Below are 57,671 nucleotides of genomic sequence, written 5' to 3' on the forward strand. Positions count from 1 at the left end.
CCTTTCCCTGATTAACACGCCATCCCGACGGACCCGCCATGAAAACCTGGGGCTAACGGGGGAAAGGCCGACACCTCTACTGCTGTCGCACCTTCCGCGGACGCTTCGAGCGCAGCCCCCGGAGCCCCTGCAGCAGCCGCTCCGGCTCCTGCAGCAGAGGCGGCCTTCCCGGGCGCCAAGAAGGATGATGTCGTAGGACAAGCGGGCGCACCCCTTAAGGTCGGCGACGCCATTGTTACGTCTGCCCCGATCGCGAACGGTGACGCAACATTTGGCCAGACCATTTGCACCGCAACCACCCTAAGTAACGGCTCGAAGGAAACGATTTCCTTCAATGCATTCGACTGGAAGCTCCAGACTCCTTCTGGCACTATCCTGAAACCTGGCTTCACGGGCAGCAAGAACACGCTCAACTCCGGTGAGATCGCTCCGGGTGGTAAGGCCAGCGGTGACGTGTGCTTTGACAACAAGAACGCCGAAGCAGGCCAGTTCGTCGTCCTCTACGAGCCGGTCTTTTCATTCTTCTCTGATCGGGCCGCTTGGATTAATTCCCTCTAAGCATCATGAAGGAAGGGCCCCCGAGTTGCTCGGGGGCCCTTATTCAAGAAGACAAAATTCTCAAGAGAAAATTGCAGAAACTACTGCCCTCGGAACGATGCTGTACTAGTGCTGACAGCTGGGAGTACAGTTTCTAGGCCGGCCCCGGGCTCGTCGTCGAAGCCAATCACGGCCAGGCTTGCGAAGGCGGGGGTGGCAGACTTGTAGTAAGCCCGGTCCCACGTTCGGCCACTGCGCCTGGGACCCAATCGTCGTGGCACAGGTCCAATAGCCTACGTCACTCCGGCACGTCCACCTGCGCTGCCGAATCATGTGCGTACCAGTCGTCAATGCGGCCACTATGGTTAGAAAATTCGCCAGCCGCCTCCGTTCAGACCACCATCACCGCACCAGAAAAATCGAAATTGGGGAAAATGAAACGCTACGTCACTGCCGTCGTGGCAGCCACGCTCATGGTCGGAATCACGGCCTGCGGGGGAGGGGCGTCATCGACCCCTTTGTCGACGGAGTCAGCATCGTCGCCGGCGCCGGCGCCGTCGCCGATCAGGACGGCTCGCGCCATCCCGGATGTTAACGGGAAGCTGTTCTTGGAAGCCCGCGCAGCCCTCGCAAACCAGGGGTTCAGTTCCGTCATCGTCGGTAAGGACGGGTCCAAGTGGACCACCATTGTCCCGAACGAGACCGTTACCGTGGTGTCCACAAACCCGGCCGCCGGAACGTCTTCAAACGCCAAGGACGTTCTAGTGACTGTCAACGTCACGGAAGCCGAATTCGCTGCCGCCGCGACGGCAGCGGCCGATGCCGCAAAAATCGCCACAAGGTACAAATTCTCTTGCGGCTCCAGCCAGAGCAGCACGACCGCGCAGGATACTGCTACTTACCGATCGTTCAAGGAAGTCTGGCCGACCCCGAATTACACCGGCTCCGACACCTGCCTGATCAAGATTGACGGCTACTCCAAATCAGAGAAGCCCCGGCTAAACCCAGCTGAGCAGGCTGTCGTTGATACCGTGGCCGCCAACGGTGGCGATGTGACCGTGCCATCCGCGGCGTATTTCACCGTGTTGGAGCTGTGCACGAAGCTCCCAGATGGCTATGTCGAGACGTTCGAGCAGAAGGCTGACTTGAAGAAGTCAACCGCCAAGGCAGCCTTGGCCATGTGCCCGGACGCGCCCCACGCAGCAGGGCTCCAGGAAGTCATCACGGCAGTGAAAATCAGTGACGGCACGTACGTAGTCGGCGAGACCATGCAACCCGGAACCTACAAAACGAAACCGGGCGTGAAGGACTGCTACTGGACCCGGAATGCAGGCGGCGGCGACATTATCGACAACGACTTCGTCAGCTTCGCGCCCAAAGGCGTCACAGTCGCCGTCCGTTCCGGCGAAGGTTTCATCTCCGAACGCTGCGGCATCTGGACCAAAATTGGCTAAGCCGCAAACGGTCGGGAGATGTGATCCCTCTCCGACATCAGTTCGTGTTCGGGACCGGAAGATCTCCGACGACGGAACCGCCAGCCGTCCGCGGATTCCCGTCTCTGGCCGACTCGATCTTTGACTGCCACTGCGCTCCGCATAGGACGGGTGCTCCGCGGCACTACTGCCGAAGGCCGAGGTCTGCGGTCTGCAAGAGTCCTAAACAGGTCCGATGAATAGCTATCGCTTTGCAAGCTTGATCTGTGATGTCGGCCCCACCAACCAGCACGCCATGCAGCATCTACGATAGGGATTTACGTGAAAACTAGAGACATTGCCAAGAAATACCAACTTGACCCCGCCGCTTTCGATCAGTGGTTAAAGCAATCAGACTTCCAGTGCAAGTCCGGGATGACTGGTCTGAGCGTCGACGACGGCGTCAACACGGACGAGATGGTCGGCCATTACAACCAGTATCTTACCCAGGAGAAGGCACGGACAGTTCAGGAGCAGGAACGTCTCGCGCTGGAGCAGGCCAACGCGGAACAAGCTGAGCTAGCGAAGCAGCATGCCGTGGCGAGCATGCTCATTAGCTCCGGCTTCAACTTTGAGGGCTATACCATCACAAAGTACTCAGGCTATATTTCTGGCGACGATGCGGTATCGATGGACCGCCCAACCCGCGGATGGCTCGGCGGCGTGAACAAGGATGTCGGCGCAGACCTTCTGGCAGGACTGTCGCAAATCAGACAAAACGCCTTGGCGGAGTTGAAAGAAGCAGCCTATGCACTCGGATGCAACGCTGTGATCGGGGTGGACTTCGACTACCTGACTATGGACCCCGAGACTGCGACCAGTTCAGGCGGAACCCTGTATCTGCCGTTCTTGTTTGCAGTGACCGCGAATGGCAACGCTGTCGTCATCGAGAAGAGCGAGCACGCTGGTTTGGCGTAGGGCTACCCCGCACCCCTTCTTCGAGGGCTTCCTGTCCTTGCGCGTAGGAGGCCCCGAAGGACGTGTCCTTCGGGGCCATGGCGCTGGCCTGATAGAGCAGGTGGCGGACGGCTATGGCTGACGGGCGGCTGTCGCCAGCGGGAACCAGTGCAAGTAAGTCTGCACGGTCTCATCCAGCCACAGCCGGCCAGCCTCAACCTGCTGCATCACGGCGATGGCGGTGAGGGTCTTGCTGGTGGAGGCCAGCAGTACCGGCGTCTGCGCGGTCATCGGCCGTCCGGAGTCATCGGCGCGGCCAAAGGCGGCGGCTTGCCCGCGGACCCCGTCTCGGACGACGGCGACAGCGGCGCCCGGGATTCCTAAGGCATCGATTTGCTCCTGAAGGAAGGAGTCCAACTCCGCGTAGGCCTGCTCCGGCTTCACGGGTTCGGGGGCCGGCGCAGCGGAAGGGGCAGGTGCCGGCGGTATGGCGCCGCCGAGGATGCCCGCGGCCAAGAAAGCACAACAGGAGACATTGTGCCGCCGGGCGTACCCGGCGCGGCGTCGTGGCAATTGTCCTCCTGGATGGAGTCGTCCTGTCACACGATGACCTTGCCGTCAGAAGTCAGGTGCGTGTCCAGCTCCAGCGTGATCACATCGAGCTTCAGCGATTTGGCGAACGCGGCCCCGGACAGAACTACTGCGCTGGCGAGCATCTACTTCCGACCGATCGTCTGGAAGACCTGGAGCAGCACGAAAATAGGGTCAGAGCGGCCAGCGATCATGTCGCCTCATTGACAGAGAAGCAGGCGACGACATTGTTCCGGCGAATGAGCGGAACGGACGTCGGCTCGATCACCGACGTTGCTTACTAAGGTGTAGGTCCGGCACTCGATGCTTCCGCCATCCGCGGCCTCTTCCTGATATCTGGCAAGGCGGTGTGATCTTTGGCCGGGCAGCATCGGTCCTGGGACTCGGCCATGGGGGCCAGCAGCCGCTTGTGCTGGGCTCGTGGTGCTGGTGCTGCTCACTCGCGGGTAGGGCCGCGCTGAGGACCTCGTTGCTTTTGACCGGTTCGCCGACGCTGCAGCGCTCAGCAGCCCCAGCCTGGCCGTCTTCCCGGAATACGCCAAGCGCAGAAAGATCATCGACGCATCGCTACCGTCGTCCGCGAAACCTATGCGGAGGGGCTGCCCACGAGGCGCTTGGCCGGAAGGCCGACGGGACGTCCGAGACAGTTAAATTGGATGCCTCGTTCAACATCGTGGGCACCGAAGCAGGCAAGCAACGCCAAGGGCAGCGTGACCGCCCCGCTGGCCCCTTGAAGGCAGGGTTGATAGCCCTGCTGGGAGACTTGGCCTCATAGTGAGGATGGGCACCGGCGGTGCCATGCCGGTTCCCTTCTGCGGCGGGTGCGTGCGCGGTGCCGGCGAATAGCCAGCGCAGATGCAAAAGGGCCGTCCACGTTCCGCGAAAGAGTGTGAACGGCCCCGAACGGACCAATCCTCAGCCCCGCAGCACCCATGCGGCGTTGTTCGGCTGCAGCCAGCCGTGCTCTTCCAGCGGCACGGCACTGAGCAGCACAGTTCCGAACGGAAGCTTCACTGGCTCGGTGCCCATCGCGACGGTGACCAGGAACTCCGCGTTGCGCTCACACACCAGGAGGTTCCTGGCTTCCACGCGCCAGGTCCCGCCGTCGTCCGGGCCGAAGACCTCGTTCTTCCAGAGCAGCCGGCGCATTTCCAGCGCCCTGGTCACCAGCGCCAGTGAGGACTCAGGGTCCTGCTGCTGGAGTTCGATCGCGTGCGTGCCCCAGTCCGCGGGCTGCGGGAGCCAGGGTTCCGCGGCCGGGTCAGCCAGCGAGAAGCCGTGGTTGAACGCCGGGTCCCCGGTCCAGGGCAGCGGAACGCGGGCGCCGTCGCGGCAGACGCCGCCACGTGCCCACATCGGATCCACCCGGGCCTCGAGCGGGATGTCGACCTCGGGCAGCCCCAGCTCCTGGCCCTGGTACAGGTACGCCGGACCGGGCAAACCCAGCAACGCCACCAGCGATGCGCGGGCGCGGGCGTTGCCCAGATCCCCGCCGCCAAAACGCGTGACTGAGCGGACGATGTCGTGGTTCTCCAGCGCCCAGGTAGGGGTGGCGCCGTGGAGTTGGCGTGCGGCTTCGAGCTCGTTGCCGGCGGCGGCCCAGGCGGCCGGATCCCAGCCGAGTTTCACGAACGCGAACGCGAAGGCCTGCTGCATCTCGTCCGCGCGGGTGTAGCGGGCCGCGCGGGCCGGTTCCAGGTTGACCTCGCCGACTAGCAACCGGTGCGGCTGGTACTTCTCGGCCAGGGTGCGCCAGCGGCGGTACACCTCGTGGACTTCCTCCTGGTCCGAGACCTGCGGATTGGACCGCAGCCCGTCCACCACTCCGCCCGTGGAGGGCGAGTCCGGCAGGCCCTCGGCCTTGAAGAGCGCATGTGCGACGTCGATCCGGAGGCCGTCCACGCCCTTGTCGAACCAGAACCGAAGCACGCCGTCGAAGTAGTCGCCGACGGCGGGGTTGCGCCAGTTCCAGTCCGGCTGCCCGGCCGAGAACAGATGCAGGTACCAGTCCGTGTCCGTCGCCGATCCGGTGGCGCGGCTCCAGGCGCGGCCGCCAAAGACGCTCTGCCAGTTGTTCGGCGGCGTGTTGGCATCAACGCCTTCGACAAAGTGGAACATGTCCCGTTCACGCGAGCCCGGGCCGGCCGCGAGGGCCTGCTGGAACAGCGGGTGCTCCGAGGAGCAGTGGTTGGGGACGACGTCGAGCAGGACGCGCAGGCCGAGTGAGTGCGCCAGCTCCAGCAGCGCATCGAACTGCTCCATGGTGCCGAACAGCGGGTCCACGCCGCAGTAGTCGGACACGTCGTAGCCCTGGTCCAGCTGCGGGGAGGGCTGGAACGGGGTCATCCAGATCCCGTCGACGCCGAGCGAGGCGATGTACGGCAGCCGGGCGGTCAGCCCGGCGAGGTCGCCCACGCCGTCGCCGTCGCCGTCGGCGAACGAGCGCGGATAGACCTGGTAGATCACCGCGGACTGCCACCACTGCACGTCGGGCGTGAAGGTGGTTTCCTCGACCGTGCCGGATTGGGCCGGGCTCATTTGCTGGCGCCGGCGGTGAGGCCCTCGACGATCCGGCGCTGGAAGATCAGCACCATGATCACCAGCGGTACGGTGACGATCACGCCGGCGGCCATCTGCTCGCCGAAGGGCGCCTGGAATTCGGTGGCTCCGGTGAATTTGGAGATCGCGACCGTGGCGGTCTGGATCTTCGGGTCGTTGATCATCGACAGGGCGATGATGAACTCGTTCCAGCTGTGGATGAACGTCAGGATCGCGGTGGTGAAGACGCCCGGCGCGGCGAGCGGCAGCAGCACCCGGCGGAACGCCTGCCATTTGGTGCAGCCGTCGATCATGGCCGCTTCCTCGAGGTCGAACGGCAGGGCCTTCATGAAGGTGGTGAGGTTCCAGACCGCCAGCGGGATCGCGAAGGACAGGTTCGGGACAATCATCGCCTGGTACGTGTTGATCCAGCCGATGTCGGTGAAGAGCCGCAGCAGCGGCACCACGACGGAGATGCCGGGGAACATCGAGGTCGCGATGATGACGCCCAGGATCACCGACTTGAAGCGGAAGTTCAGCCGGGAGATGGCGTAAGCGGCGAACACGCCCAGGACCAGAGCGAACGTGGTGGTGGTGCCGGCGACGATCAGGGAGTTCAGCAGGGCCTGGCCGAACATCGTGGAGCCGTCGAAGACCTTGGCGTAGTTCTCCAGCGAGAACGGGGCCGGCAGCAGGGTGTTGTCGAAGATGTCCGCGGTGCGGCGGAGGCTGGAGACCAGCATCCAGTAGAACGGTGCCAGGCAGTAGGCGAAGATCAGGGCCAGGCCGGCGTAGACGCTGTAGGAGCGCCAGGTGCGCTTGGCTTTGGGCCGGGTCGACGGCGGGGCTGTGCCGTTGGAGGAGCCGGCGACGGCGCCGGAGTCCGCCGCGGCGTTGCGGAGGTCGGAGATGGTCATCGGGTGGCCTCGGTCTTCGTCTGGTCGGAGTTCGACAGGTCAGCGGTCGCCTCGTCGGCGGTGGCCGTCGCTTGGTTTGCCGCGATGCGGTTCTTCCGGGCGGTCTTCTTCGACAGCAGCTTCAGTTCCTTGGCGCCGGTGACGTCGGCGCCGAGCACCTTCACGAACACGATCGCGACGACGGCGACGTACAGGAAGAGCATGACGGCGAACGCGGAGGCGGAGCCGTAGCGCAGCTGGTTGGATTCGTCCCAGGCCAGCATGGAGAGGGTTTCCACGGATTCCTTGCCGGAGCCGATCAGCACGAAGGGCAGGTCGAACATGCGCAGCGCGTCGAGCATGCGGAACAGCACGGCGACCAGCAGGGTGGGCTTGACCAGCGGGAGGGTGATGGAGCCGAGCTGGCGCCACCAGCCGGCGCCGTCGATCCGGGCGGCTTCGTAGACTTCGCCGGGGATGACCTGCATGCCGGCGAGGACCAGCAGACCGATGAACGGGGCGGTCTTCCAGACTTCGGCGATGATGACGGCGAGTTTGGAGGCGTTGCCTTCGGCGGTCCAGAGGATCTCGCTGCCGAGGATGTTGTTGGCGATGCCGTCGGACTGGAAGATCCAGCGCCACAGCAGGCCGGAGACGGCGGTGGGGACGGCCCAGGGGACCAGGATGCTGGCGCGCAGGAAGGACCGGCCGCGGAAGGCGCGGTTCATGGCGAGGGCCAGGCAGAGGCCCAGGACGGTCTCGAGGAACACCGTGGTGACGGTGAAGAAGGTGGTGTTGGCGAAGGCGTTCAGGAAGCGCCGGCCGGATTCGCCGACGAAGAGGTCGGCGTAGTTGGCCAGGCCCACGAAGGACTCCACGTCGGAGACGAAGCCGTCCGCGTCCAGGCCGGATTCCGCGCGGAACAGGGACTGGTGCACCGCGGAGAGCAGCGGGTACACAATCACCAGGGCCAGCACCAGGAGGGTGGGGGAGAGCAGCATCGCGGCCATACGGCCTTCACCGGGGGAGCGGTGGCCGCGTTTGCGGGGCCTGCCTGGTTGGGGCGTGCCGGTCTGCGCGCCGGCGGGCGGGGCGGTCGTCGTCGTCATGCTTCGGTACCTAACTGGAGTTGCAGCGTGCCTGGCCGGCCGGGGTGGACCGGCCGGCCAGGCGTGTGGTCTGGACTGCAGGGGCTACGGCTGGATTACTTGGTCAGCTCGGTGAGCTTGGCCTGCATGTCCTTCAGCGCCGTGTCCGTGTCCTTGGCTCCGGTGATGGCCGCGTAGGCCTCCTCCTGGATCGCCTTGGTGGTGGCGCCGTACTGGACCACCTTGGGGCGCGGCTGGGCATTGTTCAGCGAGGTGAGCAGGGTGGGGAAGAACGGGCGTTTGGCGACGACGGCGGGATCCTCGAACAGCGAGGCATAGACCGGGGCGCGGGAGGACAGCGCGAGGCGCTTCTGAGCCTGCTCCTCGCTGGTGAAGAACTTCACGAACTCCAGGGCGGTGGCCTTGTTCGGGGTGAACGGGGAGATGGCGAGGCTGCGGCCGCCCAGGGTGGAGACGCCGGGGCCGTCGGTGCCGGGGATCGAGGTGATGTCGAACTTGCCGGCGACCTGGCTGGAGCCGTCGGTGGCGCTCAGGGAGGCGTGCAGGAAGGGCCAGTTGCGCATGAAGACGAGCTTGCCCTCCTGGAACGCGTGGCGGCCCTGCTCCTCGAGGTAGGTGATGGCGTCGGAGGGGAACATTCCGTCCTTGAAGCCGTTCACCAGCAGGTTCAGGCCCTCCTTGGCCTCGGGGGTGTTGACGGTGGGCTTGCCGTCGGCGTCGACGATCGAGCCGCCGGCGGAGGCCACGGCCTCGGAGAAGTTGACCGTCAGGGCCTCGTTCTTGTCGAACTGGCCGGTGTAGCAGGACATGCCGGCCGCTTCCGGGAGGGCCAGGATCGCCTTGCAGGCGGTCTTCATCTCATCCCAGGTCTTCGGCGGGGCGGCGATGCCGGCGGCCTTGAGCAGGTCCGAGCGGAAGTAGAACAGCGCGCCGTCGGTGTAGTACGGGGCGCCGACCAGGGAGTCCCGGTAGGTCGCGGCGTTGACCGTGGCGGGGATCATCTTGTCCGTGGGGACGGCGTCGGCCGGCAGCGGCAGGATCCACTTGTTGGCGGCGAACTCGGAGGTCCAGACGACGTCCAGGTTCAGCACGCTGAAGGTGTCCGACTTGATCTGCGCGTTCTGGATGAGCTGCTGGCGCTGCTGGTCCGCGGAGTCCGGCAGTTCGATGAACGTGACCTTCTCCTCCGGGTGGGCGGCGTTCCACTCCTCGATGCTCTTGTTCGCGGCCCCGGAGGCGTCGCGGTTGGAGACGTAGTTGATGGGGCCCTTGCCCTCGAAGGACGCGGCGGCGGCCTTCGGGGTGCTCTTCGCTTCCGGGGCAGTCCCGCCGCAGCCCGTGAGGGCGACGGCGGCGACGGTCAGGGTGGCGGTGGTGGCGAGAAGAGTCTGCCAGGTGCGGCGGCGCTGCCTCATGTGTTGCTCCTTGTTATCTGATTTGTGCGAGTGATTTGGTGCATGCGGAACTGCGGCGGCTGCTGCGTGGCACGGGGGAGCGCCGGCGGCCGCCGGTGGTAGGTGGTCTGTTGGGGATTAGCTGGCTGGTTCCAGCTGCCCGGGCGGGGCGGTGCTGGACGACGTCGATGAGGGCGGGGCGGTGGAGCCGCGCTCGATCAGCCGGTGCGGCATGATCTTCGGCCCCAGGTCGCGGGAGCGGAGCAGCTTTTTCACGGCCATCCGCCCCATTTCCTCGAGCGGCTGGGCCATGGTGCTCAGCGGCGGATTCACGTGCAGAGAGGTGGAGGTGCCGTCGAAGCCCAGGACGGAGACGTCCTCCGGCACGCGCAGGCCGCGTCGCTGCAGTTCATTGACGACGGCGGCGCCCATCTCGTCGCTCATCGCGAAGATCGCGGTGAGGCCGGGCTCCTGCTGCAGCACCTCGTCGACGCCGGGGGCGCCGCTTTCGTAGAAGAAGCTGCCGGTGGCGGTGACAGGCGTGCAGTTCGCCTCTGTCATGGCGCGGAGGTAGCCGCGTTTCCGGGGCTGGGCGACGTGGATCGACGCCGGATCCCCGGTCAGGAGTCCGATGCGGCGGTGGCCGAGGCGCAGCAGGTGACGGGTCGCGTCGTAGGCCGCCTGCTCGTCGTCGATCGCCACGCTGGGGGAGCCCGACTTGTCACTGATGGCGACGGAGATGATCGGGACGTTGGGCCCCAGCAGCTGCCTGGTCTCCGGCGTGATCACCGCGGAGATAATCATGACGCCGGCGGCCCGGTAGGTGCGCAGCGTCCGGAGGTATCCGGCGATGTAGGCGGATTTGGCGCCGGTGCGGCCCAGCATCACGGCGTAGCCGCGTTCCTGGGCTTCCTCCTCGACGCCCTGCATGACCTGGGAGGCCAGGGCGTCGGACACCATGGGAGCGAGCAGTCCGATGACGGAGGTCTGTCGGGTTTTCAGGCCCCGGGCGAGGTGGTCCGTTTCGTAGGAGAGGCTCTTGACCGCACTCTCAACACGCTCGCGGGTTTCATCGGACTAGCCGACCAGTCCGTTGACCACCCGGGAAACGGTGGCCGGAGAGACGCCGGCGTGCTTGGCGACATCGCGGATGGTGACCACTGTTCCTCCTCCCTGAGGGTGCCTTTGTTGACTGCTGGGCGCGTTACGTAATCGGTTTCGTTGGGTGCAGGTTCAACACTAAAGGGTGGGCAATGGATCGCGTTGCGTTTCGTAAACGCAGAGACGGGTGGAGGTACTGGCCCCGAAACACGGAGGCTTCCCTGCAGATCCCACAGGCTGTCGGACCGGAAATGTTTACCGATCCGCAATTTCGGAGTCGTGCGACGCGGTTCACCTTGCGGACACGGATAACTCGGTGGTCTTTCCCGGTAGGTCCCGTAAGTAAGCCAGGTAGTTGACCCAAATGTTGCTCCGCGGCGATGCGCGCAGCACAACTCATGCTCCTTGAAGCCACGGATCCGCCCCTAAACCTCCGCTAGTTGCAACTGGACCTGTCGAAGGCGCATGTCGTTGAAAAGCAGCAGAGGCGCGGATTCGACCGATGTCTCCGCTAGGCTACAGACGGCTGCCGTTGTATAGGTACAGTGCCGTCGCGGTTTGACATTTAACTCGACGCGCCTGTCCGGCCGCTTGTCGGCTAAGACGTAAAAGTTAGGTTGAAGTGTGGCAAAGTTTCTCACCAGCGCCCGAGCGGTGGACATGCTGGGACGTCAGCAGATAGCAGGAATACCGACAGCTGTATCGGAGATATTCAAGAACGCCTATGACGCCTACGCAACTACAGTGCGCGGTGACTACTTTCCCGCCACAAGGGTCCTGACTGTCCGGGATGACGGCGTCGGCATGAGCTTTGACGACTTTACGTCACGGTGGCTAACCATCGGAACAGATAGTAAGGCCCGTGATTCAACGAGACCCCTACCATCGGTGCCATCGGGTTTCAAAATTCGCAGACAGATGGGCGAAAAGGGCATAGGCAGGCTCGCCATTGCGAGCATTGGCTCACAAATGCTAATCGTAACGAGGGCGCGAGAAAAGGTCGGAACGGCCGAAGATGAAGTCGTTGTTGCTCTTTTGCAGTGGTCCATTTTCGAGGTTCCGGGGTTAACCCTTGATGATGTAGTAATACCGATCAGACGCCTGAAGGATATATCGGAACTGAATAGCTCTCTCGTAGCCGAACTCGCTGAAGAGATCTATGAATCGATCGATCAGCTAGGGACTCGCATAGGCACTGATCGGCGCTTGCAAATAATGGAAGAATTGCGTGTCTTACCTTTCGACCCAAGCCGCTTCCTGAGCCTAAACGGTCCTAGTCTAGCTAGAAATGGCGGCACAGCTTTCATCGTGGCTCCGGCGAACGATGATCTTGAATCAGTCATTACTTCCGGCCCTGACAAAGAAAATGGGGGAATCGTAAGCCCATTTCAGCGATTTTTGATGGGCTTCTCAAACACGATTACTGGAAATTCTGAAGACTCCGATCTGGTGACTGAGTTTATACTCCACGCCCAAGATGGTCCTGTTGACCTCATTGATCCCGCTTCATTCTGGCGCCCCGAAGACTTTGAGACGACGGACCATACCGTTGAAGGTCAATTCGATGAATATGGAACCTTCTCAGGAAGAGTGTCGATTTACGGATCCGAGCCTATACACTTAGTGGAGTCCTGGCCAGCAAATCGCGGTGCAAAAACTAATTGCGGACCGTTCCGAATTAAGTTCGGTTATGTGCAGGGTGAGCAATCGGGCTCCCGGTTGAATGCTGAAGACTTCGCGCTAATGACTTCAAGGCTACAGCGTCTCGGAGGCCTTTACATCTACCGAGACGGAATTCGCGTCCTTCCTTACGGAAATTCCGACACAGATTATCTTGAGATGGAGCAACGAAGAACTAAAAATGCTGGTCGCTATTACTTTTCTTACCGTCGTATTTTCGGGGCCATCGAAATCGACAGTATTAACAATCCGGGATTGCAGGAGAAGGCCGGGCGCGAGGGTTTTCGTGAAAATGCTGCATATCGTGATTTTACTGATGTGCTTAAGGGTTTCCTTGTACAATTGGCCGCAAACTTTTTTTCAGGTAAGACCCAGGACTCTGAAGAATTCAGACGGCAACGACAACGCCTGAAGGACCGATTCACGGCACGTTCTGAAGCTGAGGATGAAGAGAGAAGGGCTCGTGAGGCGTTTGCTGCTTCGCTTGAAAGTCAACTGAGTGAATTTGAATCAGGGCGATTCGCGGCGTTGGTCACTCGCGTCGTGGAAGAAGCCGTGGTTGAGAAGCAGAAGACAATCAGTCAACGCGGGGATAGCGAATCAGGCGAGCTAATTAGAACCAGAGCTGCAGGGGTGCTCAATGAACTTATGCAGTCGTTCGATCTAACGAGACCGACGGGCGTGGGACTGACTGCGGTACAAGAGCGAGAGTATGCGTCCTATATTCGCGCCCGCGCTCAGGCAGCCGAGATCATCGAGAGGGGTGCCCGGCAGCTTGATCTTCTAGCGACTTCGGAACGCTCCGTGTCGATCGACTCCCTCAGCGACCAGCGGTTACGAATCGAGAGGGCGGGGCAGGCCGGGCACCAAGACCTTCAAGAGGCATACAAGAGCGTCGATAGTGCTATTGCCCTGGCAGCACAGAACACCCTCGATGCTGCGCAGCAGGAGGTACGCGCGTTCAGTGACGCACTGGATAGAATTGCTTCGAATTTGCCGGATCGAATCAGCACCGCTAAGGAGCTCCGCACCCTCGATGAAATTCGAATTGAGGCGGCTCTTCGGCGTGGAAATCTGCAAGATTTGTTGCATCTGCTCGCCGCAGTTGAGACCGGCTCCTCTTCGCTATCCGATAAGACGTCACTTCAAGAACAGATCTTAGATCTTCAGGAACAGGTCGAGGGAAACCTGGAGTTGATGCAACTAGGGCAAGCGGTTCAAATAGTAAGTCATGAGTTTGAGGCCAGCATTCGAACCGTAAGAAGCGGACTTCAAAAGCTTTCACCCTGGGCGCGATCCACTCCGCGTCTAGAACCGATTGTTAGAGATCTGAGGGCTTCCTTTGCCCACCTTGATGGATATCTAAGGTTGTTCACCCCGCTCCAACGGCGTCTGTATCGACAAAAAGTGGTAATTACAGGAAGTCAGATATCCGAATTTGTCCGCGGGGTATTTTTTGAGCGATTTGAGCGTCATAACGTTCGTTTTGAAGTTGCCGAGTCATTTCTGAACTGGCAGTTTCGAGGGTTCCCCTCAACCTTTTATCCGGTTTTTGTAAACCTTATCGATAATGCAATAGCATGGACTTCCAATAATCATGGTCGAACCGGGGTAATATTGCTCGACGCGGACGAGGATGGCCTTCTCGTTTGTGACGATGGACCAGGGATCCGGCCGCGCGACCGTGACGCCATTTTTGAGCGTGGATTTTCCCGTCGTCGCGGAGGGCGAGGTTTGGGTCTTTCGCTTTCCCGCGAGCTGCTCGCTCGGGACGGCTGGGAAATCGAACTAGAATTTGATGAAGCAACAGTGGGCGCGAAGTTCCGGATTCGTCCGACGGCGCTGCAGAACGAAATGGGGACCGCATGACCGTCGACAAGGATAGCGTGACCGCGCGTTTCCTGCAGAGTGCCGTAATTCTAGACGACGAAGCGTACGATCCGTTCGACTTTGACGATGGAATCGTTGAGGCCGCCTCTTTGGGTGGCGAGGGCCTCGAGGAGCTGGCTGAGGCTCTTGAAGAAGAGAATACGGAATTCGCCGGCTCTGACAGCGGCGTCCCTGATGATGTCTTGGAAGTGGCGGCCCCGCCTAGAGCGCTCTTCACTGAGGCTGTTGTTGAAGGCTTCGCCGACTTTGGTATCGCATGCGCAGCCCTAAAGCCGGTGGCTCCCGGGAGCACGAAGAAAGATCATGAACGCCTCAGGGCTCTTGCCCGTCGGTCCGACATAGTGATTTTGGACTGGCAGCTGAGCGGACCCGGCGCTTTACCGATAAGCGATGGTCTCGGCGAGGCGGATCGTACGTCTCTTCCTTTCCTACGTGAACTACTGGAGGACGATAAGGATCAGGGATCGAGATTCCGCCTGGTATGTATTTACACCGGAGATCCGGGGATTCAAAGAATTCTTCACCGCGTCCGGGATTTGGTGGCAAAAAATTGGGACTACCCTCCTGCGGTTGATGAAAAAGATATGTCGCTAGTCGCAGGTCCACTTAAGATTGTCCTCGTCGCGAAGAAGCGGGTGGGAGTCGCGCATGAGCTGAAGTCAGTCATAGCTGCCGAGCTTCCAGCCCTCATGGTCGAGGAATTCGAAAGGTTCGTGTCGAAGGGCCTGTTCCCCGAGATTGCTCTTTCCGCGCTGAGTGCAGTCCGGGACGGCGCTCACCACTTGCTCCGTCGCTTCGAGTCAGATCTCGATCCCGCATTGATGTCCCACTTCTATCGAACCGGATCAGACGCGACCACTGACTTCATCCAAGGACTTCTCACAGATGAGTTTCGTTCCGTGATGTCTGCACCCAATTCCCAAGATCTGCTTAGCGCTGATGCGATGGACAAACGCGTTTCTAAGCGCCTGAACGAACTCGGACCGTCCTACCATTTGGCTACGACTAGAAATGGTGCGACGGCTGAAAAATTGGACCTTACCTTGCAACAGGTCCAACAGGTGTTGAGCGGCTCGATTGGGACCGGAAAACTCCAGATTCCCCCGACGGGCAGGAAAGTGGACCCCTTTAGCCTAACTTCCGTTCTACTTCCTTCGCGTGCTTGGGAGGAACTCAGGAAGGAATCCCTGTTGATTGACCAGCGCCTGTCCATCTTGTCCTGCATGGAGCGGACGCCGACCACTGTCGGCATAGATCTACCGCCGGTGCTTCAACTGGGTGCAGTTATAGTATCGGAGGAACTTGTAGCTGGTTCTAGTCCTGATGAATGGCGAAAGCACCAGAAGTTTTGGCTGTGTCTCCAGCCCCTATGCGATAGCGTGCGTCTGGACAGGAGTACTGCCTTTCCGCTGTTCCCACTTAATCAAAACCACTCTCAAGCGACAGACATAATCCTCGAATATGACGAGGCGATTCTGGGGCTGACGACCTTCGGTGTGAAGTTCAATCAACTGCATCTGCCCTATTTTGCTCCTCACGAGCAAGCAAAGACCGTTAATGCGAGAAAGTCCAGGGAATCCAATAAGGATCGATGGGTTTTTTTGGATGCATCAGGGATCAGGTACGAGTGGGTCGGGCAGGTGCGACAGTGGAAAGCTCAAAAACTGGCTTCAGGCGTCGCTTCAAGCGCTAGTCGGATCGGGCTCGACGAGTACGAGTTCCTCAGGAAGTTGGGGTCGACCGTCGAGTTGTGACGTGATCGTTATGCCATCATTGTCTGGCTGGGTGGGGTTAGGCGGCCCGTCGTCGCGGGATTCGCTGACTTGAATGTTAGAGGTCGGTCTGGGTTCAGTGTCGCGGTGTCTAGCATTCCTTTCTATGAACCCCGGCCAGTTGGCGGTTAGGGACCGGGCGATGCGGTTCACGTCTGCGTTCTGGCTGAGCTCCACCCGTACGGCTGCCCTGGGATCCTGGAGTTCGGGACGGCAGCCCCTGACTCCTGAAATTGAAATGCGCGTGGAAGAACTTTGCTCTACGGGGCCCAGCCAGACGAAGGGAGCTTGATATGGCGCTGGTGACATGGATCAAGCAGAAGGACAAGATCGACGGCACCATGAAGAACAAGGTGTATTCCTTCTTCGAGAAGCTTCAGAAGGACGACACCGCACCAGGGCTCCACATCGAACCCATGCACACTCCTGCGGACCCCCGCGTGCGAACCGGCCGGATCGACCTCAACTACCGGGCCGTGCTCTTTAAGGTCGCCTTCGACACCATCCCGCACTACTTCTACTACGGCGCCTGGCCGCACGACGAGGCAATCGACATCGCCCGCTCCAGCGTGCTTCAGGTGAACTCCATCAACGGCGTCCTGGAGGTCATCCGGGCATCCACGCCTGACGGTGATACGCCTCCCCTCCCGCGCATTCCACCAGTTGTTCCAGTTGTTGCTGATGCCCCGACGCTGGAGCCCGACGTCGAGTCTGAAGTTCCGGAGGAGGAGCCCGGGTCGCGTCAGGAGGAGACCCCCGGAGCTTGGATCAACCCGCTTCTGGGTTGCGGCATGGACCCAGCTGAACTGGTTTCAGAACTTGGCCTCGCCGCAGATCTAGTGGGCCGGGCATTCGCCGCGTCCTCGGACGAAGGACTCCTGGACGTTTTGGACGAGGCTCCCGAGTGGCAGGCGACTGCGCTCCTTGAGCTTGCTGCTGGGACCTCCGTCCAGGAAGTCCAGGACAAGCTCGCGCTAAGCCGCTACGTGGACGACCCGCAGGCGACAGAAGAGGAGAAGATCCGGAAGTCACTGGAGCATCCGGCCACGAAGATGCAATTCACGTTCGTGGGTAACAACTCCGACGAGCTCAAAAGGGTCATCGAGGGTGGCGACTTCGATTCCTGGCGCACGTTCCTTCATCCGGAACAGCGTGTCTATTCCGAACGCCGCTACAACGGCTCCTTCCGTCTCTCCGGTGGTGCCGGAACCGGCAAGACGGTGGTCCTACTCCACCGCGCCCGGATGTTGGCCGCGGCAGAACCGGCGTCCCGAATCGTTCTGACTACCTACACCACGACCCTTGCTGACTCGCTGGAAAGCGGGTTGTCAAAGCTGGATGCCGATCTTCCCCGGGCGGCAAAGCCGGGCGCACCCGGCATCAACATTTCCGGTGTGGATTCACTGGTCAGCAAGGTGTTTCGCGGTGCTCAGGAAATGGAGCAGCGCCGCGCCATGAAGGATCTTTTCGGACTCGAGGTCTCTGCGCCGGGGAAGATTCTGGACGCGGATAGTGCCCGCCAGCAATGGGAGTCAGCCTTGGCCGACGTCGATCATCAGCTGGAGCTAGAGCTCGCCAATCCGACATTCCTCCAGCAGGAGTACGAAACGGTGATCCTGCCCAACTTCATCAGCGGCAAGGATGAGTACCTGACGGTGCCCCGCGCTGGCCGCGGCACCGCCTTGAACCGGGCGAAGCGGCTTGCAGTCTGGAAGGTCGTGGAAGCCTACCGGTACTACAATCGGATCGAAATGCATGCCTCGTTCGTGGAGCTTGCGCACCTCGCTGCTCTGGTGCTTCGCCGGCGTGCAGAGGCCAGCGGAGCGCGTCTCGCTGATCATGTACTGATCGATGAAGCGCAGGACCTGCACGCTGGCCACTGGCTGTTTCTCCGGGAGCTGGTTCAGGCGGGACGGGACGACCTTTTCATCGCCGAGGATTCGCACCAGCGCATCTACGGCCAGAAGGTCCCGTTGTCCCGTTTCGGAATTGGCATCGTCGGCCGATCACGCCGGTTGACTCTCAATTACCGCACCACCCAGCAGAACCTTGCGTACGCCGTCGGACTTCTCAGCGGAGCTTCGGTGTCGGATATTGAAGGCGACCAGGAGTCAATCAATGGCTATACCTCTTCGCGGGTAGGGCCGCGGCCGGAAGAAATAGCTTCCGCTTCCATCGCTGACGAACTGGACAACCTTGCTGACTATCTGCGGAAGTGGAAAGACGAGGGAGTTCCACTGGAGACCGTTGGAATCCTGGTCCGCTCCAATTTTCAGGTCGGCAAAGTCATCAATGGGCTGAACGAACGGGATATCGAATCCAGGACGGCGGGTGCAGCGACGTTGCCTGGTGTGCCGTCAGTGATGACAATGCACCGGTCAAAGGGTATGGAGTTCACCCGGGTGGTTCTTTTCGGGATTTCGGACCAAACCCTGCCGGCTTCCTACCAGGTGAAGGACCTGGCACCGGCTGAGCGGGCCGATGCCATTCTTCGTGAACGCTCGCTGTTGTATGTCGCGGCAACACGCGCCCGCGACGGTTTGGTCGTGTCCTGGAGCGGAAAACCGTCAGAGCTGCTTGGTACAAAGTAGTTTCAACACTTATCAGTGTCAGTCACAGCCATTTGGGGGAGTAATGACGGTTAGTGCGGTTGGGAAAAAGGCGCGCTGGTGGGACGGCGACGCTTCGCAGCGTTACTGGATGGAACTGGTCAACGTGGACACTTGGGGGAGCGAGCTCATCGCTCCGGATACTTCCCGATATGACCTGATGCACGATGTTCGAATTGGCGATGTGGTTCTTCACTGGGTCGGGAAGAATAATCCCATGGGATTCAAATCGGGGATGTACGGCGCCTCGATTGTGGCAGGCGAGTTGCAGCCCCGGGCGGGGGACTGGTTCGGTAAGCCTGCCAATACGATTCCCCTCACGAAGTACACCGCCCTGCCTCGGCCCTACCTGCTGACGGACCTTCGGGCGGATCACCAGGAAGACATTCTGGGCGTCAAAAGTGACCTTGAACGCGACTTTTCGGACACGGTTGGCCTCACTATTTACTTTCCGTTCCAGAAGCATCCGACCAGCGGACTCAAACCGAATCAGGGCTATCTCTTCAAGCTGCCCGCGGAAGTCGTCAAGACGGTTTACGGGTTGCTGCCCGACAGTGACTGGGGCGGATTCGACATACCGCTGGTTGCGCCGCCCGTCGGCGGACAGAATGGCGTCAAGCAGCGCTACGCGGGCTTCTGTGCTGACCCGATACTGAAGAAGGCGATCGAGATGCAGGCCGTCCGCCAGGCGATTGCTCACTACGAAGCAGCCGGGTACAGCGTCGAAGACGTGGGCGCCTTCCGGTCCTACGACTTGCTGGCCAAGCGCGGAGAGGAAGAGCGTCACATCGAAGTGAAGGGTTCTCAGGGATACGTCCAGAAGGTCATACTGACGCGCAACGAGGTCACGCGCGCGAATGACTATGGCCTGACGGACCTGGTTGTGGTGGCGGATATCCAGTGGGAGCGCCACCTTGATGGTTCTATCGCCACCGACGATGGGACGATGAGCGTCTACCCCGATTGGCGGCCCTCGCCGGAAAACCTGAAGCCGCTGAGCTATGAGTACTTCCTGGACTAAGACGTGGAGCTGTGGGGGTCGGAGGTCCGACCCCCACAGGCCCTCAGTAAGCCTTCTCGGCCAGCTTGTCTGCTAGATCGCCGGGGGAGAAGTCATCGGTGTGGTAGACCGTCCAGCCTTCCTCGGCCAGCCAATCGTCCCGTTCCTCGTCTCTGTCCTCCAGGACGGCGACGCGTGCGCCAGCCCAGGAGAGATCGATCTGCCACTGGTTATCCGGGCCGATGTCAGCGCCCCAATCGCCGGGATCGACGTCGGCCTCAACAAGCTCGGAAATGAGCTCACGCAGGCCTGGGCCAGACTCAGCAAAAACAGTGAGCCACGGACTCTGGCGGACACTCTCTGGGACATCGTCGGCCACGGCGTCGGCCTTACTAGTGGCCGCATGGCCCGACGATTGAATGGGATTCAGATCAGCCCAGTCTCTGAACCCGAGACCGATCTGCCCATGTACCCCAAACAGAGTTCCGCGGTCGAGGTTCGAATTGAATAGTTCGCAACTGGTTTCCGGGACCAGCACACAACAGTGACAGGCAGCGAGGTTACGGGCGTCCGTGCCGGAACCCCGGGACTCAATGCAGACAGGATCTGCGGAGCACCATGACGTCCTGAACAGGCCTTCTTCAAGGGCAGCGCCCAGGCGGCCCGGACCTGCCTGGGCAGCGATCCCGCCCAGACTTCCGGCGGAATCTGAGGACGCCGTGTACAACAGCACGCCGACTTGATCCTGTCCTACGTAGAGGCGTTCCCGAATGGAAGATGCCGGGTATCCCGCGTCCAACGAGAGCTGGTCGATGACGATGTGGGAGAGCGTATGAATCAGGGTTTCCACGATGCTTACCAAGACAGGGTCTTGGCCACGTTGTTCGGCTGCCCGTTTCGCGTTGTACCGGAGCGTCTTCTCCCTGCCGGCGGCGAAGTCTGTTTCCGCCCAGGCCTCGACCTGTTGCCGGTCGAGTGCAATGAACAAACCCTCACCCAGGGTTTCTATTGCAGGCAGCCAGTCCTGACGGTTGTCGTCGGGAAACAGCGGAGAAGGCTTGGCCTCAGGGTTGTCTTCACTCCGGGGGTGCAACCGGCTGAAGCCATAGAGCGCCCGAACCTCCCGGAGGCGCGTGACTTTTCGAGTGGCTTTGATCCAGTGGTTATGCGATTCGGGCACAGCAACTTTTTCGGCCACGAAGTCTGTGTCCGGGCTGTCGCGGCGGCCGTTCATCAGAGCCATGAATTCTTGCTCTCGGAGCTGGTCCTCGGACAGCTCGATCTCATCGCTTCCGTGGAACTGTCGCCTTATTTCTGCGCGGAGCTCGTCGACGGAAAAACGGCCGTCAAAGCTCTCCACGATTCCATCAAGCACCCAGGTGGAGCCAGGCTCCAGTGCCTGGGGCTTGCTGAGCTGTGAAGCGTTAGCGGTGACAACCTTGGACAGAAACTCGGAATAGGGCGGAATGGAGATGGCAGAACGAACGACGGGAAACCAGACGTTGGACGCACCTCGCTGGACAGTCTTGGGCGGTTTCCCGCACTCCCGTTCCCGATAGCCCCATCCAAGCCACGGGCGGTTGCCCTGGCACTTCATTTCCTTGAGCGCGATCGAGTTGAAAGCGTCAGCCATTGTCCTTGATTTGCTGCACGAGCAGCGCACAACCATGTCAGCAAGCGAGGATGTGCGGCCCTCGGACGCGAGACTCAGCAGATGCTCGGCGTCGTCGTTCGGAGTGTAGCCGTGGACCCAGTACGCGTAAGGGAAATCATCGATGTGCCCGTCTTCGCAAGCGATGACGAAACGGGATGGCGTTAGCGGTGCCAGTGACTTGCACAGGCCGCACTTGGGATCCTCGTATGAGGCCTGCAGCTGTTTGACCGTGCCGATCCGATCGCAGTTCGGGCAGACAAGCATCTGGGGAAAGCGCACGACGGGAATTTTGCCCCGGGCGCCGGCCGGTGGCAGCAGCAACTGGGAAACATGCAGACTGCGGGCCAGACGAGGTTCGCTGACCGGCTTCAGATGCTTCTTGTCCCATTGGTCGATGCTCGTGATCATGAAGCTGTTGTTTTCCGCGGGGAAGAGGCTTCCCACTCCGAACGTGGAGATCAGCTGGCTGCGCCGGGCGGCGTATGTTTTCTTAGCCAAGGGAGGCGTCCTTCCTCAGGGGGGCGGGGCGGAGGGTTGTTTCGGCATCTACATCGCGCATGCTCCGCGGCGTAGGCCATGGGATGGTGCTCGTGCTGTAGACGAAGTCAGGATCCTCAAGGGCCTTGCTTGAATCGATAAGCAATGCTTGCGGGGATTTTTTCGTCGCCTGATACGGCAGGTCAGCGTCGGCAAGAGCAGCCTTCCGCCAGATGTTCAGGAGCCGCTCCAGCTCTTCGCGCGTTGCCTCGGCTTCCTCCGGATCGATGGCTTCCACCCTGTCCCCGATTAGGGACATGATCTGATCGACCACATGGGACTCAACACGTACCTGACCAGCCACCCCACGGAGTTCCGGGACGAGCATCCGCAGCGCCGACACCAATGTGGCGTGAAGACCGCGGTCGCGGGAACGGGCTGCGAAGGGCGTAGCGCTGGTGGCCTCCACAGCCCGGTACAGGGCCCCGTGGAAGTCGTTAAAAGACTCGTAGTGCGATCGGTCCCGGGTCCGGGCCGCATTGAATATTGTCACGACCAGACCCGGGTGCTGCCGTCCTACCCGGCTGGTTGCCTGGATATACTCGGCGCTGGATTGGGGCTGGCCCATGACAGCCATGAGGCCCAGCCGGTCCACGTCGAGGCCAACCGAGATCATGTTGGTGGCAAGCACAACGTCCTCTGGCGTGAGTCCGCTCATCAAACTCTTCTCGAGGGACTTCAGCGCTTCAGGGATCTTGTGGTTTTCGACGCGACTGGTTAATTCTGTGAGCTGGATGGTGCGGGAGGACGGGCGTTCCTCGCGCTTTGCCAGCAGGGAAAGCCGGGCGCGCACGTCGTCGTACACCTGAAGATAAGCCGAGCCCAGAACACGGAGGCTATTGAAGTAGCCCACGAGCGTCCAGTACGGGTCTCGGTCCGTCTCGTCGGCGGCATCGATGACGGCGGCCGAGTGGAGCAGCGAGGCGTACGTGCGGACCATCAGCGTCGCGTGACTGGTCCCCGAGGCCAGGACGCCGACGTACTGACGCGTTCCATACTCATCTGCTGGGGCCTTCTCCGCGAAGAAAGAGTCGTCCGGGTCGAACCCGGGCGGCGGGAAAAGACTTGAGTCTCGGTTGAAGACGGAACGGATTTGCTGCTCTGCTCTACGGATGGTCGCCGTCGAGGCAATGATTTTTGGCTTACGATGAGCCGAACCATCGGGGCGATTTATTCCACTTGCCGCCAGATCGACTGCGGTCTCGAAGAGTCCAACGGTGGAGCCCAACGGGCCGGAGATCAGGTGGAGCTCATCCTGAATGATCAGGTCGGGTCCGATATCGGATGCCGAGTTGCGTCCAAAGAGCGTGGAGACTTCACCCCGCCAGGACATGCCAGCAAACTTGTCCACAGTCCCGATCACGAGCTCGGGCCGCTCCCGGTAGACATCGGTATCGATGATGTGGACCGGCAGACCGTCCACGAACTGGCACTGTTTGTTGGCGCAGCTCACGATCATGCGTTCATAGGGGACCTTGACGATCCGGTAATCATCGACGGTGAGCCGAGTTCCGCACCAGGGGCAAGCCTCGATCTGTCGAGGATTTCCCTCAACTACGTCTTCATTTCTCCTCAGCTTGGCGAGATTCGTCTTAGCCGTACCAATGTCGTTGGGCGTCGCGCCGCCACCGACCCAAAGCCCGATGCCGAAGGGCTCATTTCCAATGCGCCCCTCGTTCTGCTGCCGAACGGATTCGAGTGAACAGATGAGCATGGCTGCGCGCTCGAACTGCTGGATGGTCAAGAGTCGCAGGGTGTAGCGCATGATCACGGCGACGCCGCGCACGGTGGTGTCCCGCAAGCGGCGTAGCAAGAGCAGGTAGGCGATCAAGCCAAGATACGCTTCGGTCTTGCCGCCACCGGTGGGGAACCACAACAAGTCAGCGACGTCGCGCTCAGGATGCTGATCATTCGTGACAGATGGCAGGTTGATGAGGATGAATGCAATCTGGAAGGGGCGCCAGGACTGTTCGCCTAGGACAAACTCGCCTTGTGCGCCCTTGCGGACCCAGTCCTGGCGTGAGCGCTGCATGTGCATCGCCTTGTTGGCCAGCTGGAATGCCTCGAAGGCATCGTTGTCGGTCGCCAGGAGGCTGATGCCGGCGGCGATTCTTTTGTGCGCTTCTGCGGCCCGATTCATGTGGTCAGTACCGATGCCCCGTAGGTGCTCAGGGACATGGGACGGCCCTTCGGCGGTCATTGAGCCGGTAGTGGCTTCGATCCAAGACGAGTAGTCCTTGGCCAGCTGGGTCAGTTGAGCAACGACCTCTTCCCGAGTGGCGGAACCCAGGAGCGAAAGTGACAGGTTGGCGTCGCTTCCTCCGGCCATGGAGCGGTGGACGTCTTGCCGGGGGACAAAGGTTGTGGCAACGCGCTGGCAGAGCCGATTTGCGACGTCGGCGTGCTTAACTTCAACAGCACAGCCGTGACCGGCGCCGAAAACCATGTGGTTTCGGTACAGCAATTCTGAGGAAGCTAGATCCGGGTCCGTGGGGAGGTCCAGGCGAAGCTTGGAACGATCAACCAACGCGGGCCGCTCGGTGCGGACGGTCAGACCGGCCTGGAACCAACAGGCAACGTCTTTGTCCTCGGAAGCGCCCGGCTTCGGCTGGGTGTTTCGGAGAACGACGGTCACCGTCACAACGTTGTCTTCCGCCGGGCGGACCAATGCATACAGTTCAAGCGCACCCCCCTCGAGCAAATGGTGCTGGGGACCTGGGGAAGCCAGCTCAACGTCGACTGGACCTAGGTCGGCTGCCTGCCGCTGCCAGTCATACACGTCACGCTTTTTGCTTCCGCTCTGGCGGTCGGTTTGCACGGGTGAATAGCGGGCCGCGGCCGGTAAAACCTGAAGTGAGGACGATAGCCGGGTGTCGACGGAGACCGTCATGCCTACGCTGCTCGGGTAGGTCAGCCGGGCGTTCGCCACCGGGCTGTCGACTGAGGCTTCGCCGGACACAGCAGACACAGATTCGGGCTCGTCTGGCGCCTCAACGTAGCTTTCGTCGGCCACGGGCCACAACACACCGGTGACGTACCGTTCGAGGGGCCGCTCAGTGATCAGCTCGTCCGGAGATACTGGGCCGTACAAATCGGTGACCAAGCGGTCCACCATTTCGCGTCGAAATGCGTATTTGGCGTTCAATACTGACAATGAATTCTCCTAGTCGCGGATCTGGCGGATAAGACCGGTGAGGCGGGGTACAAGCCACATGCCGGATGCCCCTAGGCCCGAGAGTCTTGTTTCTTCCGGGTGCCCGGTGGCACATTCAATCGAGGTCACCCGCGCGCCTGTGAAGCCCGCGGGCCATCTCCAGTTCCGGCTGTACTTGAAGCCGAAGGATCTTTTGAAGTCATAACCGAACGACTGGCTCGTTCGACCGATCACCCTTCCATCCCTGGTGGCGAGAACGTAACGCGGTACCTCGCCGGGGCCAGGTTCGTCTCCCTGGAGGGTTCCGGACACGATCTCGCCCAGAAGTTCGTCGAGGACGAGGTGTTTCTGCACCGCTTGGGCGTCTCCGGTTGAGGGGTAGTAAGGGGACACGTCGTCAATGTCCGAATTAGCGAATTCCATGCGGTCCGTGTACAGGCCGTTTTTGCCGTAAGCCTTCTCCAGCCAGCGCCCGTTTGCGGAGTCCATCCTTTTGAGTAGATTCTTTGGGAGCTTGGTGGAAATAATCTCCTCGCGAGCTCGGCTGAGAGCCACGTATTTCTGCTTTAACGTGTCCGCGTTTATTTTTGCCGCCGGCCCACCGGATGGCGGCTGCAGGTAGAGGACATTGGTGAACTCGAGCCCTTTGGCCCGATGTACTGTCGAAACAATCAGCGGAGCGACGTCGGCCACCGTGAGGGTCAAGGGAATCGATCTGCTGCGCAGCCGTTGGCTAAGCTGGGGGACATTCAGGGAGTCGTAGGCGGAGAAGTTGCCCTCGGCTGTCTTCAAGGCGAGCCAGCGGTCGGCTGCTGCCTCTCCAAAAAGGTCGTTCAGTCGGGACTTGATCTCACCGGCGTCGTACGTCCTATCTTCCAGGTCCTTGAAGACCTGATGAACCCACGGCGCCACGCTCATGTCCTGGGCCTTTCGCCGGATCAGGTGCGGATAGCCGTTTTCCCAAAGGAGCTCGCTCGCGATGAGGACCTCGTAGTTGGTCGAACAAAGCAGAGCCGTTGTGTCGCCGTCGTTCGGACTGAGCGCGCCGGACTCATTTAGTACGGAGGTGCTGGAAACTTCCCTGCGGAAATCGTCGAGCAGGCTGTGGGCGGCCTCGCACGCTGACTCGTCGAGTGCCCCCAGGTGGCGGATCTCGTCACCAACGGAGATGAGCTCCCTCGTCCGATCGGTCACCGCCCTGTAGTGCTTTGCCAGCGTCAGTTGGTCAGCGTCAAACTCCTTGACGAGCGTTTCGATGAGCTCCGCCGAGGTGAGTTTGGACTCGGATTCTTCCAGCTGGAAGTCGTAAATGCCCTGCAATGGGTCGCCGAGCACGGTGAAACCCAAGTCGTCGCCTAGAGCGGAGAATAACGCCATGACGAGCTCCGCGCGGTCGCCCACGAGGTCCTGAGCTTCATCGACCAGGATGTGCTTTAGATAAGTGACCCGATCGGGCGTTTCGTCTCCGGCGATGTATTTCGTGGCTTTTCGGATCCGGGCGTCAAAGCTATCGCCCAGAGTCTCTTCGTCCATGTCGATCAGAATCTGCGCCGCAAAGGAGTCGAACGTTCGGATTTGAAGCCCATCGAGATCATGGATGCGTGCCCGCTTCCTGACCGCCTCGACGGCGGCCCGAGAAAAGCTGAGGACGAGTATCTCATCGGCTGGGTTCAGGCCATCTTCCACCAGGGTCTTGACTCGGGCCAGCAAGACCTCGGTTTTTCCTTGGCCAGCCGCTGCCGTGACGAACATTCGAGCATCAGGCTCGGCTTCCGCGACCGCTCGCTGACTTTCGTCGAGCTTTATCTCAGCGAGCACTACGCATCGACCTTCCACAGATAGTCCAGCTGGGTGAACGCCAGCTTGTGGCCGTACTGGTCCAGATTGTCTTTGACGTTGACGATCAGAACTTCTTCGCTTCCTCCGTTGAGCGGTCCGCGGAGGCCGCGGCCGATCATCTGGATGTATTTGTTGGGGGAAAATGTTGGCCGGCAAACGTACACGGCGTCGACCTTGGGTGCGTCGAATCCCTGAGTCAGCACATCGAAGTTGGTCAGCACACGGATCTTTCCGTTGCGGAAGTCCTCGATGATGGAACGCCGGTGGCCCAGATCAGTCTTGCCGGAGATGGCGGCCGCAGGTATGCCCTCAACGGACAGGACGGCGGCGAGCGCCTCGGCATGCTCTACCGAGGCGGCGAAGACCAGAGTCGGTCCCTTCGTTTCGGATGCCTTGATGTGGTCCAGAATGGCTTCGTTTCGTTGGGTGCTGTCCGCAACCTGCTGCAGGTCGATCCGGGCCTCGAGCATGGCGCTCTGGGAATCTTCGTCCGTGGCCGAGCGCATGTCTTTCAGCGTGAGCTCGATACCTTTCAGCTCTTCGTGGTTCACCTTGGCCAAAACACCCATGCCTTGGAGGTACTCGTGGGCGTTTTCCGCGGTGAATTCATGAGGCTCGATGAGGTTGTGTCCGAACCGGGCAACCAGCCGCTCAGTCGCCTTCTCGTTCGTGCCCCGATACGGCGTTGCCGAAAGACCTAGCAGCGACCGCGATTTCTCGGTGAATGAGCGGCCAAACCAGGAAAGAACCGGGGTGTAAGAAGTTGCAGTCGCCCCGTGGGCTTCATCGATAATGACCAAGTCCGGGTTAGACATCCATTCGTACATGGGGCGACGATTCTGCTGAATGCTAGCCAGCGTCTGAATGGTTGCGACGACGAGGTGAAGTTTCGTTTCTTCTCGGATGGCGCTGTTCCCGCCCCACAACCGGCTCACCGCCATTCGCTCACCGGGAACCCCCGCCGCCTGCCAGACGTAGGTCCAAGTGTCTATGGCCTGCTCGCAGAGTTCTTCAGATTGAGCAATCCAGATGACCAGGCGGTGTTCGCCCTTCGGCGACGATTTGATATCTCTAATGACGGATTCAACGGCCACGCGTGTCTTGCCAGCACCCGTGGGCAACTGAACCAAACCGCGGCTGTGCTTGGTATCCCCGGCAAGGAGGTCGACGATCTTCTTGCTGGTCGTTTCCTGGTACGGGTGGAGGGGGTTCAAACCCACCGGTCCAACGAACTCTTCGCGTTCGGGCTTCTTCTTGATTGACTCTCCAGCCATAGCCGGGGAGAACCCGAGTTCTTTCACGAACTCTTGGGCCGTGCGCCCACCGCGGAACTGATCGGGCGTTTCAATGCCTGCCTCGGAAAGTGCTGGTTTGAGCACCTTGAGGAGACTGCTGCCGTGCAGATTGCTAACGATCTCGAACAGGCGTTCGTCGGTGAGCTCAAGTTCACGGGCGTCCAGCATCTTCATGACCGCGTCTGGAATTAGCTTTTGGAGGGTCTCCCGGCCAACAAGTTCGGCGATCTTGCCGGCATCCGTTTTTTGCTTGTTGACTCGTCCGATTCGAGCTTGGGCTTCGTCGTCCTTCTTGAGCTGCCGCATTGCCTGCATGACCTGCGCTGTCGCGCGTTTACTGCCGAAGGCACCGAGAATTGTTGTGAGCAGCGCCTGGTCGCCTTGCGGTGCCCGGTAGTAGAGGACACCATCCTGGAGGTAGGACGCTTTAGGCGTGGCTTCAGAACGCGAGTCAAAGCTGTTCGTCTGAACTTCATCAACTGAGACGCACGGAACACACAGGGTTTGAACGGAAACTTCACTGGCCGTGCGTTTGAGGAAGGGGAACCTCGACCTGATACTTTCCGGCGTTTCTCCATCTACCGGCGTGGCGCGGGCAGAAGTATGGAACTCCACAATGACCGGTTTGATTCCCCAGTTCTCAGCCAAAGCTTCGTCCAGATCCGGATGGCCCGTGTATAAGACGGGTACGTCCGCTTTTTCAACAAGGTAGTCCCGGGACTTAAGGTCGGCGGCCAGAACAACATCCGACGTCAAATAGCGTGTGTTCCGGCCCCCGCTAAGGGGCGTCAGGAGCTCCTTCGGCGGACGGACATCTAGGGCAGCCAAAGCTCCATAGAGTTCGTGCAGCTGGAGCATCGGCAGACGCTGCTCTGCCAGAACGAGGACGGAGCTCCAGTGGACTTGGCGAGGATCGCTGGGTAGGCGTACGGCTGCCGCGCTCTCATCGCCCGGGAAAGGCAAATAGTCTGCGGGTACCCCATCAATCCTTCCAACGCAGTGTTTCGTGTCTATGGTTCCGAGCGGGGTTTCAAAGGCGCCATGCTTTTTGACCCACCAAAGGTCCGGGCCGTCGATAGTCTCAGAGGCCCGGAAGCCGCTGCTGAAGTCGACTTTGGTCGGGTACTGTGGCCGGCTCAGAATAGTGCGAGTGACTTTCGCGCGGGTGGCTGCTGATGCACTGACGAGGAGGTGTAGTCCATCTGTGGTCAATGCCTGACCAAAGCGTATCCCCGCTTCGGAAAGCCGGACAGGCCCATTTTTCGACTGGTCGGATAAGCGGCCTGCTTCCCCGGTTTTCCACAGATCGTAGGAGCCGCCGGTGCGGACCATCTTTGCGTCTCCGAGCGACGTTCTTGCTCCGAGGTTTCTCAGCAGGGCGATGTCGTGGGCGTGAAACTGATCGTCCACAAGAACATGCTCGTCCCCGACGCTGGTCTGCGGGATCAGGCCACCCGACAGCCAGACGTCACCTAGTTGACGCCACTTATGATCGCGACAACGTACCAGAATCTTCGTGGGGTCTGTCCGCTCATTAACTATGGCCAGACTTTCTGGGACGGCAAGCGAGCGGGTGAGTTTCCAGAGGGATGCGGCCAGTTCCGGGTCTGCATAGCCGCCAGCGACGTCGTTGGCGACGCGGCTGACGATGCCCCGGCCGTCCTGTGCCTGGAGGTCCAGGGCCCGAAGGTACGAGTTCGCATTCCCATGATGCATTAGTTCGTAGGACACAATATTGGGTGACTCGTCGTCGGCCTTCATGGGGAGAAAAACCCTAGAAATAATCGGCGGCTGGACGCTGCCATCTGACATCAGCACGATTCGGCTTCGCCTCATCGCGGGCCGGTAATCTGTGTAAGACTTGTCGATCATCGCGGCGAGCTGCAGGGCGTTCTCGTAGTCCTGAAGCTCTCCAGCTGCGACAACTTCTTCCAGCCACTCCTCAAGGGATGCGCGCTTAAGGTTTGCCTCCTTCAAAATGCGCATGACCTGGGAGTCCCGCCGAAGGGCTGACGAGTGCAACCAATGGCGGTCCAAAGTGACCCATGAGTCCCAAAGAGCGATGAGGCGAGTTGCTTCTTCCAGCGCAGGTTGTACTTTGATTTCGCTAGGGAGCCTGAGCACGCCGGATCTGTCCGGCAGACACGGTGCGAAGGGCAGGATTTCAAAGATGGGTTTGTTGATTACAGAGTCGGCCCACGAGCTTGACTCCTTGTCACGCGACGGGAGAATGTCCAAAAACAAAGCCGGGTCTTCGGGTGTTCCGAGGTCAGGCAGTGCGCTTGCCACCATCCGAGGAAGGGTGCGGGTAAGAATTTCCCGATTGTATTGGGACTCAAGCATGCTGTGGCGGTCTTCGTTCATTTTAAAGGCCGCGTTAACGATGCCACGAAGCGAAGTCTCATGCTGAGTCGGGAAGTAGTTCCAGAATCGGCCCATCTTGCGGCGTTGGTTGCCAGTCAACGGAACGGCCCAAGTCACGTCAACATTTTGTCGTGCAGCTATGCTTCCAGCCTCAATTGCAGCTTGGGTGCTGACTTCGTGACTATTTTTGAAAATGAGCCATTCGTTGCCGTCGGTGCCGTTGGAGAGAGTTACGCGATTGACGTCCCGAGCTGCGGTCCACGTCCATGAAGAGCTCTGAACCTTGTCCTCAAATTCGAGGGAACCGATTTTGTCGGAGAAGAGGAGAAACTCCTCGGGAAACTTCTTCATCTCTTCCGAGAGCCACGTGACGCTGCCACTCAAGGGAAGCTTGACCACCGTGGTGGACCATTCAAAAAGATCAGAGAGGACCGGGTCCTTCGCGGCTTCGAGGTCGGGGTCCACCGGGGTGGCTAACCGCAGAATTGGATAGGCGTCCAGGCCCGGATAGAGGCTTTCCAGAAGCATCCGACTTTGATCCTGGCTCCATGCAACAGAGCCACTTCGGCTGAAAATTTTGGGCTCTGCCGTGACCTGAATGACCGACTTGAACCCAAGGCCAAAACGGCCGATCTCGTCGTCACGCTTCTCGGAGGAGTGAGACAGCATGAGGGTGCGGAAACCGGCTTCTGTGAAGGGCTGCCCTTCGTTTGCACAATAGAGTGCATCCGTTGTCAGAACCACACGGATGCGGCCGCCCGGTTCCTTGATTGCGTCAGCTGCATTCTGGACGAGCTCGTTGAGCTGTTTCCGACCGTAACCGCTCTGAGAGATGGCCGCCTCGATATTGCTGTGTTCGCGAACGAGATCCGGTCGGGCCCGATAAGCGTTGAGGGCGCTTTCCGTTTCCGCTGTAACAAACTTGCTGAGCGGTGAAGCCGCCCCAGCCCATGACTCCTGAACCCTCATTGGTTCCATCCCCCATTTGACAAGAGTGCCGTCGGCTTACGCCGGTGCATTGTCCATCATTCCTATCATTCAGAACCGACAGTTTTGGTCTTCGCCCGAGGATAGGTGGCGAAATGTCCCACAAACGTTGCAGTAACCGCGATGCTATGGCGCGCCCTAGTGGACTTGGAGCTCCCTTGCCGATCTGTTTTGCGATCGCAGTCTGCGAGCCGGCCCACAGCCTGTCGTCCGGAAACCCTTGCAGCCTGGCCGCCTCGAGGTGGGTTATAGCCCGGTGCTCCGGCGGGTGCAGACAGCGTCCCCTTCTCCATTGCGGTGGCGAATCGACCAGATAGTCTGCCGCTCAAAATTCCTCGACCGTCACTATGAAGCGGTGCCTCCACGGCGCTGCTTCGACATCCGGCCATCGACGGATTCGCGCTCTTGGGATCTGTGTTGGACCGGCCCGTGATATCCCTCCCCACCGGTTGCTGCCATCACTTTTCGCTCCGCCCGCCTGCTGGGCATGACCCATGCCGGGTCAGCAGCAATCATCCTCAGTCCCGGAAATCCATTATTCGCGAGGTCTGACTGCAGTCCGTCGGGGGGAGGCTCATATTGAGAGGACGCCCGAAGGTGTGGCGGAAAGAGGCTGCGGGAGATACTCGTTGCGACCGTCTTCAACTCCCCGCCCCTCCCTCGCATCAAGGCTCAGATCTGGGGCCGGAGCGAAGTCTGCTTCCTCCCCGGGCGCGGGACAGCCGTGAGCATGCTCCGTGTGGCGCGCTGCTTTTCTGGTCTCGCTGTCGATGGCACTCCATTGTGATCTTGTCATCGTGTCGAGGAAACCCGGGGGGAGTTCTCGGCCGAGGGCTGCTGCCAGGACGTGTGCGGCGAGCCGCGGTGGAATGGCGTTACCGATCTGCTGGGAGACGTCCTTGCCCGACCATGGGTAGTCAGCGGGGAACGTCTGGAGACGGCCCGCTTCTGAAACTTTGAGTCGATCGAGTTCACCCTCGTTTGAGAACAAGCGATTTCGAGAGACTTTCCCGGTAACCGTGAAAGCTGGTTCCTTCGAAGTGCGCCGACCACGGGCTTTCGGATCGCCGCCGGTTCCATAATTGGAGACCAGCTCGAAAGGCTCTCGTCGGTCAAGGGTCTTGCCGATGCTCTGGCATGGTAGCAAAGCAGGTTGCTCGGCGGACGCTTGGACTTGTCTGCTCCTGAACCGCTGGTGCGTCGGGACGGGAAGGGCAGGTGTGAGGTATCGGTTCGCGATAAGGATCGCGCGGCGGCGGGTCTGCGGGACTCCGTACTCCTCCGCGTGGAGTACCCCTGTCACAGTCTTGTAACCGAGTGTCTCCAGGACCGTCGCCATGGCCTCCCATACCGGCAGGACCGCTGGCACCTGCTCCAAGACGATCACTTTGTAGGCGTTCCCCGCCTGATGGGCCTCAAGCGCCCATCGCAGCGGCTGCAGCACCAGCCCGGTTCGTTCATCTTCTAACGCGGCTAGCTCATCGGTGATGTCGTCCCCATCGACCATGCGCGCAATGAAGGATAGGACCTGGTTCAGGGCCTTGCGGCCGGCACCTGCCCCGGCCACGGTGTACGTCTGACACGGAGGCCCCCCGGTGAGGATCGTCGCATGGGGGAACTCGGCCGGACCGTGCTCCCGAACGTCACCTTGCACGGTTTCCAGGCCGGCGGTAAGCCTGGTTGCGCAGGCATTCTCGTCCCACTCGATACCGGCCACGGACAATCCCAGCCAGTGTGCAGCGACATCCAATCCACCCGGACCGGCGAAGAGATCCACCATTCGAGCGTCAGAAGGAGTTGGGTCCGATTGCGCGATGGTCATGGGACACGATCTTATCGGTCGACAGGTCACCAACGGACCAGCATCGCCGGTTTCCAACCGATCATGAGCAGTTCTCGCCGGCCAGTGGTGCTCCTACCCGCGGTACTAGCGGTCTGGATCGCGTCAGGTAGCAGGCCCAGGGCGTTGAGTTTTTCGGATCGCGCGGACATCGCGGTAGGGCTTCAGAGCCAGCAATTCCCGAGCGGTTAGACGATGTCGCTTGTTGCATCCGTATCGTAGGTTGAAAGTGGCGAACTCCGGTGGCCGTTGTACCCGCTCCGAGCGAAGATGGTCGGAGCTTCGGAGCTTCGGAGCTTTCCGATGGAGCACTACTCTGAACTAACTTGATGGTCGGCGCACGCGCCGAAGATGGGGGAACACAAATGGGGCTTTCCAACCGCGAGTACGTCGGACGTGCACTGGAGACTTTGGCGGCGGGCCTTGGCTCCTACATTGCGTCAGTTCTGGAGGGTGTTGCGCCCGGGATTTCGTGGCCCAAGCTCCTGGAGCACAAGGACGCCAGTGCTGGAAGAACGACGCAAAGTTACTCCGCCACTGATCTGAGCGTGCAGCTCCGCGTCATGACAGAACCCTTGGGCGCCCTTGGCTACCCCTTCAACCTGGCCCATGACGCCCGCAGCCACACCTCCGAGCTCCGACAGATCCGCAACCTCTGGGCCCACAACGAGAGCTTCGATGACGCGGACACCTACCGCGCATTGGACACCGCCGGTCGGCTGGCCAAGCACCTCCAGCTAGATGGGGCATCCCAGGCACTCACTGCCCTGTTGGATGACTATAAGATCCGCGATGCAGGGGACGGCGCAAGGGAACCCGCCGACGTCGACGAGACCGGAATAGGTGACCCTGAAACTGGGGACGCGGAACAGTCCGGTGGGGCTGCTGCCGAAAATCCGGCGAAGCAACACGCGGTATCCGTCGAGATCACAGCCGCCGAAGCCCTCAGCTATCCCATGGTGCATAACGATTTCAGGTTCTTGCGCCAGGTGGTGATTACGAACCCGGGCACGGAAATCCGCGGCGCCGTGATTCGGGTTGAGGTGCTCGCCAGCGCTGGCCGGATCTCAGAAGACTTCCAGCAGTACATCGACCTGGCGGCCGGACAATCGATCGTCCTGGACGATCTGGACGTCCACGTCGCGGCGCAGACCATGTACGACTTGTCCGACAAGCAGCCGGGCCGGGTGGTGGTCACCGTCGAGTCCGGCGCGCCCGGCAGCGGAACCTCGGAAATCGGCCGGTCCGAAGCCCGGATCCAGCTCCTACCGGCTCAGCTCTGGATCGCCGGCAACGGCCTGGCGTCCTATGAGTTCCTGGCCGCCTTCGTCCAGCCCCATCACCCGGCCATCGGCAAGCTGGTCTCCGAGGCGGCGGATCTCTTGGCGGCGACGACCGGCAGCAGCAGCCTGGACGGGTACCTGGCCGACGCCGACCGCGTGGATCAGATCGTCTTCGCCGTGGCCCAGGCGGCCAGCAACCGCGACATCCGCTACAGCATGCCTCCCGCCAGTTGGGGCCTGCAGGGCCAGCAGATCCGCACCCCCGCTCAAGTGCTGGAGGACCGACTCGGGACCTGTCTGGACACGACCGTCGTTATGGCTGCGGCCCTGGAATTCTGCGGCATCCGGCCCCAGCTCTGGATCGTCGAAGGTCATGCCTTCCTCGGGTACTGGCGCGAGGAGCGAGCACTGGATACCGCGGCCTCAGACGACGTGGTGGAACTGGTCAGTCTGGTCCAGCGAGGCCTCATCGGTCTGATCGAGACCACCCTGCTCACGGGTAAACAGCCCATCACGCCGGCCCTGCTGCGTAAGGGACCGGAAGCGAACTACATCGAAGCGGGACAAGGGGACATTTATGCGGTCACAGATATCCGCCGTGCCCGCCTCGATGGTATCTACCCGTTGCCCGCCCGGACCACGTCGGCAACAGGGGACACGGTAGTCACGAACTACGTCCCAGAGGCCAAGTCAGTCCCTGTCCTCCCCGTGAAGCAGGGAAGGGCCTCGCGGACGGACGGGACCACCTCGGATGTTCCTCCACGCGTTACCCAGTGGAAGAACGCACTGCTGGACCTCAGCCTGCGGAACCGCCTCATCAACTTCACGGACACGGCACGCTTCCCCTTAGCCGTTCCCGCTTCGTGGATCGGGGCCTTCGAGGACCTCATCAACAACGACACCCCCATCAGCCTGATTCCGTCCAACCAGATCAGCGCCGTCCATCAGGAACGCGGGATCCGCTTCGGCCGCGACCTCCCGCAAGACGAACTGATTGGCATGCTCAGCTCGAAGAAGGCCGTCTTCGCCGAGGTCACCGAAGAGGCTTACAACTCCAAAATGCGCGGCCTGGCCTACAAGGCCAAGACCCAGATAGAAGAAACCGGCGCCAACAACCTGTACCTGGCCCTCGGCAGCCTGCTCTGGGAACTCGATGGCCGTACCCTGCGCTCGCCACTTGTACTGGTCCCCGTCAACCTGACGTCGGCTGGAAAGAACGGGCTGTACCGCGTCACGCTGGACGAGGCAGGCCAATCCACGCCCAACTACTGCCTGCTCGAGAAGCTCGCCCAATCCCACGGACTCAGGATACCCGGGCTGGCTGCGCCAGCCGAAGACGGTTCCGGCATTGACCTGGACGCCGCGTTCGACGCCGTCCGGGAGGCAGTATCGGCCAAGGGCCTGGCGTTCCGGGTGGAGAACACCGTGGACCTGTCCATGCTCCAGTTTGCCAAGTTCAGGCTCTGGAAGGACCTGGACGAGAACTGGGAACAGTTCGCCACGAACAAGCTCGTGGACCATCTCATCAGCACCCCGACGGAAGTGTTCCAGGACCCGGTAAGCGTGACTGCCGACGTCGACCTCGACGCTCTTGCCGCACTGTGCCCGATCCCCGCGGACTCGTCACAGCTGCAGGCTGTGGCGTCGGCCGTCGCCGGCCAGACCTTCGTGCTCGAAGGACCTCCCGGTACCGGCAAGTCCCAGACGATTACCAACCTGCTCACCCGCGCAATCGTGGATGGCAAGCGGGTGCTCTTTGTGGCAGAAAAACGCGCCGCGCTGGACGTCGTCCAGAAGCGCCTCGCCGAAGTGGGGATGGCGCCATTTTCCCTGGACCTGCATGACAAGGGGAGCAAGCCGGCCGTGGTCCGCGCCCAGATCAAGAACGCGCTCGAGCTCAGTCTGGCCGCTGACACGCAGCAGCTGGACACCGCAGCCACAGATCTGGCGGCCGCTCGCCGGACGTTGGTCCGCTACGCCGCCCGGCTGCACGAGGAAAACGGCGCGAAGCTGTCAATGTACAGCGCCCGGACCAAGGCGCTCACCTTTGAGCCTGATGATCCGGCCCTGAATCTGGGCGCGGGGTTTGCGGCGTCCGCCAATGACACTGTTCTGGAGCCACTCCGCGCCCTGTTCCGTGAGCTGCCGGAATTCACCGATCGGGCACGGCCCGCGGCGGACCACCCCTGGCGGTTTGTCGGGCGCCCGGTCACCGATGCCCAAGCCAATCAGCTGCTCACTGTCGGGCGCCGTATCGATGCAGCGCTCGACGCCGTTCGTTCCGTTGCCGGTCTTGACGCCGTCCTGCGGTCCGCCAAGCAGCCGTCCGACGTCGAGACGCTCGCTGCCCTCCTGGCAGACCGGACCGTCCCCGTAGAAACGTTGGATGTGATCCGGTCGGGCGAATGGTCCACAGGCGCCCGGAACTTGGAGCAGCTGGTGACGGCCTTCGCCGCTGTCAACCACCCCGGCCTGGACAAGGTTGCGCCGGAGGCCATGGAGCTTCCCCTGCAGGAAATCCAAGGGCGGGCGCAGCAGGCGGCCGCCAGCGGTTTCTTCGGGCGCAAGAAGCGTCTGCGCGTCGTTGCTGCAGAGCTGGACACCGTGGTTCACACTGGCGCCGAGATCCGGCCCAAGGAGCTCGTACCCCTGCTGGCGAACCTGGTCGCAGCGCAGCACCAGGTCCTTCAGCTGCGGGCCGAAACCGAGTCTGTTCCCGGCGTCGGCGTCCTGCACGCCTGGAACCCCCTCACAGCGGCTGACCAGGAGGCGTTGAACCGCCGGCTGGGGTGGCTGCGGTGGGCCGCGCAGGCCGTGCACCCCACCGTCACCGATGACGGTCCGACCTTCCAAACTGCCCTGCGCGACTTCCTTGAGCGGGGACCGGCGGTCCACGGGAACCTGATCGGCTGGCTCCGCGAACTCGCGGCGGCCTGGGACGCGTTTGCTGCGGATGCCGCCGTCGACGCTGCAGAACTCACGCGGTGGACAGGAGACCAGGGTCTTCTGGGCGTCTGGCTCCTGACCCGGACCGCTCGGGTGCTGGATGGCGCAGGGTCGCTGCCTCTCCAGCGGTGGCGTGAGCTCCTCGCCCACGTTGAGCCGCTCCGTGGCGTTGGACTCAGCGAAGTCCGCGCGGCTATTCTCGACGGTTCACTCGACGCCGATGACGCCGCGACGGCATTCGAACGCGGCCTCGCCGAAAGCTCGTTGGTGGAGCGGCAGGCAGCGACGGGTTTGCAGGACTTCGATGTCCAGGCGCACGAGCGGACCATCGAGAGGTTCACTAGCCGGGCCACTGCCGTACGGGAGCTCCTGAAGCGCAACCTGGCAGCCGGCGTCGTCGGCTCACGGAAGGTCTCGGCGTCGTCGAACTCCGGCCGGATGGGGGAGCTGCAACGCGAGTTGAACCGCCAAAGGGGAGGCCGCACGGTCCGCAAACTCATGGAGGGCTACGCCGACCTCATCACGCAGATCATGCCCTGCACCCTTGTGAGCCCAGATTCGGTGGCGCGGTTCTTCCCGGCAAAGGCGGACCTCTTCGACATCGTCGTGTTCGACGAGGCTTCCCAGATCCGCGTGGCGGACGCCGTCGGCGCCATGGGCCGCGGTGCCTCCGTGGTGGTGGTGGGGGACAGCAAGCAGATGCCCCCGACGTCGTTCGCGGAGTCATCCGGGGACTCGCTGGACGATCTGGAGACCGATGCCACTGCCGTGGAGGACATGGAATCCATCCTTTCCGAGTGTGTGGAGGCGAGGGTGCCCCGGCAATGGCTGTCCTGGCATTATCGGAGCCAGGACGAATCCCTGATCGCCTTCAGCAACCAGCAGTACTACGACAGCAAGCTCTCGTCCTTCCCCGGGCCGTCCCACGGGGCTCCCGACGCCGGGCTCCGCGGCCACGGCGTCAACTTCGTCAGGGTCGACGGGCAGTTCCACCGCTCCGGACCTTCGAAGGTATTGCGGACCAATCCCATCGAAGCGAAGGCAATCGTCGAGGAAGTGCAACGGCGATTCGGGGCCGGCGACAGCTCACCGTCCGTCGGCGTCGTGACCTTCAACCTTCAGCAGCGCGCGCTGATCGAGGGCCTGTTGCGGGACACCGACGATCCCCGGATCATCAAGGCACTCGATGAGGACCCGGAAGGGCTCTTCGTCAAGAACCTCGAAAACGTCCAGGGTGACGAGCGCGACGTCATCCTCTTCTCCACCGGCTTCAGCAAGAACGACAAGGGCTACCTGCCGCTGAACTTCGGTCCGCTGAACCGTGCCGGTGGTGAGCGGAGGCTCAACGTCGCAGTGACCCGGGCCCGGCGGCAGGTGATTGTCTTCTCCAGCTTCAGCCCGTCCGAACTTCGTGCCGAGGAGACAAGTTCTGTCGGGATCAAGCACCTTCGCACATACCTGGACCTTGCCGAGCAGGGGACCGGTGCGCTGCCCTATGACGGCCGGCGAAGCCTCGCCGTGGACCTGCACCGCGAGGAAATCGCTGACGCGCTGCGCGACCGCGGCTTTACCGTCGCTACCGACGTTGGACTGTCTGATTTCAAGGTTGACATCAGCGTCGCCTCTCCGGACGCGCCGGGACGGCCGCTGATGGCTGTCCTCCTGGACAGCCCCGTGTGGGCGGCGCGCCGTACCGCGGGCGACCGCGACGGGCTGCCGGGCGACGTTCTGACCCGCATGATGCAGTGGCCCGCCGTGCAGCGGGTCTGGCTGCCCGCCTGGCTCGGTGGCCGCGATGCCGTGCTGGACAAGCTTGAGAAGGCGTTCGCTGCCGTCGGCTCGGGATTGGCGTGTCCGGACGCAGAGCCTGCTCCGTCCGCGGGAACCGAGGTCTTGCACGACGAGTCGGCCGTTTCCCTTCCCGGAGTCGCTTTGACCAGCCCGCTGCCACCGGCATTCACGGCGGTCCCCGTTGACCCGCCGGCCCCGTTGCTTGCTCCGGCGGGCGGTGGGCCCGGATCTGCGACGGCTGTCGTCGAGCGTGATCGTCCCGGGTACGAGCCGTGGACCGTCCGTCGCCTCGGCAGCAGGGACGTCCTGGACGACCTGCCTTCCCGGCGGTCCGTGCTCGCCGTACGTGAAGCCCTCCGAACCATCGTTGACGCGGAGGGTCCGATTCATCAGGAGCGGCTGGCCAGGCTGGTCTGCCTGGCCTTCGACCTCAAGAAGATGCATCCGGACCGGGGCAACTCCGTCCTGGATGCTTTGGATTCATCCGTTCACCGTTGCGATCGGGACGGATTTATCTGGGACGCGGCGGTTGACCGCGATGCCTGGACGGAGTTTCGACCGAATGGGCCGGACACTGACCGGAAGCCGGAGCACATCAGCGTGGTTGAACTCCGGAACGCGATGGTCGAAATCGTCCGGCTATCCGGCGGAATCTCGATCAGCGAGCTGCACCGGGAAACGATCAGGCTGTTTGGCGGGAAGCGAAGGACGGCTGGCATTACCGCACGGCTGAACGCGGGCCTACAGTACGGCGTCGATACCAAGCGGCTTGAGCTGCGCGGCGATGTGGTGCACCTGGCTGGTTAGCAGCAGTATCGCCGGAATCAGCGGACGTCTACGGCCTTCGGGTCCGCAGGCTCCGCCGAAGTCGGCGCAGTCATGTCTTTTGTGGTCGACCGCTGGGCCTCGATTTGGCTCGCTGCCCGGATCACAGCGTCACCGCTAACCTTTGCGATACCAACTGGCACGGCCTTTGCAACCGACGAAACCGCCGTCGTCGTGGTTTTGGCCAAATCGGACAAGGACTTCCGCCACGTCTCTCGCTCGACCTCTCCTTGGCCCAGGCCATCCAGCCCATAAATCTCCGCAAAGGTGCCGATCAGTCTGCTGGCGCTTTCAGCGGAGTCCAGCAGCGAACGGCTCTTCTGTGGGCTTCGAAGACGATTGAAGTCGCTGACGTTGGCGGCCGATGTCAGCGCATCCACCAAGGACTGCAGCCGGTTCGCAGCGGCGTCGTTCCGCTTGGTTGCAGAGACCTGGATGGATGCGGCGTGTGCCTCGACCGCCTCGGGGTCGTGTTGGCGCAGATGAACAAGCTCAAGCGTCTCGAGACGCTGCTGATTCGCTTGGCAAGCAGCAAGAATCACGAGCCATGAACGCAGCTCGTTGTCCGCAAGGGTCTCGGCAGCGTTCACCTTATCGGCAAAGGAACGCGCCTTCAGAGATTGCGTCAGGGTCTCTATCTGGGCCAGCGCGTGTGAACTCGCCTGTGCAAGGGCCGTGGCATGACCTGCGACCTGAGACCAGGCAGTGTCAGTGATCTTGCCGGTCTCCTTATACAGCTCGAATGCACGGAGGAGCACCTGCGTGAGGCCCTGGATGTCGCCCAGTGCCTTGGCGCGGTTATCTTCAAGAAGGCGATCCAACTTGACGTCCATAGCCCGCGCCAGATCCTCGAGCTGCGCGACGGCACTTTGAAGAGCCATCGTCGCAGTGAGCGTTGCGAGGTTCGACATGACCAGCGGGTTCATGCCGCCCGTGGTGAACTGGGCGAACGAATCGATTTGCCCCTTCGCTCCCCGGAAGGCGCCGCTGAACGTGCCCCCGGGGGAAACGTTGAAGTTTGCCAGCTCTATGAGCCTCTGACGGGACTCCGGGGTGAGCTGCACCCAGCTGCCGTCCAGCGCCGAGACGACCGCCCCGATGCCCGTGGCCTGCGCTACGAGGTCGACTGTCCCTCTGCCCGCCTTCTGTACCTGCTCAGCGTCAACATCCAACCGCGAAAGGAGGGTGCTGATCAGGTCTGGGTCTCCCACGAGAACAGCGTTGTTCTCGGAGACGCGGATACCGACTTCGTTACTTGATTCGATCACAGCAGGATTCTGCCACAGGGGTAGTTGTCGACGTGGACCCCGTGCTTGGGACTTCAGGGTGTGTTCACTCTTCGGCGAGCCCGCGGCGTTGTTTGCACTCGATCCGGTCGGTCGGCAGCACCATGGCGGTTATGGCGGCCACCCTGGAGGACTTTCAGAAGCTAAACTCCATCGGCGACACCGTTGCCGGAGATTCCTACACCGTCATCTCCACGGTCTACGACGAGGTGGTCATTCCCTTCAACAGCCAGTTCCTTCACCGGCAGGATCGCGCTGGAAGACCTCGTGGAGCAGGGCTTCGACACGCTCATCAACCACAAGGACACGGCCGTGAAGGTGCTGGTGCATCCCTAGGGGGGGCCAAGAAGCTGGCGTCACCTCCCTGGGCGCACGAGCGTGACCCACGGATGCCACAGCATCGGGGTAAGGGTGATGAGGGATGCTGCGACGACCAGCCACGGCTCCGTGCGGCCAACCAGCGCCATAAGCGGCAGAGGGTCGCAGATGCCGTCCTTGACGGTCACGGCGTAGGCGCCCAGTAGCGGACGGTCAAAGCTCATCCGATCCAGGTCCGCCTCGGTCAGCGGGCCTGCGAACCTCTGGTTAACGTCGCGCAGTCGACCGGATGGTGGACCCCGTCACCTCGAACCGGCGGGCAGTTACTCCTCGGAGGCACGAGTCTTCAAGACCCCGGCGGCCTTTCCGCGGGATTTTGCGTAGCGCCAGTGCAAGTCAGGGGAGAGGCTGCCGCTCGCCGACGCTCAGGGCAGCCTCCGGTGCGCCGTAGCCCAGCCGTCGTCGTTCCAGCCTTTCCTGCTGGCGCGGCGACGGAATCCCGGCACCCTTGGCGCGGTTGCACCTGGCGCAGGCGGCAACAAAGTTTTGCAGGCTGGTGGACCCGCCCTTGGACCACGGATAGAAGTGGTCGCCTTGCTCAGCAGGCCGGGGACAACAACGGCCGAAACCTGATTCCATCTCGCACTGGCCGCCGGCACGCGCCATTCCTTCCCGGCGCTGTTGGCGGGTGAAGCGCCGCGCCGGATCCCGGCGTCGGACGTCCCGGGCGTTGATGACGCCCCCGATAATTGTGAGGACGATGGCGAACAGGCCAGGCAGCATCACCGCAGCCACGGCGCCGTCGACCATCCCGCGGAATACCTCTGACACAGTGGACGTGTTGGTGCCGGCGCTCCCTTTCGGCATGAGGCCCACAGCAAACGACACGGCCAACCACATCATCGTGGCTGCGGCTGCCAGCCGAAGGCCCACGCGGGTCCAGTAAATGCGCTTCAGGTCCATCATTGAGTTGCCCCCATCATCCTCAGCTCCGGCAAAGCTGCTGCCCTGGCAGGGCCAGGGAGATCCTATAGCCGGTTCAACGCTGAAGGCTGCCGACAGGCTCAACGGTCAGGGCATCGCCTGCCGTTCGCCGGCCTCAGCGCACCCGTATATTCGAGGGCTTCCCGGGAACGTCCTTCGGCTGCATGCCGGCGGTTTGGGCCTGCAGCACGCACCACTTGCGCAACGGCATTCCGAGAACGTTCGGAAGGGACCCATGGTGCTGCTTGACCAGCGGCGTTCCCACGCTGCCGAACAGGGACACGCTGATGCCCGTTTCTCCGTGCAGCAGGGTGTCGCCCAGCACCGACATCCACGCCTTTTCCAGTGCCCTGCTTGCGGCGGCTGCACTGCCGTTGACTCCCTGGAACCTTCGCGCCAGGTGGGTGTGCATCCGCTGGTGCTCCGTCAGGGCGGGGGCCTTTGAGGCCGCAGCCGGCGGGTTCTTCACCGCTGCCGGCTTGTCCTTCACCGCCGCCCGCGGGGCCGGGGCGGCCGGTGGCTGGGCGGGCCGGGTGTCCGCGCCGGCAGCGATGACCACGAGGTCGGCGAGTTCCGCGTGCAGCGCCGCGATCTGCCGGTGGATGGCGCTGATCCGGAGGACGACGTCGGTGTCCCCGACCTTGGGTGAAACGCGGAGCTTGGTCTCTGCCTCGGGAGGGAAGGTGGTGCGGAACAGCGCGCAAAGCGCTGTCGCCAGCGGAAGCCGGGCGCCGGCGTCGGGCAGGAGCAGCGGTGACGGGCTGGTCGAGTTCGCAGTCACCGCTGCCAGTTCCGGCAGGTCGCCGTACACCTTGCCCCAGCGGATCCGCTCAATGGTGGTGTTCTGGTCCACCTGCGGAGAGTAGACGCTCTGCATGAGCCGCAACTGCTGCGGATCGAAGGCGGGGAAGTGCTGGGGGAGGATAGCTCCCCGCAGGGCTGCGCGGACGGCGTCGAGCTGCCGCGAGACCTGCTCTATCGGATTCGGCAGGGCCAGGCCGCCGTCGAGCAGCCAGGGCGTGCCCGTGTCGGTTGCGAGCGCGACTCGTCGTGGGAAGCCCTTCCATTCGCTGACCATGATGGTGCCGTGCCGGACGTTATAGAAGAACCAGTCGAGTTCGGCGACAGGCCGGCCCGGTGCGTCCACCCGGCAGTTGGTGAACGCCCACACGTCGTCGTCCAGCAGCTCATGCAGCAGGGCAACATCGCGGGGAGACGGTCGGTGTGCAGCCGAATTGGCGGACGGAAAGTGCAGCAACGGAAGCCTTCTGGGGCGTTAGGCCAGCTGAGGGACCCCCACGCCCCGAGCCAGTCGCACGTTGTGCGCTACGCCATCATCACCGGCCAGAAGGCCTAACGGCAAGTGGAGCCCACATTTGGCTTCTGCCGACTGTTGCCACATCGCACTGAGCCGCGGTGGACCAGATGACCGTGGTGATCCCTTCGGCCTCCAGGTTGAGCCGCCCCCCGGAGCCTGCCGGCAGCCAGGTGGCCGCCGCGGGTTCGGCGGGCGGGGCGTCGATGCCGGCCGCGGCAATGTAGGCGTCGGCCATGTAGGCGTCGGCCATCCGACCCAGCCGCTGGCTGAACCCGGCCTCCACGAGGGCGAGGGGGGCGGGCAAGCCGTCACTGAAGACGAGTCCGCCGTCGTCCGCTCCCTCGGACCGGCCGTGCAGGCGGATGCCCCGGCGGCCGAGGCCCCGCAGGTGGATGCTGTGGCCGCCGCCGTTACCGGAGATCAGCGGGTTGCACATGAAGCGCGAGGCGGGGGAGGGGAACTGATCTACCTGTAGGCCGTTGACGCCATGGCCGCGGTTGCGCTGGCGCTCAGCGGAGGCGGAGCACTGACCTCGCTCGAAACGACAGTGCTTTACCTGAGCAGTTACCTGGCCCGGCCATCACCCGGTGAACATCGGAGACGGCGGGGCCGGTCACCTCTGGTGACCGGTCCCGCCGTCGTGGGAGGGAAGTGGATGCCGAAAGTCCCCGGAACCGCTACCTGTCTTCCAGGACGCCGCAGGCTGCGGGATCGGTGGCCTCGGCCGGAAGCTTCGGGTCGAGCTCGCTGGCGCCGGCCGAATCGAAGTCGTACTCGCCGTTGTTGTTGTAGTCGAGGCCGTGGATCACCAGGACGCCTTCGCCGTCGCGGATGGATTCGGCAATGTCCTTCGCCGTTCCGGTGCCGCCGTTGCCGGGATAGCCGGTGCCAGCGACGTCGGTGAATTTGATGTTCTTACGCTCGTAGTCATAGCTGCCGTCCTCGGCAACGGGGAAGCGGTCCACGGCGAGAAAGCTTGCCGGGGTGGTGTCGCCGGTGGTGTTCAGGGACACGACCACCGGGCCGTAAGCGGGGATGCCTTCCACCGTGTTCAACCGTCCGTCGCCGTTGCTGTCCAGGGCCAAGGTGGGGCATTCATTCAGGGCCTGCTGGCCGTAGTGGATGTGCTGGGCGTGGGGTGCGTCGGGGGTCAGCCCGTTGGCGTGCACTTCGATCTGCTTGATCATCTCGTTGCCGACGACGGCCTTGGCGGTGCCGGAGGCGCCGGAACCGTTGAGCTGGCTGAGGGTGGCGGTAAGCGTGACATTCTTGTCACTGCCCTTGGTGTCGTTTTTCTCGTTGTTGGCCTGGGCCGGCAGAGCCGCCAGGGTTGTGGCGGCAAGTAAGACAACAGCTGAGCCCCCAAGGGCCATGACAGAATTTCGCTTCACAATGTACTCCTCTATTGATAACCAGTGAGGAGATCCCGCTGGTCTCAAGTGATTCGGATCACATGCCGTGGGGGATGGGTGCGCGGGGCGCAGTTTCTGCTGAAGGTTTCGGCACGGGCGCAGGCGAAGGCTGGCCCGGCGGCGATCCGGGCAGCGGCAGCGCCACCCGCCGATGCCGTTTAGGCAGAGGAGCCAGATCGTGGCCCACCCCCTGGGACAGGCCTCCGGTCCCGCCGACCCGGCCTACCAGCCCCGCTGCCTTTAGCCGGCGTCCGCGCCGTCCGGAGCGCGGCCCGGTCACCGGGCTGCGATGTGCCCTGCCACGAATTCGGCGTCGTCGCCCACTACTGACAGCGTGGCGGACAGGTGTTTGGTGAGCCACGGCAGCCCAACGGCGTAGAGACCGGGGACGTCGGTGACCCCGCTGGAGTGCCGGGGGTAGTTCCACTGGTCGAGCGCCGGCACGTCGAGGAAGCTGAAGTCCAGGCCGTAGCCGGTGGACCAAATGATGGACGTGATTCCCTCGGCATCAAGGTTGAGGCGGGCTCCCGATTCGGCAGGTAGCCAGTCGTCCGCCGGTACCGGGTCGGCGGGCGGGGCGTCGATGCCTGCGGCGTGAATGTAGGCGTCGGCCATCCTTCCCAGCCTGGCGCCGAACCCGGCCTCCACCAGGGCGAGGCGTGCGGGGAGGTCCTCGCTGAAGACGAGGGCGCCGTCGTCGGTTCCCTCAAACCGGCCGTGCAGCCGGACGCCCCGGCGGCCGAGTTCCCGCAGGCGTATGCTGTGGCCGCCGCCGTTGCCCGAGATCAGCGGGTTGCACATGAAGCGCGCCGCGGGGGAGGGGAGCTGATCCACCTGGAGGCCGTTGATGCCGTACTCGGGGCCGTGGAGGTTGACCTGCAGGATCCAGTGGAAAACGTCCCGGCCGCGGTACCGCCGCGGGGCCTCGGGGCAGGCCGAGACGGAAAGGTGGACCTCCCGGCCGGCGTCGAGGAGGTCCTCGGTGATCTGCCCGCCGGACTGGCCGGACCCCACCACCAGCACAGCGCCGTCCCGGAGCTGCTGCGGGTTGCGGTAGTCGTGGCTGTGCAGCTGACGGATGTGCCGTGGCAGCGCGGCGGCGGCCGGCGGGATGCGCGGGAGCTGGAAGGCGCCGTTTGCGAGGACCACGTTCCGTGCCTGCCAGCGGCCGTGGCTGGTGGTCACGGAGAAGCCGCCGTTGGCCGGGAAGCCGCCGGTTGCCGCACTGATCCGGGTCACCTCGGTGCCGAGCAGGACCGGCGGCTTGATCCTCGCGGCGTAGTCGCGGAGAAGGTCGATCACCTCGTCCCGGGGGAGGAAGGCATCCGGCTCGGGGCCGTCGTAGGTCAGCTCCGGAAGGAGGAACGAGAAGTTCGGGGTGTTGAGGTAGAACGAGTCCCAGCGCTCCTGCCAGGCGCCGCCGAGTGCGTCCCGCCGTTCCAGGAGCTGGTGCTCCACGCCGTGCCGGCTCAGCCAGTAGCTCGTGGCCAGGCCGGCCTGGCCGGCGCCGATCACCAGGGTGTCGACTTCGTGGTCGGGGCGCTCGGCGGGGGAGGGCATAGCTATTTCTTCGCGGCCCTCGCCTTCGGAGCCTTCGGAGCCTTCGGAACCTTGGGCGGCAGCCCGGCCACATGTTCGAACGCCTTCTCCACCCAGGCCCGGGCCCGCGCTTTGTCGCCGTCGCCCTCGGCGTTCCAGATCTCCGGCAGCCCGGTGTAGCCGCCTATAGGGCGCTCGGCCGGCCCGAACGGCACGGTCTGCTCGGTGCTTTCGAGCAGCTCTTTGTCCGCGCCGCCGAGTTTCACGCCGATGGTGGGACCGAACAGGCCGGCGAACATGTTGCCGTTCACAAACGCCCCGAGGTTCCCGAACATCGGCTTGACGACCACCTCGGAGTGGTCGGGCAGCACCGAGCGGAAGTGCTCCTTGTCGGCGTCGGACGCTTTCGGCATTTCCATGACGTACCTCCGGAAACTGCTGGTCAGGGTCGGTCTTCCTGCAGGATATGCCCGCCGCCGGACAAGGTACAGGAAGTCGCGCTAAGGGGCCCCGGCCCCCGCCTGGCGATGGACGGGGGTTTGGTGGCCGGCATCTTGAACGCACCTGCCCTCGAGAGCCGGTGGTGCGCTTATTCTTGCCGTGAAAACAATCCCTGATGCTGTCCGGCCTGGAGCAGCTGGAAGCGGCTAGGCATCGATCACCAGATCGGTTCGAGCGGTGGAGCAGCAGGGCAGGAACTTGCCTGCATCGATTTCCCGGGCCCGGATCCCGCCCTGGTGGTTCATCTCGACCTCCCCGGACAGCTTGACGACCTTGCAGGAGCCGCACATGCCCTCCTTGCAGTTCGCGCCGATCCTGACGCCTGCACGCTGGGCCACCCCGAGGATGTGTTCGGCGGGGTCGATGCGCACGTTGAGGCCGGTGCGCATGAAGGACAGTGTGAGGCTTCCCGTTCCGACTGTGTCGAAGCTAGAGGCGTCGGGGGACCCGGCCTCCGGCCCCCCGTCCGGCCCCCCGTCCGGCCCCCCGTCCGGACTGCCGTCGGGGGTTTCGGGACAGGGCGCGTCCGGGTCGACGGTTTCCAGCGGCAGCCCCGTGGCCTTCAGGGTCCCCTCGGCGTCGTAGCCGGGTTCGTAGAGCCCGAACGCGGTGGGCTGGCTTTCGTAGTAGTCCTCGGCGGAATCGGCGATTTCCTCGGCGATTTCCTCCGCAATGTCCACTGCAAGCGCGAGCTCCGCCTGGTATTCAAGGATTGTCTGGCGGTCTCCCGAGAAGAATTCCATGTGGATGGAGGTGTCGTCGACGCCGAGCTTCTCGAGGAGCTCGGTGGCGGTGTTCAAGTAACCCTCGGGGCCGCAGGCATAGACCTGGCGGCCGTTGGCATCGGGGGCCACCTCGTCGAGCACGGCCGCCGTCAGCCTTCCGGTGAGCCCTTCCCATCCCTCGGGTTTGCTGCGGTCGCCCAGGGAGTAGAAGACCTTGACGCGCGAGTCCACGGAGGCGATGTAGGCCAACTCCTGGTGGAAGGCAAAGCCTCCGGCTTCCGCTCCGTGGTACAGCACCACGACATCGGCCTGTCCGGGCAGAGAGTGGATGGTCCGCAACATCGACATGATGGGGGTTATGCCTGCGCCCGCGGCCAGCAAGAGGTACCGTGCCCGCCGGTCGGCGTCGGGCAGGTGGAATGCCCCGACCGGTCCGAGCATCTCGAGGACGGTGCCGGGCTTGACGTTCTCGTGCACCCACGGTGAGACCAGTCCCGTGGGGTCGCATTTGACTGTGATGTCGAAGGTCCACGGCTTGGTGGGGGAACTGGACAGCGAGTAGCTGCGGTCCACCGCGTCCTGGTCCTCGCCGTTCACCGGAAAGGCGACGTTCACGTACTGGCCCGGACGGAACGCCAGGGGCGCACCGTCGGAGCGGCGGAACACGAAGGTCATCATGCCGCCCACCTCGGGAACGGTCTCGACACATTCGGCCATGAACTCCTGCGGATGCCAGGGACCCAGCGCGCGGGCGGCACCGGCGGGTCCCTCGGTGCTGCCCATCACCCTGTTCCACGGCATCTCAAGACCGCGAATGCGCTGTGGTTCCTGAATTGCCGTGACGGTGCGGAGTTCAATCATGCCAAGTGCTCCTGCACGCGCTGCACATACCAGTTGATGAACGCCTCGACCTGGTATTCGCTCTTCATGTACGGCCCGGGCTCGTAGGCGGGGCTGCTGGCGCCCTTCTGGCACAGCTCCACGAACGCCTTGTCCTGCAGATTGGTCTGCTTCCAAGTGTGGGTGAGTTTCCCCAGGTCGTAGTCGACGCCTTCCTCGGCGTCGTCAGCCACCAGCCAAGTGGTGCGTACCAGCGTCTGGTGCTCGTTCACGGGGAAGACGGCGAACGTGATGACATGGTCTCCGAGGAAATGGAACCAGCTGTTGGGCTGCAGGTGCATCGAGCAGCGGCCAAGGCGGAAGTCCCGCAAATCGCCGAGCAGCTTCTTGGAGAGCCTGCGCCCATCGGGCGAGAACGATTCGCCGTCACCGTCCAGCGAGTCCCGTGAGATGCGGATTCCCGCTACGCGGGTGTCGAGCTCCTCGACGACTTCATAGGGAAGGCCATAGCGGCGGCAACGGTCCTCAAGCGAGGACTGTGCCTCCTTGTTGCGGTCCCACACCTCCTCGAGATGGGGCGGGATCAGGCCCTCCGTCAGGCCCCAGGTGGGAAAGAGGGAACAGGCGAGTTCCGGGTGGCCGTCGCAGTGGTAGCACTCACGGTTGTTCTCCATGACGAGCTTCCAGTTGCCCTCCTCGATGATGTTCTGCTGGTAGGCGATTTTCGTCTTCGACAGATCGTGGGGCGCGATGTAAGGCTCGAAGATCTTTCCGGTTTCGTCGAAATCCGTCGGCGGTTCGTCCGCAATGCAGACGAAGATGAGTCCAGCGAACACGCGGCTGTGGGCGCGCTTGAGGCCGAAGCAGCCCTTGTCGAACTTCGTTTCCCCCGGTGCCGAGGCATGGATCAAATCGCCGTTGGGGGAGTAGGTCCAGGAGTGATAGCCGCATACCAGGTTTCCCGTTGTCCCCGCGGGTTCGGTCAGGACCCGGGCGCCACGGTGGCGGCACACGTTGTGGAGGACGTTCACGCCGCCGTCGTCGTTGCGCAGCACGATCAGGGAGTAGGGCCCGTAGTCGACGGTGACGTAGTCGCCCGGCTCCGGGAGCTCGGCGATGCTGGCGGCAAAGATCCAGTGCTGGCCAAAAATGGCCTGCATGTCGATGTTAAAAATCGTCGGGTCGGTGTAGAAGGGGGCATCGAGGGAATATCCCACGCGCCGGAAATCGAACAACTCGGTGATCTCCGCCAGATGCTCGGCAGGCACCGATGAAGCGAGTTTTCCGCGTGAATTGAGGGGCACGTTCACTGGAGCAGACATGTGTTTCCTCCCGGGAGGGCTGGGTAAGTGTGCGATTCGTGGGGACCACGGGCTGGTGGGCGCAACCGGCGTGGTCGAGAACCTTCTAATCATGAGATTAGGGACGATCGATCTGCAACAAAAGCGCAACATTCAGGAGATAACAGTGCACAATGGGTGCATGATTGATCCACGGCTCGTAACACTTCGGGTGTTTGCCCGGTGCGGCACCGTTGGCGCAACCGCGGAGCTCATGGGTTATTCCCCCTCCGCCGTCTCCGCGCAATTGCGGGAGCTCCAGCGCGTGCTTGGAATGCAGCTGCTGACGAAGGACGGCCGGGGTGTGCGGCTGACCGCCACGGGCCGCTTTCTCGTGGCGGGCTCGGACACCGTAATCGCGGAATGGGAGAGCCTGCGCGCCGCGGCCATGGAGGCCGGCGACCAGGTGCAGTCCCGTTTTGGCCTCGGCGGATTCTCCACGGCAGCCGCCCAGTTGCTCGCGCCGCTGGCCGCCACCCTGCGCGCAACACGCCCCCTGCTGGAGGTGCAGGTACTCGAGGCCAACCCGGCTCGCTGCTTCGATTTGTTGGTTGCCGAGCGAATCGACCTCGCGGTCATCGTCGCCATGCAGTCCGACACCTATGCCGAGGACGATCCGCGCTTCGAGCAGACCGTTCTGCTCGACGATCCCCTGGACGTGATCATTCCCTCCGGCCATCCGTTGGCATCGCGGGAAACGGTGACGCTCGAAGAGCTGGCGTCGGAACCCTGGATCACCGAGGCCGCCGGTTCCACCTACCATTCCCTATTCACCGCGGCGTTCACGGCAGTCGGGGTGACACCGCGGATTGCCCATGAGGCCGTTGAATGGGAAACCCAGATCGCCTTCGTCGGTGCGGGGCTGGGCGTGGGCCTGCTGCCGCGACTGGCGCCCCTGCGTAGTGCCGAAAACGTGGTTCGACTGCGCATTACTGGCAAGGGGAAGCCGGTGCGCCGCATTGTCGCAGCGGTGCGCAGGGGCAGTATCGCATCGCCCCTGATCCAGGAGTCGCTCGGCATCCTGCAGGCCAGCGCCAATCGGATCCTCACCGCCCGACCCGAAGACGATCTCTGACATCACATTGTTGAGCCGGACTATCATGCGATCCTGCAGTCCGGGCCCTGGGTGGATTGTTATTTGCTATGCGTGTGCCTCGGCGGCACGGGCCGGAACAAGCCGCGTGCCGCCGAGGCGGGGTTGCTACTCAAGGTGCGCAGCTATTTCCTGTCCAGATCCGGACGCTGGCGTTCGACGGCGGGGATGCTCCCCGTGGGAGTCCCTCCCAGACAATCCGCGTCGGGGCACTTTTCGGCGCAGTCGTGCTTTGTTACGAGGTCGAACTGCACGCCGCCGTGTTGTTCCACGCCAGTGCGGATGGCCCGCTCCACTACGGATGTGGCCAGGCGACGCCGTAAGGAAAGGGGATCGCGACGCAGGTCCTTGGTGAGGGCAAAGCAGAGCAACATCATGACGATGACGAACGGTAACGCCGCCACGATGGTGATCCGTTGCAGGCCAGCCAAGGCTTCCGATGGTTGATCACCGCCGGCCAGCAGCATGACCGCCGCCACGGCGCCGGTGAGGCAGCCCCAGAAGATGACCACTCCGCGGCGGGGGTGCTCGGCGCCATTGGAGCTGAGCGATCCCATCACGATTGAGGCAGCGTCGGCGCCAGTGATGAAGAAGATGGCGACCAGAACCATGGCCAGCACGATAACGGCAGTGGTAGCCCAGTCGGGCATGCTCAGGTTCTTGATCAGGTCGAAGAGTGCTCCGTCGAAGTTCACGGACGGTGTCCCGTTGACCATGGTGACCAGGCCGGGGGTGTTGGCCTTGTCGGCTTCCTGCTGCACCTGGAAGGCGGCGCCTCCGAAGATGGCAAACCAAATCACGCTGACGACGCTGGGCACCAGCAGCACACCGGTGACGAACTGGCGGATGGTGCGGCCGCGGCTGATGCGGGCGATGAAGAGGCCTACGAAGGGGGTCCATGAGATCCACCAGGCCCAGTAGAAGATAGTCCAGCTGCTCATCCAGCTACGCAGGGACTCATCGCCGACCGCTTCAGTCCGCGACGACATCTCGGCCAGATCGCGGGCATAGTCGCCGACCGCGGAGGGGATCAAGTTAAGGATGAAAAGGGTGGGGCCGGCGATGAAGACGATCAATGCAAGGGCGACGGCCAGGACCATGTTGATGTTGGAGAGCCACTGGATGCCGCGGCTGATACCAGAGACGGCCGAAGCGACGAAGCATAAGGTCAGGAAGGCAACGATCGCTACGAGCACGGGGGTGCCGATTTCGCCGAACCAACCGTTGGAGGTCATGCCGCTGCCAATCTGCAGGGCGCCCAGGCCCAAAGATGCAGCGGTACCAAACAAGGTGGCGAAAATGGCCAGGATATTGATGAACTTCCCGATTGGCCCTTCGACCGTCCTGACGCCGAAGAGCGACGTGAAGGCGACAGAGATCAGTTGCCTGCGACCCAAGCGGTAGGTCCCGTAGGCCATTGCGATGCCGACAACTGCATACATGGCCCAGGGGTGCAGAGTCCAGTGGAAGATCGAGGTGGCCATGGCCGTCTGGATGGCTTCGGGGGTCCGTCCGTTCACAGTGCCGGGCGGGGGAGAGACGTAGTGGTAGAGCGGTTCGGCCACGCCGTAGAACATCAGCCCGATGCCCATGCCGGCGGCGAACATCATCGCGACCCAGGAGACTGTACGGAATTCGGGCTTTTCGCCGTCCTTGCCCAGCGGGATGTTGCCGAACTTGCCCAGGGCCAGCCACAGGACGAAGATCACGAAGAGCGATGCCATGAGCATGAAAAGCCATCCGGTGTACTCCATGACCCAGTTGAGGGCACCCGTGGAAGTGTCGGACAGGCTGTCGCGTCCCACGAAGCCCCAGATAACAAAGGCAATGGCGATGACGCCGGTGATCCCGAACGTGATCTTGTCGAGAACGAGCTTATGGTTCCGGCGATCCGCAACTGCTTGCTCGGTCTTGGCATGACGCAGCTCTTCGAGGATTTGCTCGTGCTCGACGTCCGGCGGAGGGGGTCCGCCTCCTTCCTCCGGATCGAGGACAGCGGGGTTGCTGTCTACTTCGCCGGAGACACTGATGACTGTTTTACTCTTCCCCCCACGTCCAGGTTCTTCGTTACGCCGAGCCTCTGCCACCCCGTCGTCTGCAGGCAACTCCTCGGGCGTATGGGATTTTAGGTGACTATCAAAAGCCATGAGCGGGTCCTTTGCTCGGTGAGGCATGGGCCGGAGGTTAAACATGGCCCTCGGGAGTCAGACCGGCCGGAGGCTGGGGGCCTCGTCCGGTTTGATGATCATGATGTTGCCGTCGACGATTTGCACTTCGTGGGTGCGTACCGGCAGTTTGCCGTAGCGCCTCCCCGGAGCGAGGTACAGAGTGGGCGGACCTTGTGCATTGGAGCACCCTTTTTGTTCAGGTGAATAAGGTCGCGGCAAGGGGTAAGGACGGGATCGTTCCGCGTTACTCAGAAAATCGCAATTAGTACTGATAGGTTGATATGTTTGATTATCAGTAAAGATATATCAGTTACATCGTATGGCAGGACTGGGTGTGTGTCCAGAGATTTCTTAGCGGCCGTGTATCAGGCTGAGCGCCTCAGCCCGGGCCGCCGGCAGACGGAGCTCCCCGCGGACGGCTGAAGTGATGGTCTTGGCCCCGGGCTTGCGGACACCCCGCATCGACATGCAGAGGTGCTCGCACTCAACTACCACAATGGCCCCCAGGGGCCGCAGCGAACTCACCAGCGCATCAACGATTTGGGTTGTCAGCCGTTCCTGGACCTGGGGCCTGCGTGCAAAGACATCGACGAGCCGGGCCAGCTTGCTCAGCCCCGTAACGAGACCCTTAGCCGACGGGATGTAGCCAACGTGGGCTACGCCGTGGAACGGCACCAGGTGGTGCTCGCAGGTGGAATAGAAAGGGATGTCCTTGACGATGACCATTTCTCCGTGCCCAAGGTCAAAGGTTTTATCCAGCACGGCCAGGGGGTCCTCATGGAGCCCGCCAAATATCTCCGCAGCGGCCCGGGCCACCCGCGCGGGCGTGTCCACGAGCCCTGGCCTGTCCGGGTCCTCTCCGATCGCCAGCAGATATTCACGGACGGCCTGCTCAACCCGCGGCCCGTCCACACCCTTGGACGCTGTTGCCGTCGCCATGTCGGCGCTCACGCTTCGGCCCGTTCCAGCCGAACGATGACGGACTTGGATGTCGGTGTACCGCTGGTGTCAGCTACGGAATCGAGCGGCACGAGCACGTTGGTCTCCGGGTCGTACGCCGCCGAACAACCCTTCGGTGTCGAGTGCAACGGGGCTTTTAGAGCCATGTGATCTTCCCTTCAGATCCGGGCAGGAAACAGCGGGCCGGGATTGCTTGGTGGCTTTATGGTGGCCTCATGCAGCATCGGCAGGCTGTCCAGGAGGCCGGGCAAGCGGCCTAGGTCGTTGAAAGTGTAGACGTGGAAACCGGCAAAGAGGGGATCACCCGCCAGCTCTTGGTGAACTTGGCGAATCAGTCGGCCACTGTCATAGTTCAGCAAATCCCCTCGCTGCCAGAGGGCGCCAGCCATGCCTGAACTGCGGGCCAGCTTGAGCGAACGGCCAACACCGAGGCGTGCTCCCATGGACACCAGCTTCTTGACTGAGACCGGACCGGGCACCCCAACCCACACCGGGAGCTCGACGCCGTTCTTGCGGATCGTCCGAAGGTAGTCGCTGATCGCCTCGGCAGAAAAGCACATCTGGGTGACCAGGGATGACGCCATCGGCGCCTTGATCTCGAGGCTGCTTAGGAGCTTGTCCTGGCCCAGGTGGGGGTGGCCTTCGGGGTAGCCGGCAATCCCTACTGAAAAATCATCCGAATACGCTTTAACAGCCTCCAGGAGCTGTCCGCTCCAGCAGTAGGGACCCGCGGGGGTACGGCGGTCACCGGCCACGAGAAACAGCTCGGAGACTCCCGCCCCCTGCAACTCCAGCAGCAGGGAATGCAGTTGGGCCTCGCTGGTGATGCTGCGGGCGGCCAAGTGGGGAACCGCGTGGTACCCCAGGCGCGCCAGGCGCGTGGAAGTTGCTACGGTGCGTTCAGGACCGTGGTGCGGAAGGCACGTCACACTTACGGAGCCCGGAGGATTAAGTACCACGGGGAGCGCCGTGAGCAGATCGGCTGAAGGAACAACTTCGAGCCGCACCCTTGCAGCAGCTTCGTTGCCCATGGCTCTCCTTCGTGGCGTACGGGTTGCAAAGCCCGTGCAGTCCGGGGCTTATCAATTGGATGGCACGTAGCCCTTGACATTCTTAGGCTGACGTATTGATATATCAGTTGTTGGAATACTATGTACTGAGAGCCGGGGCGTCAAGGCTCGGATGCATCGGGAGGAGTCTTGAAAATGGCAAACGCTGGCGGATTACCGGTGAAGGCGGGGGGTTCCTCGGTGCCGCAGCGGCAAGATGACGAATCCTTTGCCGACTTCGCCTACAGGATCTTGTGCGATGAATTGATCGTTCTGGACATCAAGCCGGGGGAGCCCCTCAACGATGAAGTAATCTCCAAGCGTCTCGGTGTGGGCCGGACGCCAATCCGCGAAGCCATGAAGCGGCTTGAGAGCGACCATTTGGTGGTGGCCTATCCGCGGCGCGGAACGTTCGCCGCGGGCGTGGACATCAAGGATCTGGCTGAAATCTCCGAGATTCGCCACCTTCTGGAGCCTGCCGCAGCCGCGCGGGCTGCGCGGATGGCGTCGCCGAAGCTTCGGCAGGAGCTTAGGGACTTTGCACAGGAAGTAGAGCAGCTGCTGCCAGGGATGCAGTCGCAGCAGGACCTCATGCGCCTGGACATGCGGGTACACCGGACGATCTATCGCGCCACAGGAAGCCGACACCTACAGGATGTCCTGATTCGTTACGACAATCTGGCAACCCGAATTTGGAGCCTGGTGCTGGAAAAGCTCCCGCCGGTGTCCGAGCATATTGCCCAGCATATTGAGCTTCTCGAATGCATCGCGGCTGGGGACTCTGAAGCTGCTGCGCGGTTGACCGCCCAGCACGTCACCGATTTCGAGAAGCTCATCAGGGCTGCGCTGTAGACGGCAACCGGCCGCGGAGGCAGCGGCGCTTCAGGGGGCGAAGGGTCCAGGACTCGAGGGCGGAGACAAAGTCCCGCCCTTCAGGGGTATCCGCGCCTTCGACGGCAACGACAACGGGTTCCAGGGCTGGCAAGTGCGTCTACCGTGGATCACCCGGCAGCTTCCAGGGCTAGATCACGCGACTGCTTCCGCGCGGCCTCGGTTGTGTGCAGCAGAAGCAGTGATGTGGTGACGGAGCCCACGCCGCCGGGGACAGGGGTCAGCGCCGCGGCGACGCCGCGCACGCTGGCTGTGTCGACATCCCCCACGAGTGAACCGTCGGGAAGGACGTTGGTGCCGACATCGATCACTGTGGCCGCTGAAGAAACGTGGTCGCCGATCAGTAGGCCGGTGCGCCCGGCTGCGACGACCACGACTTCGGCGGTCTTGGTGTATTTCTCCAGCGGCCCTGACCTGGAGTGGCAGATAGTGACCGCGGCGTCGCGTTCCAGCAGCAGCAGGGACAGCGGCTTTCCCACGACGGCGGAACGGCCAATGACGACGACGTTCCGGCCAGCCAGTGGGATGTCAAAGTGGTCAAGGATCTCGATCACGGCGCGGGCAGTAGCAGGTGCGAACGCGGGCTGGCCGACAGCCAGCCGTCCCAGGCTTAACGGGTTCGCGCCATCTATGTCCTTCTCCGGGGCAATGTGCCCGACCAGCTCATCCGTCTGGACGCCGGGAGGCAGCGGCGTCTGGAGGATGATGCCGTTCACTGAAAGATCGGCGCTGAGGTCCTTCAGGACGGCGGCCAAGGCGCGTCCGCTGGCACCGTGGCCAAGGTCCACGACCCGGCAACTGATGCCGGCCTTCTCCGCGGCGCGTTCGATGGACCGGACATACCAATGCGTGGAGCCGTCGTCGGTGGCCACAACGACCGCGAGGGTGGGCCGTAGCCCGGCGGTTGCAAGGTCCTGCGCCTCATCATGGGCTTTCTGCTGGATGGTCTTTGCCAGTGTTTTGCCGGAGAGGAGTACGGTGCTCAACCGAGGATCCTTCCGCGCACGCGCCCCACGAGGGAGTCCGCTGCCAGGATGACCTTTTCCTCGATGCCGTCGGTCTGGGCAGCCAGCCGTGAACGGGCCGCGGCGTCTTTGATGGCCACCACGTTAATGTCGATGTTGACCCGGGCGGTGGTGGCGGCTGCGCGGGCTGCGTCTGCGGCAGCAGCGATGTCGCTGATCACATTGGCGTTCGCGACCTCGAAAAGTTCCGTGGCAAGATCCACGACGGCGCCGGCTAGCTT

38 protein-coding genes and 2 pseudogenes (1 of these 40 running past the window's edge) are annotated in these 57,671 nt (G+C 62.4%); 10 read left to right on the plus strand and 30 right to left on the minus strand.

The window, feature by feature from the left end:
- Positions 1-979: 979 nt before the first annotated feature.
- Entirely contained in the window at positions 980-1,120 is a 141-nt protein-coding gene (locus QK291_RS14300; protein WP_282383058.1) for a hypothetical protein, read from the minus strand.
- A gap of 181 nt (positions 1,121-1,301) precedes the next feature.
- Between QK291_RS14300 and QK291_RS14305 the strand changes: the two genes are divergently transcribed.
- Entirely contained in the window at positions 1,302-1,991 is a 690-nt protein-coding gene (locus QK291_RS14305; protein ID WP_282383061.1) for a hypothetical protein, read from the plus strand.
- A 300-nt stretch (positions 1,992-2,291) separates the two neighbouring features.
- A complete protein-coding gene (locus QK291_RS14310) occupies positions 2,292-2,927 on the plus strand; it encodes a heavy metal-binding domain-containing protein (RefSeq protein ID WP_282383063.1) in 636 nt (211 codons plus the stop codon).
- A 111-nt stretch (positions 2,928-3,038) separates the two neighbouring features.
- On the opposite strand, the gene QK291_RS14315 is transcribed toward QK291_RS14310, so the two are convergent.
- The 7 genes from QK291_RS14315 to QK291_RS14345 form a co-directional block, all read right to left on the minus strand.
- On the minus strand, positions 3,039-3,422 hold the full coding sequence (locus tag QK291_RS14315; protein ID WP_282383064.1) for a serine hydrolase domain-containing protein: 384 nt from the start codon (positions 3,420-3,422) through the stop codon (positions 3,039-3,041).
- A 990-nt stretch (positions 3,423-4,412) separates the two neighbouring features.
- A complete protein-coding gene (locus QK291_RS14320; protein WP_282383065.1) occupies positions 4,413-6,035 on the minus strand; it encodes an alpha-amylase family glycosyl hydrolase in 1,623 nt (540 codons plus the stop codon).
- Positions 6,032-6,952 (minus strand): carbohydrate ABC transporter permease, encoded by a 921-nt coding sequence (locus tag QK291_RS14325; RefSeq protein WP_282383066.1) that lies wholly within the window; start codon positions 6,950-6,952, stop codon positions 6,032-6,034. Before QK291_RS14325 ends, QK291_RS14320 begins: the two co-directional genes overlap by 4 nt.
- Positions 6,949-8,040, minus strand: coding sequence for a sugar ABC transporter permease (locus tag QK291_RS14330; protein WP_282383068.1), 1,092 nt, complete (start codon positions 8,038-8,040; stop codon positions 6,949-6,951). The genes QK291_RS14325 and QK291_RS14330 overlap by 4 nt, the downstream gene beginning before the upstream one ends.
- A gap of 95 nt (positions 8,041-8,135) precedes the next feature.
- A complete protein-coding gene (locus QK291_RS14335) occupies positions 8,136-9,455 on the minus strand; it encodes an ABC transporter substrate-binding protein (protein ID WP_282383070.1) in 1,320 nt (439 codons plus the stop codon).
- Between the two features lie 117 nt (positions 9,456-9,572).
- On the minus strand, positions 9,573-10,436 hold the full coding sequence (locus QK291_RS14340) for a substrate-binding domain-containing protein (protein WP_348994583.1): 864 nt from the start codon (positions 10,434-10,436) through the stop codon (positions 9,573-9,575).
- A gap of 75 nt (positions 10,437-10,511) precedes the next feature.
- Positions 10,512-10,595 (minus strand): LacI family DNA-binding transcriptional regulator, encoded by an 84-nt coding sequence (locus QK291_RS14345; protein ID WP_282383192.1) that lies wholly within the window; start codon positions 10,593-10,595, stop codon positions 10,512-10,514.
- Positions 10,596-11,159: 564 nt separating this feature from the next.
- On the opposite strand from QK291_RS14345, the gene QK291_RS14350 reads away from it, so the two are divergent.
- The 4 genes from QK291_RS14350 (at position 11,160) to QK291_RS14365 (ending at position 19,507) form a co-directional block, all read left to right on the plus strand.
- Positions 11,160-14,084, plus strand: a complete 2,925-nt coding sequence (locus QK291_RS14350) for an ATP-binding protein (RefSeq protein WP_282383073.1) — start codon at positions 11,160-11,162, stop codon at positions 14,082-14,084.
- Positions 14,081-15,859 (plus strand): response regulator receiver domain, encoded by a 1,779-nt coding sequence (locus QK291_RS14355; RefSeq protein ID WP_282383076.1) that lies wholly within the window; start codon positions 14,081-14,083, stop codon positions 15,857-15,859. Before QK291_RS14350 ends, QK291_RS14355 begins: the two co-directional genes overlap by 4 nt.
- A 311-nt stretch (positions 15,860-16,170) precedes the next feature.
- Positions 16,171-18,468 carry a 3'-5' exonuclease gene (locus tag QK291_RS14360; RefSeq protein ID WP_282383078.1) on the plus strand — a complete coding sequence of 766 codons (2,298 nt, stop codon included), beginning with the start codon at positions 16,171-16,173 and terminating at the stop codon, positions 18,466-18,468.
- Between the two features lie 43 nt (positions 18,469-18,511).
- Entirely contained in the window at positions 18,512-19,507 is a 996-nt protein-coding gene (locus QK291_RS14365) for a DUF3883 domain-containing protein (RefSeq protein WP_282383079.1), read from the plus strand.
- Between the two features lie 43 nt (positions 19,508-19,550).
- Here QK291_RS14365 and QK291_RS14370 read toward each other — a convergent pair whose 3' ends face one another.
- From QK291_RS14370 to QK291_RS14395, 6 genes and pseudogenes are all read right to left on the minus strand, one after another.
- Positions 19,551-21,638 carry a DUF1998 domain-containing protein gene (locus tag QK291_RS14370; protein WP_282383080.1) on the minus strand — a complete coding sequence of 696 codons (2,088 nt, stop codon included), beginning with the start codon at positions 21,636-21,638 and terminating at the stop codon, positions 19,551-19,553.
- Positions 21,631-24,831 (minus strand): helicase-related protein, encoded by a 3,201-nt coding sequence (locus QK291_RS14375; protein WP_282383082.1) that lies wholly within the window; start codon positions 24,829-24,831, stop codon positions 21,631-21,633. Before QK291_RS14375 ends, QK291_RS14370 begins: the two co-directional genes overlap by 8 nt.
- Positions 24,832-24,840: 9 nt before the next feature.
- Positions 24,841-26,649: a UvrD-helicase domain-containing protein gene (locus tag QK291_RS14380; protein ID WP_282383085.1), complete on the minus strand. Its 1,809-nt coding sequence runs from the start codon at positions 26,647-26,649 to the stop codon at positions 24,841-24,843.
- Entirely contained in the window at positions 26,649-31,298 is a 4,650-nt protein-coding gene (locus QK291_RS14385) for a DEAD/DEAH box helicase family protein (RefSeq protein ID WP_282383086.1), read from the minus strand. The genes QK291_RS14380 and QK291_RS14385 overlap by 1 nt, the downstream gene beginning before the upstream one ends.
- Positions 31,299-31,443: 145 nt before the next feature.
- Positions 31,444-31,629: pseudogene (locus QK291_RS14390) on the minus strand (DNA cytosine methyltransferase); the annotation flags it as partial.
- Positions 31,630-31,890: 261 nt separating this feature from the next.
- Positions 31,891-33,138, minus strand: a complete 1,248-nt coding sequence (locus tag QK291_RS14395; RefSeq protein ID WP_348994580.1) for a DNA cytosine methyltransferase — start codon at positions 33,136-33,138, stop codon at positions 31,891-31,893.
- Between the two features lie 383 nt (positions 33,139-33,521).
- On the opposite strand from QK291_RS14395, the gene QK291_RS14400 reads away from it, so the two are divergent.
- Positions 33,522-39,983 (plus strand): DUF4011 domain-containing protein, encoded by a 6,462-nt coding sequence (locus QK291_RS14400; RefSeq protein ID WP_282383090.1) that lies wholly within the window; start codon positions 33,522-33,524, stop codon positions 39,981-39,983.
- 17 nt (positions 39,984-40,000) lie between these two features.
- Here QK291_RS14400 and QK291_RS14405 read toward each other — a convergent pair whose 3' ends face one another.
- Complete coding sequence (locus QK291_RS14405) at positions 40,001-41,269, minus strand: hypothetical protein (protein WP_282383092.1); 1,269 nt, start codon at positions 41,267-41,269, stop codon at positions 40,001-40,003.
- Positions 41,270-41,424: 155 nt separating this feature from the next.
- On the opposite strand from QK291_RS14405, the pseudogene QK291_RS14410 reads away from it, so the two are divergent.
- Positions 41,425-41,526, plus strand: a pseudogene (locus QK291_RS14410) (lipase); the annotation flags it as partial.
- Between the two features lie 117 nt (positions 41,527-41,643).
- On the opposite strand, the gene QK291_RS14415 reads toward QK291_RS14410, so the two are convergent.
- The 9 genes from QK291_RS14415 to QK291_RS14455 all read right to left on the minus strand — a co-directional run bounded on the left by QK291_RS14415 (position 41,644) and on the right by QK291_RS14455 (position 50,246).
- Entirely contained in the window at positions 41,644-41,829 is a 186-nt protein-coding gene (locus QK291_RS14415; protein WP_282383094.1) for a hypothetical protein, read from the minus strand.
- A gap of 172 nt (positions 41,830-42,001) precedes the next feature.
- Positions 42,002-42,436 (minus strand): HNH endonuclease signature motif containing protein, encoded by a 435-nt coding sequence (locus QK291_RS14420; protein WP_282383096.1) that lies wholly within the window; start codon positions 42,434-42,436, stop codon positions 42,002-42,004.
- A 268-nt stretch (positions 42,437-42,704) separates the two neighbouring features.
- On the minus strand, positions 42,705-43,847 hold the full coding sequence (locus QK291_RS14425; protein ID WP_282383098.1) for a hypothetical protein: 1,143 nt from the start codon (positions 43,845-43,847) through the stop codon (positions 42,705-42,707).
- Positions 43,848-43,926: 79 nt separating this feature from the next.
- Positions 43,927-44,343: a hypothetical protein gene (locus tag QK291_RS14430; RefSeq protein ID WP_348994581.1), complete on the minus strand. Its 417-nt coding sequence runs from the start codon at positions 44,341-44,343 to the stop codon at positions 43,927-43,929.
- Positions 44,344-44,584: 241 nt separating this feature from the next.
- Positions 44,585-45,298 (minus strand): hypothetical protein, encoded by a 714-nt coding sequence (locus QK291_RS14435; protein ID WP_282383100.1) that lies wholly within the window; start codon positions 45,296-45,298, stop codon positions 44,585-44,587.
- Positions 45,299-45,595: 297 nt separating this feature from the next.
- The gene (locus QK291_RS14440) at positions 45,596-46,879 is read right to left on the minus strand and encodes an NAD(P)/FAD-dependent oxidoreductase (RefSeq protein WP_282383102.1); all 1,284 of its coding nucleotides are present in this window, start codon (positions 46,877-46,879) and stop codon (positions 45,596-45,598) included.
- Positions 46,880-46,881: 2 nt separating this feature from the next.
- Positions 46,882-47,277: a TfoX/Sxy family protein gene (locus tag QK291_RS14445; RefSeq protein ID WP_282383103.1), complete on the minus strand. Its 396-nt coding sequence runs from the start codon at positions 47,275-47,277 to the stop codon at positions 46,882-46,884.
- Positions 47,278-47,505: 228 nt separating this feature from the next.
- Positions 47,506-48,945 carry a ferredoxin reductase gene (locus QK291_RS14450; protein ID WP_282383105.1) on the minus strand — a complete coding sequence of 480 codons (1,440 nt, stop codon included), beginning with the start codon at positions 48,943-48,945 and terminating at the stop codon, positions 47,506-47,508.
- On the minus strand, positions 48,942-50,246 hold the full coding sequence (locus QK291_RS14455) for an aromatic ring-hydroxylating dioxygenase subunit alpha (RefSeq protein ID WP_282383107.1): 1,305 nt from the start codon (positions 50,244-50,246) through the stop codon (positions 48,942-48,944). The genes QK291_RS14450 and QK291_RS14455 overlap by 4 nt, the downstream gene beginning before the upstream one ends.
- Before the next feature lie 160 nt (positions 50,247-50,406).
- Between QK291_RS14455 and QK291_RS14460 the strand changes: the two genes are divergently transcribed.
- Positions 50,407-51,339 carry a LysR family transcriptional regulator gene (locus QK291_RS14460; protein ID WP_282383109.1) on the plus strand — a complete coding sequence of 311 codons (933 nt, stop codon included), beginning with the start codon at positions 50,407-50,409 and terminating at the stop codon, positions 51,337-51,339.
- A 143-nt stretch (positions 51,340-51,482) separates the two neighbouring features.
- On the opposite strand, the gene QK291_RS14465 is transcribed toward QK291_RS14460, so the two are convergent.
- From QK291_RS14465 to QK291_RS14480, 4 genes are all read right to left on the minus strand, one after another.
- On the minus strand, positions 51,483-53,504 hold the full coding sequence (locus QK291_RS14465) for a BCCT family transporter (RefSeq protein ID WP_282383112.1): 2,022 nt from the start codon (positions 53,502-53,504) through the stop codon (positions 51,483-51,485).
- Positions 53,505-53,876: 372 nt separating this feature from the next.
- A complete protein-coding gene (folE, locus tag QK291_RS14470; protein ID WP_282383194.1) occupies positions 53,877-54,464 on the minus strand; it encodes a GTP cyclohydrolase I FolE in 588 nt (195 codons plus the stop codon).
- 8 nt (positions 54,465-54,472) lie between these two features.
- Positions 54,473-54,631, minus strand: a complete 159-nt coding sequence (locus QK291_RS14475; protein ID WP_282383201.1) for a hypothetical protein — start codon at positions 54,629-54,631, stop codon at positions 54,473-54,475.
- A 12-nt stretch (positions 54,632-54,643) separates the two neighbouring features.
- Entirely contained in the window at positions 54,644-55,516 is an 873-nt protein-coding gene (locus tag QK291_RS14480) for a methylenetetrahydrofolate reductase (protein ID WP_282383115.1), read from the minus strand.
- Positions 55,517-55,690: 174 nt separating this feature from the next.
- Here QK291_RS14480 and QK291_RS14485 point away from each other — a divergent pair, with 174 nt between their 5' ends.
- Positions 55,691-56,386, plus strand: a complete 696-nt coding sequence (locus tag QK291_RS14485; RefSeq protein WP_282383116.1) for a GntR family transcriptional regulator — start codon at positions 55,691-55,693, stop codon at positions 56,384-56,386.
- Positions 56,387-56,535: 149 nt separating this feature from the next.
- Here QK291_RS14485 and QK291_RS14490 read toward each other — a convergent pair whose 3' ends face one another.
- Complete coding sequence (locus QK291_RS14490) at positions 56,536-57,411, minus strand: bifunctional 5,10-methylenetetrahydrofolate dehydrogenase/5,10-methenyltetrahydrofolate cyclohydrolase (protein ID WP_282383118.1); 876 nt, start codon at positions 57,409-57,411, stop codon at positions 56,536-56,538.
- Positions 57,408-57,671 carry the end of a cyclodeaminase/cyclohydrolase family protein gene (locus QK291_RS14495; RefSeq protein WP_282383119.1) on the minus strand. Its footprint extends 363 nt past the window's final position, so 264 of the gene's 627 nt are visible here — the last part of the coding sequence; its start codon lies off the right edge, out of view — the gene reads right to left on this strand; it ends in the stop codon at positions 57,408-57,410. The genes QK291_RS14490 and QK291_RS14495 overlap by 4 nt, the downstream gene beginning before the upstream one ends.

The sequence above is a fragment of the Arthrobacter sp. AL12 genome (genome assembly GCF_029960645.1).
Classification (GTDB): domain Bacteria; phylum Actinomycetota; class Actinomycetes; order Actinomycetales; family Micrococcaceae; genus Arthrobacter.

Bases quoted from the DNA above. Each gene is read 5' to 3' on its own strand.
- QK291_RS14300 (WP_282383058.1), bottom strand. From the start codon at position 1,120: ATGGCGCGAGCCGTCCTGATCGGCGACGGCGCCGGCGCCGGCGACGAT.
- QK291_RS14320 (WP_282383065.1), bottom strand. From the start codon at position 6,035: ATGAGCCCGGCCCAATCCGGCACGGTCGAGGAAACCACCTTCACGCCC.
- QK291_RS14325 (WP_282383066.1), bottom strand. From the start codon at position 6,952: ATGACCATCTCCGACCTCCGCAACGCCGCGGCGGACTCCGGCGCCGTC.
- QK291_RS14330 (WP_282383068.1), bottom strand. From the start codon at position 8,040: ATGACGACGACGACCGCCCCGCCCGCCGGCGCGCAGACCGGCACGCCC.
- QK291_RS14335 (WP_282383070.1), bottom strand. From the start codon at position 9,455: ATGAGGCAGCGCCGCCGCACCTGGCAGACTCTTCTCGCCACCACCGCC.
- QK291_RS14355 (WP_282383076.1), top strand. From the start codon at position 14,081: ATGACCGTCGACAAGGATAGCGTGACCGCGCGTTTCCTGCAGAGTGCC.
- QK291_RS14360 (WP_282383078.1), top strand. From the start codon at position 16,171: ATGGCGCTGGTGACATGGATCAAGCAGAAGGACAAGATCGACGGCACC.
- QK291_RS14365 (WP_282383079.1), top strand. From the start codon at position 18,512: ATGACGGTTAGTGCGGTTGGGAAAAAGGCGCGCTGGTGGGACGGCGAC.
- QK291_RS14385 (WP_282383086.1), bottom strand. From the start codon at position 31,298: ATGAGGGTTCAGGAGTCATGGGCTGGGGCGGCTTCACCGCTCAGCAAG.
- QK291_RS14395 (WP_348994580.1), bottom strand. From the start codon at position 33,138: ATGACCATCGCGCAATCGGACCCAACTCCTTCTGACGCTCGAATGGTG.
- QK291_RS14400 (WP_282383090.1), top strand. From the start codon at position 33,522: ATGGGGCTTTCCAACCGCGAGTACGTCGGACGTGCACTGGAGACTTTG.
- QK291_RS14415 (WP_282383094.1), bottom strand. From the start codon at position 41,829: ATGAGCTTTGACCGTCCGCTACTGGGCGCCTACGCCGTGACCGTCAAG.
- QK291_RS14430 (WP_348994581.1), bottom strand. From the start codon at position 44,343: ATGTGCAACCCGCTGATCTCCGGTAACGGCGGCGGCCACAGCATCCAC.
- QK291_RS14440 (WP_282383102.1), bottom strand. From the start codon at position 46,879: ATGCCCTCCCCCGCCGAGCGCCCCGACCACGAAGTCGACACCCTGGTG.
- QK291_RS14445 (WP_282383103.1), bottom strand. From the start codon at position 47,277: ATGGAAATGCCGAAAGCGTCCGACGCCGACAAGGAGCACTTCCGCTCG.
- QK291_RS14450 (WP_282383105.1), bottom strand. From the start codon at position 48,945: ATGATTGAACTCCGCACCGTCACGGCAATTCAGGAACCACAGCGCATT.
- QK291_RS14455 (WP_282383107.1), bottom strand. From the start codon at position 50,246: ATGTCTGCTCCAGTGAACGTGCCCCTCAATTCACGCGGAAAACTCGCT.
- QK291_RS14460 (WP_282383109.1), top strand. From the start codon at position 50,407: ATGATTGATCCACGGCTCGTAACACTTCGGGTGTTTGCCCGGTGCGGC.
- QK291_RS14465 (WP_282383112.1), bottom strand. From the start codon at position 53,504: ATGGCTTTTGATAGTCACCTAAAATCCCATACGCCCGAGGAGTTGCCT.
- folE (WP_282383194.1), bottom strand. From the start codon at position 54,464: ATGGCGACGGCAACAGCGTCCAAGGGTGTGGACGGGCCGCGGGTTGAG.
- QK291_RS14475 (WP_282383201.1), bottom strand. From the start codon at position 54,631: ATGGCTCTAAAAGCCCCGTTGCACTCGACACCGAAGGGTTGTTCGGCG.
- QK291_RS14480 (WP_282383115.1), bottom strand. From the start codon at position 55,516: ATGGGCAACGAAGCTGCTGCAAGGGTGCGGCTCGAAGTTGTTCCTTCA.
- QK291_RS14485 (WP_282383116.1), top strand. From the start codon at position 55,691: ATGGCAAACGCTGGCGGATTACCGGTGAAGGCGGGGGGTTCCTCGGTG.